At 45.3% G+C, this 57671-nt stretch carries 56 protein-coding genes and 1 other RNA gene (1 of these 57 running past the window's edge); 22 read left to right on the forward strand and 35 right to left on the reverse strand.

Translation table 11 applies throughout. The annotated features are described in order from the left end of the window. The 9 genes from HQN90_RS18285 to HQN90_RS18325 all read right to left on the reverse strand — a co-directional run. The coding region (locus tag HQN90_RS18285) for an HTH domain-containing protein (RefSeq protein WP_338042348.1) at positions 1–382 on the reverse strand (382 nt) is incomplete at its 3' end. A 135-nt stretch (positions 383–517) separates the two neighbouring features. Next, on the reverse strand, positions 518–937 hold the full coding sequence (locus HQN90_RS18290; protein ID WP_173221308.1) for a DUF309 domain-containing protein: 420 nt from the start codon (positions 935–937) through the stop codon (positions 518–520). Between the two features lie 3 nt (positions 938–940). Then, positions 941–1735: a GTP diphosphokinase gene (gene yjbM, locus HQN90_RS18295; RefSeq protein ID WP_173221310.1), complete on the reverse strand. Its 795-nt coding sequence runs from the start codon at positions 1733–1735 to the stop codon at positions 941–943. Between the two features lie 26 nt (positions 1736–1761). Then, positions 1762–2859 (reverse strand): quinone-dependent dihydroorotate dehydrogenase, encoded by a 1098-nt coding sequence (locus HQN90_RS18300; RefSeq protein ID WP_173221312.1) that lies wholly within the window; start codon positions 2857–2859, stop codon positions 1762–1764. Between the two features lie 155 nt (positions 2860–3014). Then, the gene (locus tag HQN90_RS18305) at positions 3015–3848 is read right to left on the reverse strand and encodes a PRD domain-containing protein (RefSeq protein ID WP_079413765.1); all 834 of its coding nucleotides are present in this window, start codon (positions 3846–3848) and stop codon (positions 3015–3017) included. 17 nt (positions 3849–3865) lie between these two features. Then, positions 3866–5323, reverse strand: a complete 1458-nt coding sequence (locus tag HQN90_RS18310) for a PTS transporter subunit EIIC (RefSeq protein WP_246362595.1) — start codon at positions 5321–5323, stop codon at positions 3866–3868. Between the two features lie 141 nt (positions 5324–5464). Beyond that, positions 5465–6304: a carbohydrate ABC transporter permease gene (locus HQN90_RS18315; protein WP_079413766.1), complete on the reverse strand. Its 840-nt coding sequence runs from the start codon at positions 6302–6304 to the stop codon at positions 5465–5467. A 42-nt stretch (positions 6305–6346) separates the two neighbouring features. Next, positions 6347–7252 (reverse strand): carbohydrate ABC transporter permease, encoded by a 906-nt coding sequence (locus HQN90_RS18320; RefSeq protein WP_173221314.1) that lies wholly within the window; start codon positions 7250–7252, stop codon positions 6347–6349. 86 nt (positions 7253–7338) lie between these two features. Then, positions 7339–8700 carry an ABC transporter substrate-binding protein gene (locus tag HQN90_RS18325; RefSeq protein WP_173221316.1) on the reverse strand — a complete coding sequence of 454 codons (1362 nt, stop codon included), beginning with the start codon at positions 8698–8700 and terminating at the stop codon, positions 7339–7341. A 375-nt stretch (positions 8701–9075) separates the two neighbouring features. On the opposite strand from HQN90_RS18325, the gene HQN90_RS39360 reads away from it, so the two are divergent. Continuing rightward, entirely contained in the window at positions 9076–9210 is a 135-nt protein-coding gene (locus HQN90_RS39360) for a hypothetical protein (protein WP_275942594.1), read from the forward strand. Between the two features lie 148 nt (positions 9211–9358). Here HQN90_RS39360 and HQN90_RS18330 read toward each other — a convergent pair whose 3' ends face one another. The 7 genes from HQN90_RS18330 to HQN90_RS18360 form a co-directional block, all read right to left on the reverse strand. Next, on the reverse strand, positions 9359–10813 hold the full coding sequence (locus HQN90_RS18330; protein ID WP_420851063.1) for a L,D-transpeptidase: 1455 nt from the start codon (positions 10811–10813) through the stop codon (positions 9359–9361). A 242-nt stretch (positions 10814–11055) separates the two neighbouring features. Further along, entirely contained in the window at positions 11056–12675 is a 1620-nt protein-coding gene (locus HQN90_RS18335; RefSeq protein ID WP_173221320.1) for an NHL domain-containing protein, read from the reverse strand. Between the two features lie 50 nt (positions 12676–12725). Continuing rightward, positions 12726–14492, reverse strand: a complete 1767-nt coding sequence (locus tag HQN90_RS18340; RefSeq protein WP_173221322.1) for a FecR domain-containing protein — start codon at positions 14490–14492, stop codon at positions 12726–12728. Between the two features lie 27 nt (positions 14493–14519). Next, positions 14520–16367: an adenylate/guanylate cyclase domain-containing protein gene (locus HQN90_RS18345; protein WP_173221324.1), complete on the reverse strand. Its 1848-nt coding sequence runs from the start codon at positions 16365–16367 to the stop codon at positions 14520–14522. Positions 16368–16539: 172 nt separating this feature from the next. Then, on the reverse strand, positions 16540–16773 hold the full coding sequence (locus HQN90_RS18350) for a ferredoxin (protein WP_079413773.1): 234 nt from the start codon (positions 16771–16773) through the stop codon (positions 16540–16542). A gap of 67 nt (positions 16774–16840) precedes the next feature. Further along, positions 16841–17347: a molybdopterin-guanine dinucleotide biosynthesis protein B gene (mobB, locus tag HQN90_RS18355; RefSeq protein WP_173221326.1), complete on the reverse strand. Its 507-nt coding sequence runs from the start codon at positions 17345–17347 to the stop codon at positions 16841–16843. Between the two features lie 6 nt (positions 17348–17353). Beyond that, positions 17354–18655 carry a DNA polymerase IV gene (locus HQN90_RS18360; RefSeq protein ID WP_173221328.1) on the reverse strand — a complete coding sequence of 434 codons (1302 nt, stop codon included), beginning with the start codon at positions 18653–18655 and terminating at the stop codon, positions 17354–17356. A gap of 215 nt (positions 18656–18870) precedes the next feature. Between HQN90_RS18360 and cimA the strand changes: the two genes are divergently transcribed. After that, on the forward strand, positions 18871–20490 hold the full coding sequence (cimA, locus tag HQN90_RS18365; RefSeq protein WP_173221330.1) for a citramalate synthase: 1620 nt from the start codon (positions 18871–18873) through the stop codon (positions 20488–20490). A gap of 60 nt (positions 20491–20550) precedes the next feature. On the opposite strand, the gene HQN90_RS18370 is transcribed toward cimA, so the two are convergent. Then, complete coding sequence (locus HQN90_RS18370) at positions 20551–21084, reverse strand: TlpA disulfide reductase family protein (RefSeq protein ID WP_173221332.1); 534 nt, start codon at positions 21082–21084, stop codon at positions 20551–20553. Between the two features lie 134 nt (positions 21085–21218). On the opposite strand from HQN90_RS18370, the gene HQN90_RS18375 reads away from it, so the two are divergent. Further along, complete coding sequence (locus HQN90_RS18375) at positions 21219–22442, forward strand: MFS transporter (protein WP_173221334.1); 1224 nt, start codon at positions 21219–21221, stop codon at positions 22440–22442. A 42-nt stretch (positions 22443–22484) separates the two neighbouring features. Beyond that, positions 22485–22913, forward strand: coding sequence for a M67 family metallopeptidase (locus HQN90_RS18380; protein WP_173221336.1), 429 nt, complete (start codon positions 22485–22487; stop codon positions 22911–22913). Here HQN90_RS18380 and HQN90_RS18385 read toward each other — a convergent pair. The 3 genes from HQN90_RS18385 to HQN90_RS18395 are packed head-to-tail and all read right to left on the reverse strand — an operon-like array spanning position 22907 to position 26198. Beyond that, a complete protein-coding gene (locus HQN90_RS18385) occupies positions 22907–23641 on the reverse strand; it encodes an exonuclease domain-containing protein (RefSeq protein WP_173221338.1) in 735 nt (244 codons plus the stop codon). The two genes, HQN90_RS18380 and HQN90_RS18385, sit on opposite strands and share 7 nt — an antisense overlap. A 43-nt stretch (positions 23642–23684) precedes the next feature. After that, positions 23685–24773 carry a DUF294 nucleotidyltransferase-like domain-containing protein gene (locus tag HQN90_RS18390; protein ID WP_173221340.1) on the reverse strand — a complete coding sequence of 363 codons (1089 nt, stop codon included), beginning with the start codon at positions 24771–24773 and terminating at the stop codon, positions 23685–23687. 39 nt (positions 24774–24812) lie between these two features. Then, entirely contained in the window at positions 24813–26198 is a 1386-nt protein-coding gene (locus tag HQN90_RS18395; protein ID WP_173221342.1) for an ammonium transporter, read from the reverse strand. A gap of 303 nt (positions 26199–26501) precedes the next feature. On the opposite strand from HQN90_RS18395, the gene HQN90_RS18400 reads away from it, so the two are divergent. Next, positions 26502–26942, forward strand: a complete 441-nt coding sequence (locus tag HQN90_RS18400; protein ID WP_079413782.1) for a MerR family transcriptional regulator — start codon at positions 26502–26504, stop codon at positions 26940–26942. Positions 26943–26962: 20 nt separating this feature from the next. Beyond that, complete coding sequence (locus HQN90_RS18405) at positions 26963–27655, forward strand: zinc metallopeptidase (protein ID WP_173221345.1); 693 nt, start codon at positions 26963–26965, stop codon at positions 27653–27655. 73 nt (positions 27656–27728) lie between these two features. On the opposite strand, the gene gltC is transcribed toward HQN90_RS18405, so the two are convergent. After that, the gene (gene gltC / locus HQN90_RS18410; protein WP_173221347.1) at positions 27729–28613 is read right to left on the reverse strand and encodes a glutamate biosynthesis transcriptional regulator GltC; all 885 of its coding nucleotides are present in this window, start codon (positions 28611–28613) and stop codon (positions 27729–27731) included. Positions 28614–28785: 172 nt separating this feature from the next. Between gltC and tpx the strand changes: the two genes are divergently transcribed. Beyond that, entirely contained in the window at positions 28786–29304 is a 519-nt protein-coding gene (gene tpx / locus HQN90_RS18415; protein WP_079413785.1) for a thiol peroxidase, read from the forward strand. Between the two features lie 48 nt (positions 29305–29352). Here the strand turns inward: tpx and HQN90_RS18420 are convergent, their stop codons facing one another. Both HQN90_RS18420 and HQN90_RS18425 read right to left on the reverse strand, forming a co-directional pair. Beyond that, the gene (locus tag HQN90_RS18420) at positions 29353–29742 is read right to left on the reverse strand and encodes a DUF1499 domain-containing protein (RefSeq protein WP_079413786.1); all 390 of its coding nucleotides are present in this window, start codon (positions 29740–29742) and stop codon (positions 29353–29355) included. Positions 29743–29869: 127 nt separating this feature from the next. Beyond that, on the reverse strand, positions 29870–31216 hold the full coding sequence (locus tag HQN90_RS18425; protein ID WP_173221349.1) for an Nramp family divalent metal transporter: 1347 nt from the start codon (positions 31214–31216) through the stop codon (positions 29870–29872). Positions 31217–31375: 159 nt separating this feature from the next. Here HQN90_RS18425 and HQN90_RS18430 point away from each other — a divergent pair, with 159 nt between their 5' ends. Next, entirely contained in the window at positions 31376–31870 is a 495-nt protein-coding gene (locus tag HQN90_RS18430) for a GNAT family N-acetyltransferase (protein WP_173221351.1), read from the forward strand. 139 nt (positions 31871–32009) lie between these two features. After that, complete coding sequence (xylB, locus tag HQN90_RS18435; protein ID WP_173221544.1) at positions 32010–33527, forward strand: xylulokinase; 1518 nt, start codon at positions 32010–32012, stop codon at positions 33525–33527. A 520-nt stretch (positions 33528–34047) separates the two neighbouring features. Here xylB and ssrS read toward each other — a convergent pair. The 3 genes from ssrS to cshA all read right to left on the reverse strand — a co-directional run bounded on the left by ssrS (position 34048) and on the right by cshA (position 36939). Continuing rightward, positions 34048–34229: non-coding RNA, 6S RNA (gene ssrS / locus HQN90_RS18440), on the reverse strand. A 58-nt stretch (positions 34230–34287) separates the two neighbouring features. Next, positions 34288–35109 (reverse strand): YesL family protein, encoded by an 822-nt coding sequence (locus tag HQN90_RS18445; protein ID WP_173221353.1) that lies wholly within the window; start codon positions 35107–35109, stop codon positions 34288–34290. A 213-nt stretch (positions 35110–35322) separates the two neighbouring features. Continuing rightward, positions 35323–36939 (reverse strand): degradosome RNA helicase CshA, encoded by a 1617-nt coding sequence (cshA, locus tag HQN90_RS18450; protein ID WP_275942595.1) that lies wholly within the window; start codon positions 36937–36939, stop codon positions 35323–35325. Between the two features lie 280 nt (positions 36940–37219). Here cshA and HQN90_RS18455 point away from each other — a divergent pair, with 280 nt between their 5' ends. From HQN90_RS18455 to HQN90_RS18485, 7 genes are all read left to right on the forward strand, one after another. Then, entirely contained in the window at positions 37220–37756 is a 537-nt protein-coding gene (locus HQN90_RS18455; protein ID WP_173221355.1) for a DUF4178 domain-containing protein, read from the forward strand. Between the two features lie 50 nt (positions 37757–37806). After that, positions 37807–38517 carry a DUF4247 domain-containing protein gene (locus HQN90_RS18460; protein WP_173221357.1) on the forward strand — a complete coding sequence of 237 codons (711 nt, stop codon included), beginning with the start codon at positions 37807–37809 and terminating at the stop codon, positions 38515–38517. A 150-nt stretch (positions 38518–38667) separates the two neighbouring features. Further along, complete coding sequence (locus tag HQN90_RS18465; RefSeq protein WP_173221359.1) at positions 38668–39489, forward strand: YitT family protein; 822 nt, start codon at positions 38668–38670, stop codon at positions 39487–39489. Positions 39490–39619: 130 nt separating this feature from the next. Then, a complete protein-coding gene (locus HQN90_RS18470; RefSeq protein WP_079413795.1) occupies positions 39620–39814 on the forward strand; it encodes a hypothetical protein in 195 nt (64 codons plus the stop codon). 130 nt (positions 39815–39944) lie between these two features. Continuing rightward, positions 39945–40181: a Sec-independent protein translocase subunit TatA/TatB gene (locus tag HQN90_RS18475; protein WP_173221361.1), complete on the forward strand. Its 237-nt coding sequence runs from the start codon at positions 39945–39947 to the stop codon at positions 40179–40181. A 383-nt stretch (positions 40182–40564) separates the two neighbouring features. After that, positions 40565–41740 (forward strand): putative glycoside hydrolase, encoded by a 1176-nt coding sequence (locus HQN90_RS18480; RefSeq protein ID WP_173221363.1) that lies wholly within the window; start codon positions 40565–40567, stop codon positions 41738–41740. 114 nt (positions 41741–41854) lie between these two features. Next, entirely contained in the window at positions 41855–42871 is a 1017-nt protein-coding gene (locus HQN90_RS18485; RefSeq protein ID WP_246362599.1) for a D-2-hydroxyacid dehydrogenase, read from the forward strand. 52 nt (positions 42872–42923) lie between these two features. Here the strand turns inward: HQN90_RS18485 and serS are convergent, their stop codons facing one another. The 5 genes from serS to HQN90_RS18510 all read right to left on the reverse strand — a co-directional run bounded on the left by serS (position 42924) and on the right by HQN90_RS18510 (position 47549). Then, positions 42924–44204, reverse strand: a complete 1281-nt coding sequence (gene serS, locus HQN90_RS18490) for a serine--tRNA ligase (protein ID WP_173221365.1) — start codon at positions 44202–44204, stop codon at positions 42924–42926. Positions 44205–44510: 306 nt separating this feature from the next. After that, positions 44511–45479, reverse strand: coding sequence for a 6-phosphofructokinase (gene pfkA / locus HQN90_RS18495; protein WP_173221367.1), 969 nt, complete (start codon positions 45477–45479; stop codon positions 44511–44513). A 35-nt stretch (positions 45480–45514) separates the two neighbouring features. After that, positions 45515–46540 (reverse strand): tetraprenyl-beta-curcumene synthase family protein, encoded by a 1026-nt coding sequence (locus HQN90_RS18500; RefSeq protein ID WP_173221550.1) that lies wholly within the window; start codon positions 46538–46540, stop codon positions 45515–45517. A gap of 31 nt (positions 46541–46571) precedes the next feature. Beyond that, positions 46572–47204, reverse strand: coding sequence for a hypothetical protein (locus HQN90_RS18505; RefSeq protein WP_173221369.1), 633 nt, complete (start codon positions 47202–47204; stop codon positions 46572–46574). A 30-nt stretch (positions 47205–47234) separates the two neighbouring features. After that, positions 47235–47549 carry a hypothetical protein gene (locus HQN90_RS18510; RefSeq protein ID WP_173221371.1) on the reverse strand — a complete coding sequence of 105 codons (315 nt, stop codon included), beginning with the start codon at positions 47547–47549 and terminating at the stop codon, positions 47235–47237. Positions 47550–47728: 179 nt separating this feature from the next. Between HQN90_RS18510 and HQN90_RS18515 the strand changes: the two genes are divergently transcribed. The 6 genes from HQN90_RS18515 (at position 47729) to HQN90_RS18540 (ending at position 54188) form a co-directional block, all read left to right on the forward strand. Next, complete coding sequence (locus tag HQN90_RS18515; protein WP_173221373.1) at positions 47729–49063, forward strand: multi antimicrobial extrusion protein MatE; 1335 nt, start codon at positions 47729–47731, stop codon at positions 49061–49063. 22 nt (positions 49064–49085) lie between these two features. Further along, on the forward strand, positions 49086–50261 hold the full coding sequence (locus tag HQN90_RS18520; RefSeq protein WP_246362601.1) for an MFS transporter: 1176 nt from the start codon (positions 49086–49088) through the stop codon (positions 50259–50261). Between the two features lie 29 nt (positions 50262–50290). Next, on the forward strand, positions 50291–50983 hold the full coding sequence (locus HQN90_RS18525; protein ID WP_173221375.1) for an ATP-binding cassette domain-containing protein: 693 nt from the start codon (positions 50291–50293) through the stop codon (positions 50981–50983). Continuing rightward, a complete protein-coding gene (locus tag HQN90_RS18530) occupies positions 50980–52332 on the forward strand; it encodes an FtsX-like permease family protein (RefSeq protein WP_173221377.1) in 1353 nt (450 codons plus the stop codon). The genes HQN90_RS18525 and HQN90_RS18530 overlap by 4 nt, the downstream gene beginning before the upstream one ends. 12 nt (positions 52333–52344) lie before the next feature. Next, complete coding sequence (locus HQN90_RS18535) at positions 52345–53445, forward strand: efflux RND transporter periplasmic adaptor subunit (RefSeq protein ID WP_173221379.1); 1101 nt, start codon at positions 52345–52347, stop codon at positions 53443–53445. A gap of 95 nt (positions 53446–53540) precedes the next feature. Beyond that, entirely contained in the window at positions 53541–54188 is a 648-nt protein-coding gene (locus HQN90_RS18540) for a nitroreductase family protein (protein WP_173221381.1), read from the forward strand. Positions 54189–54268: 80 nt separating this feature from the next. On the opposite strand, the gene HQN90_RS18545 is transcribed toward HQN90_RS18540, so the two are convergent. The 4 genes in view from HQN90_RS18545 to HQN90_RS18560 are tightly spaced (at most 23 nt apart) and all read right to left on the reverse strand, a layout consistent with a single transcriptional unit that may run on beyond the window. Continuing rightward, on the reverse strand, positions 54269–55054 hold the full coding sequence (locus HQN90_RS18545; protein ID WP_338042350.1) for a gamma-glutamyl-gamma-aminobutyrate hydrolase family protein: 786 nt from the start codon (positions 55052–55054) through the stop codon (positions 54269–54271). Continuing rightward, positions 55029–55946 (reverse strand): oligopeptide ABC transporter permease, encoded by a 918-nt coding sequence (gene opp4C / locus HQN90_RS18550; protein WP_173221383.1) that lies wholly within the window; start codon positions 55944–55946, stop codon positions 55029–55031. The genes HQN90_RS18545 and opp4C overlap by 26 nt, the downstream gene beginning before the upstream one ends. 15 nt (positions 55947–55961) lie before the next feature. Further along, the gene (locus tag HQN90_RS18555; protein ID WP_173221556.1) at positions 55962–56912 is read right to left on the reverse strand and encodes an ABC transporter permease subunit; all 951 of its coding nucleotides are present in this window, start codon (positions 56910–56912) and stop codon (positions 55962–55964) included. 23 nt (positions 56913–56935) lie between these two features. After that, positions 56936–57671, reverse strand: the 3' portion of a protein-coding gene (locus HQN90_RS18560) for an ABC transporter ATP-binding protein (RefSeq protein ID WP_173221385.1). The gene runs 239 nt beyond the window's last position; the window shows 736 of its 975 coding nt (coding positions 240–975); the start codon falls outside the window, past its right edge; its stop codon occupies positions 56936–56938.

Consider the following 57671-nt stretch of genomic DNA (forward strand, 5'->3'; position numbering starts at 1 on the left):
GCTTTTTTAACAATTCCACCTGAGACTCAAGGAGTTTAATTCTTGCTTCCTGTCTTGCAATGACTTCATCTTGCGTTAGTTCACGCTTTAGAGGACGTCCAGAAGCTTCCTTACGAGAGTCAGTTAATCCAATGATTCCGTCTTTTCCATATGCTTTTCTCCAACGCTTGGCACAATCTTTTACACGTTGAATTCCAATTACGTTTACATCAAACCCGTTAGCTTCAAAGATTTCTCTAGGGAGTTTACCTGCCATATATTGATCGATGAACAACTGCTTAAATTCATCCGCATAGGTTATTGCTTTATCACTTATTCTGATCACGTACTTATTCTTTGATAAGCTCATTTGGTCTTTTTCGCTAAAGACTTTCTTAGACATGGTGTAATCCCCTCCGGTGCTTACTCTAGTATACAAAAAAAAGTACCCACAGTCTGAACACTTTTTCAAAGTGTCCAGACTATGGGTACCAGTGTATGTTGGCGGGAGTCCAATTGTTTTGTTTTTATACGAATCTTACGCTTCTTCCTCTTGTTGAGGCGGATCAAGCCTAATCTCCGCAAGAAGGTCCTCAAGCTCTAAATCTAGGATCTGAATATCCAGATCATAAGGCGCAAATGGTTCGTCTGCGAAGCGCACAAGCTTTGATAAATAAAGCTCACTATCTTGAATTAATTTATTCAAATCAATTCCGAGTGAATCCCCGGGGTAAGGAGCCAGCTTCTCTAAACCAGCACTGAAGAGCTTGATAGAACCGCTCACATTACCATTCGCATGATGATAAAGGCCCACTGCAATCTGCAGCAGACCCTGATATAAAGGGCTTCGGCCTTCCTCGAGCCAAAGCTCTTCCATCACTTCATGACACTCGAAATAATCGCGCAGATCATTGAAATAATACAAGTACGCCACGTACAAACGATCGTAGCTTGCCATAACTTAGTTATGTTCCCCTTTGGCTCTGGAGATCGCTGCTTCAATATCGGATGACAAGGCGCTCAGCCCATCTTCCGTCTCCCAAATTTCATTAAATCTCAGCTGAAATTGTGCGGCTTCCCGAACCCGGTGATAGAAATAAAGCTCTTGGATGTTGTTGAGAACCTTATTCACCAAATTCGAGTTGTCTTCGAACATTTTCTGTGATTCAACAATCTCGCCGCGAATGCTGGACATTTCCTGGTCTAATAAATAAGCTGCTTCCGCCGCTTTGCTTAGACGCGCTCTAACGTCGGACGGCAGCTGCTCTTTATATTTATAATTCAACGAATGCTCAATCGTAGCCCAGAAATTCATGGCAAGCGTCCGAATTTGCACCTCGGCTAGAATTCGCTTCATCCCTAAAGCGGTTTGCACAGGATATTCGATAATAATATGAAAACTACGATAGCCGCTCGGCTTCTTGTTGGTCACATAGTCTTTCTCATAGACAACATTCATGTCCTGTCTACTGCGAATCAGCACAGCAAGACGCTCGATGTCTTCTACGAACTGACACATGATCCGGATGCCGGCAATGTCTTCAATCCCAGACTCCAGCTGATCCATTGGCACGTTTAAACGCTGCGCTTTCTCCAGCACACTAGATATTTTTTTGACACGTCCTGTTACGAATTCAATCGGAGCGTATTCTTCCCTGCTTTTAAGTTCGCCACGTAAGGTTTTGAACTTTACTTTCAATTCTTCCACTGCTTGTTCATACGGCAGGAGAAATTTTTTCCAGTCTCGTCCATCCATCCTTGTATCCTCCATTTCGAATGAAGTCAGTTCTGATCTGCACCGATTGCCTGGGAAATATGTGAGTACCCGTCCCTTTGTAATAGCTCTTGCAGACCTTTATTGAGTCTGTTCAGTAGGCCAGGACCTTCATAGATTAATCCGGTATAAACTTCAACTAAACTAGCGCCGGCTTTTATTTTGTCATAAGCATCCTGCGCAGTGAAAATTCCACCCGCTCCAATGATGGGAAGTTTGCCTTCTGTCAATTGATAGACGCGTTTAATGACTTCCGTTGAACGTTCAGTGAGAGGTCTCCCGCTTAAGCCGCCTGCTTGACCGCGATTTGTGTGCACAAGCCCGTCTCTGCTAAGTGTTGTGTTGGTCGCAATAATGCCAGAAATACCGCTGTCTTTAATCGCATGCACGGTTAATTCCAGCTCTGCATCGGTGAGATCAGGAGCAATTTTAACTAAAACAGGTTTACCTGTACCACCGCTTTTTTTCTGTTGAAGCTGCATTTCGGCTGTAACCGCATCAAGCAATCGCTTCAAATCATTCCCATGTTGTAAATTACGCAAATCCGGTGTATTTGGTGAGCTGATATTCACTACAAAGAAATCGCCATATGTATATAACTCCCGAATGCATGCCCGATAATCTTCTTCTGCTTGTTCATTCGGCGTTATTTTATTCTTGCCTATATTAATGGCTACCGGAATATCTCGTTTTCCTGTCTTCTGCAGGTTCCGTGCCATCTCATCTGTACCAACATTATTAAAACCCATACGGTTGATTAACGCCTTGTCTTCCGGAAGACGAAATAGCCGCGGCAGCTCATTGCCCGGTTGTGGCTTTGGTGTAATTGTTCCTACTTCCATGAAACCAAAACCAAGTTGTGAAAATCCCTTGACTGCCTTCGCATTTTTGTCTAACCCAGCGGCTAGCCCGATTGGATTAGCGAACTGCAAGCCCCATAAGTGCTGGGCCATCTTGGATGAAGGCGCTACGCCATACATCGATTTGAGCAATTGTTTTCCCCCGGGAAAACGACTTACGGCACTAAGGCCGTCAATGGTTAAATGATGTGCTTTTTCCGGATCCATTCGGAACAAAAGCGGTTTACCTAACTTCTTATACAGCATGTCCTATGCACTCCGTTCTGTAATGACTCTATCAGACAGTTTAGCTGACAATGTGCAATTATGCAATCCACTGTAAAGCTAAAACCCTTTTTTCAAACAAAAAATCCCCGCTCCATAAAGGTTGCAAGGGAATCCTATTTCAGGCTATACCGCCATTAGACTTCTGTACGCTGAAGCAGTCTCTCGAGATGCATCGTCAAGTAGCCGGTTTCGTCATCAGGCACTTCTAATTGCAGGGAATCGCTAAGCATTAGAGAGAGTACTTTGGCTTTGACATAAGTGTCCCCGTACTCTTCTTTTATTTTACCCAGTAAAGAATTTTGCAGCGTCTTTTTTTGCTTAACCCGCTCAATGACACCTTTCAAATGACTAATGAATCGCAAAGTTGAAAATGAATCATCGAAATTAAAGCCTAATTCTTTGGCAGATTCGATGGTCTGCGACACCACTCTGACGACAGCTAAAGAATCCGCTGCTTGCTCTTTTTTGCGAGCACTGTTGAAGTGCATCGTTAGGAACGCAATTTCATCCTCAGGCAATTTAACATCCAGATGCTCATTTAGAAAATCGACTGCTTTTTTGGCGACCTTGTATTCTTCCGGATACATATATCCTATTTCGTACGCAAATGGGTTCGTAATGAAAATCCCGCGTTTTTGGCGCTCCACAGCGAAATTGATGTGATCGACTAAGGAGGCATGAATCGTTTCCGAGAAGTCGCCTTCAAGCATGCTCTGCGCATAGGCGATGACTTCCTCCGTGATCCCGATAATCTTCACATCAACGGCATTTAGGATTTGCTCATAGTTCCTAAGCACTTCTGACGTATGCAGCAGAAACTCTTGTGTGATTTCGGCTTCATTAATAAGCATGCCCGGTGTTTTCTTGAACCCGATCCCTTTGCCGAAGGCAATCGAATTTTTCCCGGATGTCAAATGCGCCATCACGACATTATGCGATAGAACATGAATGATGGTTCTTTCAATCATAAGACACCTCCGCGTTCTTAGGCTTGTCCTGATTTGTCTTTATGTGAGCTGAGCATCGGTTTAATACTCTCACGAATTTGTTCGGATTCCGTACCAAATACAACATGCACATTACCGTTGCCAAGTCTGATGACGCCTATGGCGCCTAGCTCTTTGAGCTCGCTGTCCAGAACTAGGTGATCTTCTTTCACAAGCAGCCGCAGTCGTGTGATGCATGCATCTATGGAGAGTATGTTCGCCGCTCCGCCAATATGCCTTAAAATGCTGGTTGGACGATCCTCCTTTACTTTCAGCTTGCTTGTATCTGCCGCCTCTGTTTCTATTGCAGCCGTCTCCTCTTTGCCGGAGGCTTTGAGCGGGAAGAAATGCAAATAAATCCGAAAGGTCACATAGTAGAGGATGAAGTAGCCTACGCCAACAAGAAGAATCCAATAAGGTTTCGTAGATACATGCCAATTTAGAACAAAATCGATAAAGCCTGCCGAGAAACCAAAGCCCATTTTGACTTGAAGCATATTCATTAAAAACATAGAAAAGCCATTCAAAACGGCATGTATCACATACAATCCCGGTGCTACGAACATAAAAGCAAATTCAATGGGCTCCGTTATGCCTGTTAAGAAACTGGTTAATCCTGCACTGAGCATGACCGGAACGATCAATTGTCGATTAGCGGAAGAGGTGCTTCGAATAATAGCAAATGCTGCAGCAGGAAGACCGAACATAATGACGGGATAAAATCCTGTCATGAACATCCCGGCAGTTGGATCCCCTGCGAAAAAACGCGAGATATCGCCATGCACGATTTTCCCCGTCGCTGTCGTATAGTCCCCGATCTGAAACCAGGCAATGTTATTAATAATATGATGCAGACCTGTTGGAATCAGCAGTCGATTCATCACGCCGTAGATAAATACACCGATATTTCCGTTATCCACAATCCATAAACCGATGATACTGATGCCCTTCTGCACTGGGGGCCAGATATAGCCCATTAATACGCCTAGAAAAACCATAGCCAGCGATGTCAATAAAGGTACAAATCGCTTGCCACCAAAAAATCCGAGCGCCTTCGGTAGCCTAATATGCTGGAATCTGTTAAAGAACACGGCGGATATTCCACCAACAAGCATTCCGCCCAGTACCCCCATGTCCAGCCGATCTGCAGAATCTGTTCCCGTTTGGGAAAGCTGCAGGACATTGTTAAACACCAAGTAACCCACCGTTGCAGCTAATGCTGCAATTCCGTCTCCCGATGTTAGTCCGATGGCAATGCCAATCGCGAAGATTAAAGGCAGATTATCAAAGATAGCGCTTCCGCCTGACTCAAAAATGTGAGCCATATGCATCAGGAAGGGATCATCAAACGTCATTTTACCGATTCGCAATAAAATAGATGCCGCAGGCAGCACCGCAATCGGGATCATTAAGGAACGCCCAATTTTTTGCAATGTATACATTAGTCTCATGTTCATGTTCGTTCACCTTTAAGCCCACAAGTTTGGCCGTTTCTTGTTTGCTCTTGCCTATATCCCAATTATAGTAGAAAGAACACCCTCCTGAAAGGATAAAATCCTCTAGGATAAGGTGTTTTTTCTATGCTCTGCCATATATTGTTATTTCACAGCTCCAGCGGTAATCCCGGTTGCAATCTGGCGTTGGAAAATCATATATACGATCAAGGTTGGAACCGTTGTAATTAGAAGGCCGGCGAATAACGGGCCCCACTCTGTGCGATATTGCATTTCTGCCTGCATCACAGCAAGACCGATTGGCAACGTATACTTCGTTGGATCACTGTTAATCACAACACCCAGGAAATACTCGTTCCAGTTGTTCAGCATATTCGTAATCATAACCGTAATCAAACCCGGCTGTGACAAAGGCAGCATGACGCGGAAGAATGTTCCGTAGTGGGAAGTTCCGTCAATGATGGCTGCTTCTTCAATCTCTTTTGGCAATGACTTATAGAACCCGACGAGTAAGAAAATGCCGAAAGGAAGGTTCAGTGCCGCGTACACAAGGATTAATCCGATTAAGGAATCTGTCAAATGCAAATCACTCAATAAGAAGAAAAGTGGAATCAAGGCAAGTGCGAACGGTATCATCATGGAAGCAATGTAAATGGTATAAAGGAGTTTGCTTGCTTTGAAATCATACCTAGCTAAGATATATGCCGTCATCGCGGCCAGGATCATGCCAAGCAGGGTACTTCCAACCGTCACGACGATCGAATTCGTAAAATAAGTACTAAAGTTATATTTACTCCAAACATAGGAGAAGTTTTCCCAAAGCAGCGGGAATTTCGGTAAAGCCCATGGGGCATTTAAGAAAAATTGTTCATTATTCTTGAGTGCATCGAGCAATGTCCAAATCAATGGATACAGCACGGCTACGCTCCATATTAGAAGAATGATCCAAACAAGCAGTTTAGCTAACGGATTTTTGATGACCATACGATGGCTCCCCCTTCTTCAGTATCAGGTTCTTAGATGACCTTAATGCATTTCGATTGTTTCTTGGCGCATCACACGCTGCAGGATAAGCGTCGTTATCAGTGAGATGATGAGAATCAACACGCCGATGGCTGCTCCGTAACCGAAATGATATTGTTGAAATGCCATCCGATACAGGTAAGATCCCATTACTTGGGTCGTATTATCTGGCTGTCCGCCATTCGTCATCAACTGAACAATAACAAATGACCCGTTAAGTGTTGTTATCACGATATTGACAATAGAAACTTTGATTTGCTCCCAGATGAGCGGCATGGTGATATTGCGGAATTGCGACCATTGACCGGCTCCGTCTATATTAGCTGCCTCATAATAGGAAGCAGGAATATTCACGATTGCTGCAATCATCAAGATCATATAGAAACCAATACCTGCCCAAATGGTTGGAGGCAGCAGCATCCAGATCGTATGTTGCGTAAATCCTAGCCAAGTAATATCGACTTTTTGACTTGTAAAGAGTGACAAGAACGCGTTCAAGAATCCAATTTGCGGATTGTAGATGAAATTCCAAAGCACACCGATAACAACAACCGAGATAACATTTGGAATAAAGAAGATCGCTCGGAAGAAGCCGGATCCCTTGAGGTTGAAACGAGTTAATGCTACTGCGAAGAAAGTCGCCAAAATCATAATGCCAATGACTTTACCAGCAACTAGGAAATAGTCGTTCCCAATGGCTCTAAGAATAATAGGATCTTTAAATAATTCTACAAAGTTATCGAAGCCAATAAAGGTGCTATTCTCCGACATTCCTGACCAATCATAGAATGACTTCTGCAAAGCCTGTATAACAGGATAGATCGTAAATACACAGAAGAACAGAAAAGTCGGAATGATGAATGAAGCGATGAACAAATTCCGTTTCCACATTTTTGAGTTGGTCTTCATTCTATCCTCACCGTCCTATCATTAAAATGGCGGAGAACTCCTAAGGCTTTCACCTCGCTAGTTCTCCGCACTGCTTCATTCAATTATTATTTCTTTTGTTTCGCTACAACGTCTGTAACACGTTTAACCCACTCTTCAGGTTTAATCGTTCCGATTGTCAAAGCCACTGTCGCATCTTGCATAGCTTTGTCTACGTCAGCCGCGAAGGACACGGTAGGAACAACAACGGTATCAGGGGAAGACAAGAATTTCGCCGCATCTTTTACAAAGTTAGGAGCTTTGGAAGAACTGATGTCACCTTTGATGTTGGAAGGCGCACCGCTAAGCTCTGCCCACTGGGAAGCTTGTGTTTTGGAGAATACGAACTGCATGAACGCTTTCGCTGCGTCTTTGTTTTTCGCTTTTTTGGCAATAGCGAATGTCGAAGTTGACGTATTAGCTACCACTTTTCCACCTTTGTCTTGCGTGATGGATGGGATGAATCCGAAGTCGAAGCTAGCTGGAACGTCTTTCGCCATTTCGTTTGGCAGCCATAGACCGTTCGGGATGAAGGCATCTTTGTGTTGAAGAAATAAGGATTGGGAATCCGTGTGATTGATTTGTACGGATGCTTTATCGATGAATCCTTTGTCACGAAGTTGAACGATTTTGTCCAAACCTTTCAAGATTGCCGGGCTTTTCCAAGCATCTAGATTGTTCGCAGCCATATCTTGCAGCAATTTGTAGTCGTTGTTGTTCGCAGATACAATCGCTGGAAACAAGACAGAACCATTGATGTAGTACGGGTATTTACCTGTATGAATGAAAGGATTAATGCCAGCTGCTTTAATCGTATCGCTGACTTTCAAGAAATCTTCGAAATCTTTAGGCTCAGCCCAACCTTTGTCTTTGAACAAAGCTTTGTCATAGAAGATACCCCATGAACTCATAACGAATGGGATGTTGTAGATTTTGCCATCGTATTGCGGCGGTTGCTGCGCAAGCAGATCAAGAATTTTATCGCCGTCAACGTTTTTCGCATCTTTCAGCCAATCTGTCAAATCTTCAAGCTGACCGTCTGTCACCATTTGGCGATCGAACAACTCAGGTCCATCAATATATACGAAATCAGGTGGGTTACCAGCGATCCAACGGGGTTTCATTTGTTCGTTGATTTTGGGTCCCGCACTTTCTTTAATTTTCAAATCAGGATTTGCTGCTTGGAAATCAGCAATTACTTTTTTCCACCATTTGTCGCCATAACCGCCAACAAAGTACTGGATTTCAAAATCACCGGTTAATTTTTTGGCGCCAGTAGGTGTTGCAGTCGCTGCAGTTGTTGCTGCTGCCGTTGGCGCTGTTGTTGCTGCCGGTTTTGTTGTTTCTGTTGGTGTTGCTTTACCACAGCCTGCAGCTACAAGTACCATAGATGCAGCCAAGCCCATTGTTGACCATTTCTTCATATTCATGTGTTCATCTTCTCCCTTTTTTAATCTGATTGTTTGATCGTTATTTATGGAGTAGCGTATAACATTGGTTAAACTTGCCTTATGGTTTGAGCTACCAACCCCTTTCATCATTTAAAAATATGAAAAATAAAAAGGGCATAGTTATAGAAGAAAGTGTTGCTTTCCTTCTAATAACTAATGCCCTTACGGTAACATGTTATTAAAACTGACATATTAAATTGTTTTACATTAACTGTGTGATTAAATCTTACAATAAAATGACATGGTCGTCAATACACTTTTTTTTTATTTTCTTTAACCATTCATATTCTATGAAGCACACTACTTATGCTATGATAGATCATATCTTTTAATCCTAGGAAAAGGGTGATTCTTATGTCCAAACGCAAACCAATTACGGTGAATCGCAAAGCCAAAGACGAAGTAAACAAGAAAGCAATCATTTGGACCGGATCCATTTTTCTTGTTGTCATCATCGCCATGGCGTTACTGCTCATTTTGAACAAATGACGTAGTCATAAATGATTGAATTCATCATATTTCGAATTGTAATCGCTTTCTGTTTTCTTGTCAAGAGATTACTTTTAAGCAGTTTAAGACTTTCATACAGAAGCCGTCCGCAAACAATCCGGACGGCTTCTGCCTGTTTGCCCTAAAATCAATCCAGCCATTTATACTTCTTGCCTGGATTGTCATCCTTCGTTTGCAAAGGAAGCGTGAAAGACTGATCCGGTTTGCCTCTACCGGCGCCTGTTCCAGCCCCCCCTCCACCCGGACTGCTGCTTCCCTCCGATTCCGGCGGCAATATCCCTTTGCCAATCGTTACTTTCGTTTCGTGAGGAACCATGTTATACAACTCTTCAACATCAGCTTGCAGCATACGAACACAGCCATGCGACTCATCTCCGCCAATACTGGACGGTTTATTCGTTCCGTGGATGGCATACAGCGTATCCGACAAGGTCATTCCACGGCTGCCGAATTCCCCATTGGATCTCCCATTCGGATTCCGGACCTTCTCGCTAATAACAAACTCACCTAGCGGTGTCTTTTCGGCTCCTAATCCAACCGGATATTTGCGTATAATAATGTTCCCGCTCACAAGCGCCAATTGATGTTTATCCGTATCAATCAAGATGCTGAGCGGTTCACGAAGCGGATCAGCCGATGACTTCGGTTGTATATTGGTGCTCGACGTAGGTTCTTTGGTCGTTTGTTGAGGTGTGTCCTTTGTATCCGTTGATGGTTTCGCATCCAGTGGTTTCCCAGCCTTCGCACTTTCATTCAATCTATTAACAACTTGTGGAAATATTTCTTGCATCTCAGGCGTCAGTCCGGGCAACAAGTTATCCGGGTATGGCTTGGTTAATTGCTCGGGCTTCTCAGGCATAGCCCCGGTTTTCTTCTGATACGCTTGCACGGCGCTTTGGAGAACGATCGCTTGTTCACGATCTCTCATCCAGGACGTGATAACCGGAGTCAATGCCGTACTATCCGCAACCTGACAGGAGCAAATCTGAGACTGATAATACTTAAGCTCAGCTGATTTCCCGCCTTCGGCTTGAGACTCCACGCCGATGAGAGGCTTCACGAATCGATTCCATTCCCGCCATTTGCCATCAGCACTTGATGGAGCTTCCATAATCACGGACTCCCCCGTACCAGTACCAGCTAAACCAAGCACCTGTTGCAATTTCCTTCCCCAATCTCCTTCAGAGAGATACAGTTTCACACCATCAGAACTAACGGCCTCAACAGGTACAGAACCTGAATTGGAGGTCTTAGCCGGAGCAGCGTCGCCGCTTTTACTTGGACCAGCGGAAATATCCTTACCATCCCCTTTGGCCAAATCCATCCCGGCTGGCACGGCTAACAAAAGCAGAAGCACCAAGACAGGCAGCCATTTCCCTTTCCCGCTCGCTTTGCGCTTAACAGAAGACGCCTCTGCCTCCTTCTGAGACGCCGGAGATGGATAAGAGGGCAGCGGGCCTTCTATCGATATTTTTTGACGCTCAAACGCCTCATAAATCTCCCCAGCTTGTGCAAAACAGTATGCGGCTTTGCCTTCTTTTCCTTGCGCTGCATATTCTCTCCCCAACAAGTACCAAGCCATTTTATGATCAGGATGTTCCTTAACATATTTTTTGAGATACAGAGGATCTTCGATCGGATTGTGTTGGAAAAATCGTTCCAACTGATCATTGCGATTATTCTCTTTCAAGTCAGAAACCTCCTATCGCCGATTTGGGACTCTCTTTGCTTTATCGGCAAATCCGGCCTGGAGATGAAGTTGAAAAAAAAGACGAGCTTCGGCAAGAAAATTCCCCTTGTCTAGCTCGTCTATACATATAGGTATTACTTCACATAGGATTTCGTGCGTAGAATAGCCGTTTGATGCGGTGCATCCCACTGAACATCCAAGCCAATCTGCTCTGCGAAGAAACGAATCGGCACGTAAGTATGGTCTTGTTTCACATAAGGAGAAGCATCCGTCGCCTGCTTCACATCCGCTTGCCCCGCCGTTTTGCGAACAACACCTGTTTGTCCAATTGTAAGCTCAACCGTCACATCGCCTTTGGTAAGCTGAACGATGGATTTCCCATCTTGCTGGATGTATTTCACCTCGTAGCCGAATGTTTCGCTGATGGCTCGTACAGGAACCATCGTACGGCCTTCCTGAATCTCAGGCTGCGCATCGAAGGTAATCACCTTGGAACCACTCACAACCTTCACTTGCTGATCATTCCCTATGCTTGCAGGCAAATGGTAGGGAGCAATTTTGCGAATTTTGTTATTCGATGCGTCAGCGACAACCATATTTCCTTGCGCCGTCACAAAGATATCACTTGGATTATAAAACTCTGCCGCCCGCTCCACACCATCCGCTTCGCCTGTTGTTATCGTTCCGGCAATCGTAGTTACCTTCCCGTTTAACAAATACCGAATCGCATGATTCAAGCTGTCAGCAATAAGGAGACCACCTTCCGAGGTATAGGCGAGTCCTTTCGGGAAATCGAACTTAGCCTTGAGCGCATCGCCATCTGCATAGTCGCCGCCTGCATAAAGCTCATTTTTCCCATACATAGCGCCACCTGTTGTCGGTGTAGAGCCTGCTACCGTGCTGACCGTACCCGCTTTAAGGTCAATATAACGAATCCGTTGGTTCCCCGTATCACTCACATACAAATTTCCTTTGGCATCAAGAACAATACCAGATGGTTCGTTGAACTTCGCAGATGATAAGCTGCCGTCTGCATAGTCTCCTGCGAAAGACGCTTTGCCAGGGCGAATTTCGATCGCACGAGTTGTCCCAGCCGTAAGTGTCGAAACAGTGCCATCTACAGTAATTTTACGAATGACATGATTGAGAGAATCTGCGACATAGACGGTCCCATCTTCAGCAACGGCTACATCTGTCGGATGATTGAAAAAAGCTGCCGCGCCTTTGCCGTCTTTGTTCCCCTGCACACCATTGCCAGCTAAAGTGGTCACTTGCCCATTGACATCAATTTTGCGAATGGCATTATTGCCAGAATCCGCGACATAGACATTCCCTTTCGCATCAACCGCAAGTCCGGAAGGTTCATTAAAAAAGGCTTCTGATGATTTGCCATCCAGCAGTCCCCCTGTTGGAAAACCTTGGATATTCGTTGTGACGACCAATTCAGGACCTGCAAATGTAGTTACATTGCCATCCGAAATTTTACGAATTAAATGATTGCGTGTATCTGCGACCAAAATACTGCCGTCTGGAAGTTGTGCAACGCTTCCTGGCGCGCGGAATGCAGCGCTCAGCGCGGCGCCGTTATGATCTGCGAAATCGCCAATTCCCGCGAATGTCGACACATCCGCCAAGATTTGGCCATTGCTTGCGAGTAAAGCATCAGCAGATAAACCTGCTGCCATCGCGGATGAGCCACCAAGCAAAGTAGCCGCCACAACGGATGAAACAAATAGATGTTTTAAGGGTTTCATTGGTTTCTCCTTTTAACTTTCTTCCATATTCACAAAGAATGAACGAGTGCTTAAACCCCACCATTTAAGGGAACAGACACTTTATTGATTTCTGGAATAGTTATCTCTTGAACCGTGTTATTGTCGGTTTTATGAACAATAATAATTTTACCTACGCGTACGTTAACTAAATCGCCCTCACCCTGGAAGGGGATTGTCACTAAATTTTTCAAACCAGACACGGGAATGTTCAGGGCACTACCGAAATTCGTAACCGAATAAATGAGCTCTTTTTCTGAGCCGCCTACATACTCACGAACGTTATCAGTACTATTAGCAGAATCGAAGATAGCTTTCGACGTTAGACCCTTATTAACCGCATAACCGATAGATGGGCTATACAGCAAATGAACCTCAACCGCATATATGGACTTATCACCTGTAAAATCACTTAATTTAATACCTAAGTCAAAAGTATTGCTGCCCGTTTTATCAGTCGTTAAGCTTACTTTAGGTATAACTACTGGTTGAGTCGGGGGATTCGGGTCACTTGGGCCGCCACTTGAATCATTAGGACTATTCCCGTTCCCTGTCGTTGTTTCAGGGGTAGTTTTATTGTCCTCCTTCAATTTATTCGCTGCATCCGCTTGTGCTTTCGCTTCAGCTGCTTTATTGGCTGCTGCTATTTTCGCCTTTTCTTCTTCTAGCGCTTTAAGCGCGGCAGCCAGTTTCTGTTTAAGAGCTTCCTGTTTCTTCGCTTCTTCTTGTTTCTTTTTAAGTTGCTCCGCTTTCAGCTTTTCCAGCGCAGCTTGCTTTTGCTTCTCTTTTTCCGCATCCACACCTGCTGTTTTATCCAGATCTTTGACTTTCGTCAAATCGAGCTTTTTGTTTTGATCCGTAATCTTTTTATTGGCTTCGTCAATCAGTTTGTTCATCGTTTCTTTATCGATCTTGTTGCCTGCAATTGCTTGCTTCGCGATATTTCCAATCAAATTATCTAAATTTTGCTTCACTTTATCGAGCTCAGCCTGATCTTTAATCGTTAAAGAACTGTTATCGATCTTGCCATCGGCAATTTCCTTAGCTTTTTTGGCAATAAACGCTTCGTTTTCTTTATCAATTTCAGCTTTGTTCCTAATTAATTCTTGAATAACCTCAGGTGAAGCTTCTTTAATAAATTGTTCCACATCAATGAACGCCACTTTTAAAGACAAATCATTCGTTTCATCACGGGAATCCAAAGTAATTTGTTGCGTCGGATACAAATAAGTAATCGATGACGATTGCGTTGAATCCGGACTATTCGTCACCGTGGATGCGGAGACCTTCCCTGCACCAACGGCCATTTTGATTTCCCCTGTAATCGGATCAACGCCTATGTAAAATTGTGTTCCACGTACCCCCATGACAGCCGTTGGTGTCTCAACTTCAAATTCATCATCTGACCCAGCTAAGGATTTGACCTTAACCCACATGGAGCCAGCCCAAACTTTAAGCTTGGATTTCTTGTTCCCGTCTGACGTACTGAGATCAGATACATTAACCTCTGAATTTGAACCTAGCGTAACATCGGAATCGCCATTGCTTAAATTCAAAGTTACACTGGAACCACTGCCTGTATAGACGGTATCCCCTTGGTTTAAACTCATGCTCTCATAGGCATCATAGGTTTTGGAACCTCCGCCCTTTTTGATCGTTACATCGCCGGACAAGGAAGCTACAACAGCTACGCGAACCGTTTTGGCATCGACGGGCTTGACAAGCAAAGCTGAAATCAAACTAAACACTAAACAAAAACTTAAGAATAAGGCCGAAAATGATTTCTTAGATATTCCCACACAGAATTCCTCCCCAGTATTCATTCGTTACAGATGTCCGATGACTTCATAAACAGCAACCGGTTTTTCTTTCCCTTTTACTTTAATTTCGCCAATGGATTCAATCTCAAAAAGGTCTTTAACCCTTTCATACGTCTGCTCGCTGATTAAAATCTGCCCTGGCTTCGCATTGGATTCCAGGCGTGCCGACAAGTTGACGGTATCCCCAATAGCGGTGTAATCCAGCCTCAAATCCTCAGAACCGATATTTCCGACGACAGCAGGACCACTGTTGATGCCCAGACCAAACTTCACGCCGATCCCATATTTCGCGATCAATTTCTGTTCCAGAACATTCGCTTGCGATTTCATTTCAATCGCGGCGCGAACGGCCATTTCCGGATGATTCTCATATTCAATTGGAGCGCCGAACATCGCCATAACGCCATCACCGATGAATTTATCCAATGTTCCATTGAATTTAAAAATCGCTTTCGTACACACATCCAGATATTCATTCAAAACCTGAATCACTTGCTCGGGCTCCAGCTTTTCTGACATTGGCGTAAACCCGCGAATATCTACGAAAATAAGGGAGATATCCTTGCGGCTTCCGCCAAGCTTTACATCTTCACCGGACTGGAGCAGCTCATCAACAACGGTTTTGGATACAAATCTGCCGAAAATGCCTGTTACACGATTGCGCTCTTTGCGTTCGTCCAAATAGTGGCTTACCAACGACCAAATGTAGATGGTTACCAGTGCAAACTGCGGATAAACGAGCGGAAGGAAGATCGATCCGGCCGTATAGCAAAGCAGCCACACCCCGCCATAAAGCACTAGCATCCCTAAGAAAATAAAGAGGGCAGTTTTGCCTTTGAATCTCTCGAATAAGAAAATCGCTAGTAGAGAGATAAGCAAAATGATGCCAACACCAAGAGGCTTGCTTGCATCCTTATAAAATTTGCTTTCCAGTATAGTTTGGATCATATTCGCATGAATTTCGATACCGAACATCTTGACTGAGCTAATCGGCGTTGGGTATTCATCCTGCATCGCGGTGACGAAGGGACCAACCAATACGATACTGCCTTGCAGCGGCAGCGGTTTCTTGCTATTCATCACGTCAACGAACGAAAGCAGCTCGTAACCTGTTGTTGCATCCACTTTTTGTCTCGGCAATGTGAAGAATTCTGTTGTCACTTGATTTTTCTCATTGGTCGGCAGCACGATATCGCCGCTTTTCCATTGTCCTGTCGCGGCATCTCGTTTCACTTTGTTCTTGTCGTCAAGAACGAGATTCGCAAGCGCAACACTAAAGGCAGGTATGTAGGCACCATTCTCGTCAGGCAATCCAACAGGCAGTTTACGGGCCTTTCCGTCCTTATCCACAAACACATTAATATGTGCCATTTGTTGCCTATTGGTTGTTAACGATGGCGTGGGGTAGTCAACTTTCTCAGGAATGAGATCGCCTGCTTGCTGTTGCTTGGAGGGATAGTTAATTTGAACGGGCATGATGACATTGTAGTATTTGGCCAAAACATCAGCTAAAGCCTTATCATCGGCGGGGTTTTTCGAAGGTTCAGCCAAAACAACGTCTATGCCGATAGCGGCAGCGCCGGATTCCTCCAGCTTCTCGATCAATTGCGCGTAGGTTGTTCGATCCCAAGGAAACTTTCCAATTGCTTTTAATGATTTTTCATCAATTTTCACAATTTTGATACGGTCCTCAGGCTGGCGTTCGTCAATTGATTTCGCTTTACGCAAACTATCTTGAAGCGGACCTTCGACAAAATAAAATAAACCACTCGAGTTTACGGTGTAGAAATATGTCGACAACAGCATTAAAACTAGTCCTGCTGCCAAAGTCTGAATCCACTTCTTCTTACCCATAAGATCCTCCCTTATGATTTCTAGTTTCATTGTAAGATGAGCGGTAGGAAATGGCAATGAATTGTTACAAATTAATCCGAAATACAACAAAAAAAGGACCCCATTCCTTAGACAGGAATCGAGCCCTTTCGACATTCTGTGAATTCATCTCACAAAATTCAGGTTTTTATGATTAGCTAAAAGGTGCATCTGCAACTTTGATGGAATCTGTTGGACAGCCATCTTGTGCATCCTGCAGATCATCGAACAGATCCTCAGGGATTTCAGTAACCCCTTTGTTACCGTCTCCATCAAAAATCACTTCCGCCAAACCTTCATCATCGTAATCATAGATGTCTGGAGCTGTAGCTCCGCAAGCGCCGCAAGCGATGCAAGTATCTTTATCAACAAATGTATACTTTGCCATGATTTCTACTCCTCCTCAAATTATCCTCATTGTAAAATATAATATAAATGCGGACAAAGTTCAAACCTTAAAATAGATTACTCTTAAAATAATGTTCAATGAAAGCTGCAACAGAAGGGATATCATTTAAATCCAGACAACGATACTCCGGAAAAGCAGTCTTCCGGACATCCATATCCGTCGCAATAGCAATCGGCCGCGGTTCAAGCTGCTGAACAATTTCGCTTTGTTCTATTGTACGGAATACGGCAATCTTTGGATGCTTTTCCTTCTTGAAACCTTCAATAAAAATATAATCGTAATGAGCATATGCCAATAACTGCTCTTGTAAACTTACATTACCCTTCTTCTCATAGATATGAATCATATCGGGAGATAGTGTCATAACCGCATCTGCACCTGATTCTGCGAAAATCGCCGAATCTGCTCCCGGCACTTCTTTATAATGTCCATGAGCATCATGTTTCATTACGGCAACTCGGCAGCCTCGCAGCTTCATTTGAACAACGAGCTTGGCAATCAGGGTTGTTTTTCCACTATTTGAATAACCAGCGAAACCTATGCAATGCGCCAATACTCATCACTTCTCCTCTTCCTTATGAAGCGGATTGTTTTTCAAATGATCCATCTGCAGCGACGTTCCTCTAGCTTTATGGTTTCTAATAAAAGCAGAAGGATCGTCACTCATCATTCCGGCCGTAAGAATGGCATTTTCTCCAAATTTATCACGAAGCCCATCCATGATCTTATTCAAATTGTCTCTGCGAGGCTGCTTCTCATAACTAAACAGATCCAGCTGAACAAAAGTTTCTTCCTTAATTGTTAAGTTTTGCAGCGTAATTCCCAGCAATCGAACAGGATTCCCCTCGCCCCATTGGTGATCATATAATTCACAAGATGTTTTGTAGATATCGTCCATGTGCTCGGTTGGCGTCGGCAATGTCACAGAACGAGTAATCGTCCTCATTTCCGGATCGCGAATCGTGATTTGGATCGTCGATGCCATCAATTCCTGCTTTCGCAGCCTTCTGGCTACTTGATCGGCAAGGTTGAGAAACACGCGGTGAATCTCCTTCCTCTCCGTGTAATCCCGCGGCAGCGTCGTCGTGTGTCCAATCGACTTGCTTTGCTCCTGCTCTGGATTCACGAGCGAAGGATCAATCCCGTTGGCTGAACGCTTCAGATGAGGTCCAAGCACACCGAAAAACTTCGACAATAGCTCTTCATCGGCAGAAGCCAGCTCACCCAAGGTATGAATACCTAGCTTCGTCAGCTTGTCAGCTGTCTTTTTACCGATTCCGTACAAATAATGGCATGGTTTGTCCCAGAGAACATGTGGCACATCCCGGAGCCGAAGCACAGAAATCCCATTCGGCTTCTTCATATCCGATCCCATCTTAGCAAGCAGCTTATTCGGGGCGACACCAATCGAGCAGGGCAAGCTTAATTCCCTCATGATTCGCTGCTGTATATGACTCGCGATTTCCATCGGAGTTCCAAACTGCTTGGACCCGGTAATATCCACAAAGCACTCATCAATGGACATGGATTCCACCATAGGTGAATAACTATAAGCAATCTGCATAAAACGCCGAGAGAAATTCCGATATAACTCAAAATCAGGTCGGATCAGAATTAAATCCGGACATATTTTCAAAGCCTGCCTGACCTGCATCCCTGTTTTGATCCCCATCCCGCGCGCTGTATAAGATGAAGTAACAATAATTCCTTTGCGAAGCTCAACGCTTCCGGCAACCGCAATCGGCTTTCCTTTATATAACTCAGGCTCCACAGCCTCATGTACAGAACAGTAGAACGCATTCATATCGATGTGTAAAATGACTCTGCCTTGTTTGGGATAATGATGCCCCACTGTCACCATGCTGCATTCCTCCCCCTCATAAAAAGACAGTAAATTCGAGCCATTTTCAGCATACAAAAAAATATTGTTTCAAGCAAACGCATTTTTGCGTTATGATGTCCTTACCCATAATAATATGGTATAATCGTAAATTATACATTAACGCTTTAAAGCAAGCACAGACACAAGCCTAACGAACAACGAAGTCACTTTGCTAGCTTTTGAAGGAGGAACCCATGCCAACATCAGTCAAAATCTTCGACACCACACTACGAGACGGAACGCAAGGAGAAGGCATCAGCCTATCTGTCGAGGACAAAATTAAAATTGCCCGCAAGCTCGATGAGCTTGGGGTTCATTATATTGAAGGCGGATGGCCGGGCAGCAACAGCAAGGATATTGAATTCTTTGAACGCGCTCGTGAAATGAAGTTCACGAATGCGAAAATTACAGCCTTCGGAAGCACGCGGCGCAAGGATTCACTGGCTGCGGATGATATCAACTTAAACAGACTTGTGGAGTCAGGCGCGCAAGTGGCGACCATTTTCGGGAAATCATGGGATTTCCATGTCACCACCGCGATTCAAACGACACTCGAAGAAAATCTCGCTATGATTTATGATTCCGTTCTTTATTTGAAAAGCAATGGGCTTGAAGTTATTTATGATGCCGAGCATTTCTTCGACGGATACAAAAACAACCCTGAATATGCCCTGCAAACCATCACCAAAGCACAGGATGCCGGTGCGGATTGGATCGTTCTTTGCGATACGAACGGCGGCTCTTTGCCAAGTGAAGTCACCTCTATCGTAACTACCGTTAAACAGCACATTACGACTCCTGTAGGCATTCACGCTCATAATGATTGTGAACTAGGGGTAGCCAACAGCCTCGCAGCCGTCCAAGCTGGCGCAGGACAAGTCCAAGGCACGATTAACGGCTATGGCGAGCGCTGCGGCAATGCAAACCTAAGCTCCATCATCCCCAACCTTCAATTGAAACTGGGCTATCATGTGATATCAGAGGATCAATTGAAGACATTGACGCCGGTATCCAGATATATCAGCGAGATTGCCAATATGCATATGCCGGTCAACCAACCTTATGTCGGCAATGCTGCTTTCGCCCACAAAGGCGGCATTCACGTATCTGCCATTCTCAAAGATGCCAGTACGTATGAACATACGAAACCTGAGCTTGTCGGCAACAAACAGCGCGTGTTGGTGTCTGAGCTAGCAGGCCAAAGCAATGTCCTCGTCAAAGCACAAGAGCTGAATCTGGACTTCAACAAAGATCCACAGAAAACAAAAGAAGTCATCGAGCGCATCAAAGATCTTGAACACCAAGGCTATCAGTTTGAAGGCGCCGATGCAACGCTTGAATTGTTGCTGCGCGAAGCTTTCGAGGGACTCGAGGAAATCTTCACATTGGAATCGTTCAAGATGCTTGTCGAGAAATCAGCGCATCATTCCGTCGTTTCCGAAGCGATCGTGAAAGTGAAGGTCCACGGAGAAACAATCTACACGGCAGCCGAAGGAAATGGTCCTGTTAATGCGCTTGACAACGCCTTGCGCAAAGCGATCATCCAATATTACCCTGACATCAAAAACGTTCATCTCTCCGATTACAAAGTGCGCGTCCTCGATGAGAAAGGCGCAACAGCTGGCAAAGTTCGCGTTTTGATGGAGTCAACGGATTTCAAAACCACTTGGAATACGTTAGGTGTCTCCAGCAATATTATCGAAGCCAGCTGGTACGCACTGGTTGACAGCTTGCGATATGCCTTGATCAGCAGACAACGGATCGAGCCAACCATCAAAGAGACAAACGAGCAACTCGGATTAGTGAATCACTAACTAATTTTTCATAGAAAAAGCTGCAAGTTAGCGCCAAACTGGCCAACTTGCAGCTTTTTTTCACCCTTTAATAAGTCCAGCAATTTTCTTATCCAGCTCCTTGGCCGACAGTACATGGATGACCTCTCGAACAACGCCATTTTTATCAATCAAGAAACTGGTCGGAATAGCCACAACTCGATATATCTCCGCATTCGTTCCTTGTTTATCCAGCAGAACCGGGAAAGGATACTTATGGGTCTCTACAAACTTCTTAATATTATCCATTTTATCACCGGGAGTCACGTTGACCGCATACAGATCAAATTGCCCCTGATACTTGTTGTATACATTGACCAGATCAGGCGCTTCTTCCTCGCAAGGACCACACCAGGATGCCCAGAAATTGACCAGCAGCGGCTTCTCGCGTTCCCCGCCTATTGAATAGGACTTGCCGTCAAGTCCTGTTAGAGTAAAAGATGGCGCTAAGAAATTAACTTGTGGCGCTTGTTCAGTCGGCATCAACGTTTCCTTATTTGCTCGCTGCGCATTTTGATAAACAGCAACCCCTGCCAATAGGACGACCAAGACAATTACAAAGATATTTTTTTTCAAAACCATCATCACCCCCGCTCTGTCTATATTATCTCCAAATCCTCTGAATTTCCAACATCATAATCGTGAACAAAGTATGCTTTCCCCATAATTGGGAAAAGTAAACCTACCTCTCAAGCGGAAAGGAACTCACGATGGATAAAGCAGCTGCAGCAAGCAAAGGCTCAATCTGGGAATACATCGCTCTCGCTACAATTCCCTTGGTCCTTGTATTAGGCAATTCTATGCTCGTCCCTATTTTACCTGACATGCAGGAGAAGATGGGCATTTCACGTTTTCAAAGCTCACTGGTCATCACCTTATTTTCCATAACAGCAGGTCTCATCATTCCCGTGTCAGGATATTTATCCGACCGCTTCACGCGAAAGGCCGTCATCATACCTTCGCTCATCGTGTACGGCGCAGCAGGCATCCTGGCAGGCTTCGGAGCAGTTTGGTCTTCCTATCCCATCTTGATCACAGCGCGAGCGATACAAGGCTTAGGAGCGGCAGGTACCGCCCCTATCGCGATGGCTTTGGTTGGAGATTTGTACAAGGGTGGACAAGCTAGCAAAGCACTAGGTCTCATCGAGGCTTCGAATGGCACAGGCAAAGTCGTAAGCCCCATCATTGGATCTTTATTAGCTTTAATCGTTTGGTTTGCGCCGTTTTTCGCCTTCCCGTTGTTTTGTCTATTAGCTTTGCTCGCCGTCATCTTCCTGATTAAAGAACCGCCCAAGGAGAAGAAAGCGGACCCGCTCCCTGTTTATTTACAACAAATCAAAGGCATTCTAAAAGAAAAAGGACGTTGGCTGATCCCTGCATTTTTCGCAGGCTCTATCACACTGTTCATCCTATTTGGCGTACTTTTTTATTTATCTCAAATATTGGAGGAAGATCCCTACCGCATTGAAGGTGTGCGCAAAGGACTCGTCCTCGCCATTCCGCTCTTAGGCATGGTCATAACCTCCTACACGACAGGTGCGAAAATCAAACAAAACGGCACGCTCATGCGTTGGCTAATGAACATCGGTCTCATCCTGATGACAGCTTCATTAGCGTTAGCCATCTTTCTCAATGCCAACCTTTATATCTTCATTGGCTTGCTTACTCTAAGCGGTGTAGGTACCGGCCTGCTTCTACCCTGCCTGAATACATTAATCACGGGCTCGGTAGAACGAGATCAGCGCGGCATGATCACTTCTCTGTACAATAGTCTCCGTTTCATTGGGGTAGCTTTCGGCCCTCCGCTGTTCGGTTGGCTAATGAACATTTCGCACAAGACGATTTTTATTACCGTTTCTTCCATGGCACTATTGATGCTCATTCTGGTCTTCTTTTGCATTAAACCAAGTGGAGAAATGTCGAACAAAGCGTGATATACTTACCTCTATCCCCAATCAGACGAGGCGAATCATACCATGCTTGTACATATTCCCATGGAGCTTTACCAGCGCTTGGTTAGCTACAGCAGGCTTCAGCTCCCTCAAGAAGCATGCGGCTTCATTTTAGGTTCGCAACTAGACAATGATATCGGAGAGCGGCACGCTGCCGCATTTGCTCCTTTGCCCAACATTTCGAAACAGCCTCATACGCAATTCGAGATCAACCCAACAGCCATGCTGCCATTTCTGCTCGATCAAGAACATCCTGTGATCGGCATTTTTCATTCACACCCTACGGCGCCGCCTATCCCATCGCACCACGATCTCCAGAGCCTATGGCACACGATCCCAACCTATTGGATTCTCTCCCTGCAGCAGCCCGACCAACCCGACCTCCAGCTTTATCAAATAAAAAAAGCCACGCTGACCACCTATCACAAACTTTCGTTTGTCATCGGTCAGTGATGGCTCAGTAAGGCATATAGATCACCTAGCGTATCTACATCCCTTGATTTGATTTCATCCATAAATCGGGACCAAAGCTGTGCCGTCATCAAGGAATCCTCAAGGGCATGGTGGCGCGTTGTTACGGGTATCTCATAGGCATGAAGCAGCGAATCCAAGCTCAAATTTTTGCGTTTCGGCATCAACCACTTGGCAATCATCATCGTGTCAAGAACGCGGTGAGAGAGGCTGACCTTGGACGTTCGCCAAAGCGCTGAGTTCAAGAAATTTTTATCATGTCCAGTGGCATGAGCAACCAAGATTCTCTGCCCGACATACTCCAAAAAGTCACTCAATACTCCTATTAATTCAGGGGCCTCAGCCGCCATTTCATTCGTTATGCCAGTTAACTTTTCAATCTCTGCCGGTATTTTACGTTTCGGGTTTACCAAGCTATAGAAGGTATGATCGTATTGCACCTCTCCGCCAATAACGGAGACACCGCCAAACGAAATAATTTCATCACCATTATAAGGCGAAAAGCCGGTCGTTTCCAAATCAAAAACGATGATTTCCATCGAATGAAGCGGTATTTCAAATAAAGAGTCCTTCCGCTGTTCCTTCAACATAGAACGTATGAAAGCCATTTGCTGCGCACTTTGCACATCAAACATAGAGGTAAGGGCCGGTGTCAGACCGCCCATCTTATACAACTGCCACATTCGACCAGCCGGACGCATATCTTTCATCCCGAATTCTCCCTCCCCCGCTGATGCTCCAAAACCAAGTATTCTAACCTTTTTCTTTTTCTTTTTCTATGTGAGCACCAATTGTTTTCTTCACAAACTTCTGCAATTCAATGCCCGTTCGCAAGCATTCTTTGAGCTCTTGTTTTATTTCTTTCGTCAATTGCTCGGCACTAAGCTTGCCGCGCGTTGTATACAACTCATTTTCCACCTGAAATGGCGTTAAATCTCTCAGCTTGAGCGCGACATCAAAGGCTCTCTGCCAGTCATTAGCCAAAGATTCAGGAATATGCGAGTCTCCTTTTAGTTGATTAATTCTTTCCACTGTCGAAGAAGTATGAAGGCCGGCTTGGATGGCAAGCAGTCGAATCCCATTCACTATTGGAATATAGGCACCATATTTAATATCAAAACCTCCGGCATCTTCCCCATATCGCTCAGTAATCAAGTGTCCAAATACACCAAGTGATATTTTGTGGTGAAGCGTATTGGATAATAAATCATTCAAAATGCTCGGATGTTCCCTCACATAATCAAGGAATCCCGTTCTGAGCCTGTGAACCAAAGCTTGCGCCCCATAAATGCTGCGCATATCGGCCAAAATAAGCAAATACCGAACATTTTCCCACTCAGGTTCCTGAAACCATGCCAAAACCATGTCCATATAGTCTGAAAATGACTTCCGCCACTGTTTGTTGCTTGAAACAACATTTCCCTCACAAGGAGGATAACCTAACATTTCAAGACCTTGAAGAATACAGGCTACTAATTTATTAAAATAGGCTTCAAGCTCATCTTCCGAGTGGTGTTCACTATCTTCATAAATTAATCCGTTATCCTGATCGCTCCAAAGCGTCTGCTCACTTCGCCCTCCGCTGCCAAATAAAATAAAAGCATAAGGGACAGGCGGTTTTCCAAATCCCTCATCCTCTAAGATGTGTTCAGACAATTCAATTGTTCTATGAATAAGGGCATCATGGATTTGGTTCACCTGTCGCCCAAGGGCTGGTGAATGAGAGAAAAGGAGATGCTCCCGAATCATCTCATGCACCTGATCTCTGGTTATGCGCATCTCATCAAAGTGTTCGGATTGATAGATACGTTCCAGGATCTGTTCCATTGAGAGATGATTCATGTTGCATCCCCTTTGCTCTAGTAGAAAGTGTATGTGATATTAAACGGATACTCCGTTTTGAGCTGCTTTTTTCATTTGTTCCGGGTAACCGTAAGAACCATGCTCAGACAGATCGAGACCGATAATTTCTTCTTCTTCTGTAACACGAAGACCTACAGTTGCTTTCAGAATACCTAAGATAATGAAGGAAAGAACAAGTACGAAAGCCAATGCACCGAATACGCCTAGCGCTTGAATACCCAATTGGTGTACGCCGCCGCCGTAGAATAAGCCTGCACCACCAACGCCAACTTTCGCAGAAAGCTCAGGTGTAGCGAACAAACCAGTGGAAAGTGTACCCCAGATACCAGCGATACCATGTACGGAAAACGCGTAGATCGGATCGTCGATTCCAGCTCTTTCGAACCATTGTGCTGTGAAGAAAGTAACAATACCGGCAACCGCACCAATGACGATAGCTGCCCATGTATCTACGAACGCACACGCCGCCGTGATGGCAACAAGCGCTGCGAGAACACCGTTCAACATGCTAGGAATATCCGCTTTACCAAAGTACATCCAAGAAATAATCAGAGCAGCAACACCGCCCGCCGCAGCAGCCATATTCGTTGTCAAAGCGATGTAACCGAAGAATCCATCGCCCATTGCACTGAGTGTACTACCTGGGTTGAAACCGAACCAACCGATCCAAAGAATGATAACACCGAGAACAGATAAGACTTGGTTATGACCGGGAATCAAGTTTGGCGTTTTATCTTTATTATATTTGCCAATACGTGGTTTTAACAAGATCGTTGCTACTAACGCTGCCGTTGCACCTTGTAAGTGAACAACCGTGGAACCCGCGAAATCCTGCATCCCCAATTTGCTCAACCAACCGCCGCCCCATACCCAGTGAGCTACGATCGGATAAATCACGACTGTGAAAAGAATTCCGAAGATGAAATAGACAGGAAGCTTCGCTCTTTCCGCAAATCCACCCCACGCAATCGCCAAGGATACACCCGCGAAAGCTAATTGGAACAAGAACTTGATGCCAATCGGCACATCAGAAGCCGACAAGGATCCGAAAGCAGCAGTCGCTTGATCTTCCAAGCCTGTAACGAAGAATCCCGTCGTTCCGAAGAAGGCATTTCCATCACCGAAGGCAAAACCGAAACCCACTGCCCAGAAAGCGATGGCGCATAGTCCAAAAGTTAAAATTGTTTTACCGGCTACGTGACCGGCATTTTTCATTCTAGTTGACCCCGCTTCTAATAAGGCAAATCCAGCTTGCATGAAGATGACTAAGATTGCGGCTAACATGACCCAAACAGCATCGATAGCACTTTGAAGTTGGGGTATCGTTGCCTCATCTGCAGCAAATGCGAGAGTAGGGAACAATAATGCCATAACGCCGAAAGCTAACAACAACTTCTTAACCATACGACCACTTCCTTTAATGTTAGATTAAGTAACATGTAATGAAACTCTTAATGTCATTATATACAGCTTATTTGGGTTTGACAATAGGAATTTCGCTAAAAAAATGAAAAAAGCGAAAAATAACCTGACATGAAACAGGCATAATTCGTGTTTTAGCATATTGGATGGCTAAAATGTTCCGAATTTGCTTAAAAAGCAATGTCAGCTTTTCCAAGCATCACGTTTGACTGTACGGTTTGTAATCAGGTATCATTACTATATGAAGGAAGTCGTACATACCATTGGAGTAGAGGTGAACATATTATGGGGAATGAGAAACTTTATAAAATCGGAGAACTTGCCAAACTTGCCGATGTCAGTCCTCGAACCATTGATTACTACACCAAGTTGGAGTTGATTGAGCCGGAGAAAAGATCTGATACAAACTACCGTCTTTATAGTGATGAAACCTTGAATCGATTGAAACGTATTGAAACAATGAAGAACGAGAAATATACCTTAGAGGAAATCAAAGCACACTTGCAACAATGGAGCAAAGTATCACCGGATGATACAGTGAGAGATAAGCTGACATCTCTCCAACTTCATCTTGAACAGTTAATGAAAGAAGCCAAAGAGCTTGGGCCCATTATCAGCCAATTGAAGCCTAATCAAATGAAAAAGCTGTACCGCATCTTAACGCAGCCCACCGCAGCTTGTATTGAAGCATTAATTGTTCTTCTAGGTAAAAATCCGTTCTCATAACGAAATCGGAGGCGTGTCTTATGTTCTATTTTCATCCTATGGATTTTCTCATCATTATCGCTTTCATCCTTTCCATGTGGGCCTCGTTCCGAGTTAGAGGAACGTTCAACAAATGGTCCACAGTCCCTGTGTATTCAGGAATGACCGGTGCACAAGCAGCGCGGCGCATGCTCGACGCCAACGGACTCTACGATGTTCCTGTAGAGGCTGTGCCTGGCAGGCTGACAGATCACTACGATCCGTTATCCAAAGTCGTTCGATTATCTGAACCTGTTTATTACGAAAGCTCAATATCAGCCATCTCCGTCGCCTGTCATGAAGTTGGGCATGCCATTCAGCACAAAGTGCATTACCCTATGCTCGTTGCAAGACACCGGATGTTTCCGGTTGTTAATTTCGCTTCCGGCGTCGCTCCTTTGCTCATCATAGCCGGCTTTATTTTTCAACAGATTCCATGGCTGCTTGGCCTGGGAATCATTTTCTTCGCAGCCGCCGTTGCTTTCCAATTAGTAACATTGCCGGTGGAATTCAATGCGAGCTCAAGAGCTCGTGATTTAATGATAGCCGAGGGCTTCATATCTAATGAAGAAGAGCGCGGCGTCGCCAAAGTTCTGAATGCAGCAGCACTTACGTATGTGGCTGCAGCGCTGATCTCGGTCCTTGAGCTTCTGAAATATATCATGATATTCAGCGGACGCAACAACAACGATTAAACCAAACAAAAAGATCTCCAAGTGATGTGCGATCGCACTCACGAGGAGATCTTTTTTCGGGCTTAGCATGAGGTTATTGAAAATACTCATGAAGAAACCGTCTGAACACTTCTGCCACAAGCGGCAGCTTCTCGCCTTTCCGACAAATCAAACCAACCGTCCGAGTCACCTGAGGATCCGTTACACGAATCTTGGTCGGCTGCATTTGACCACCTTCCATCAAAGCCATGGAAGGAAGCAAGCTAACGCCCATTCCAGCGGCTACAAGCCCGCGAATGGTATCCGTTTCTTCGCCTTCGAATTCAATTTTCGGAACGAAGCCTGCTTTGAGACAAGCCTCCATCACAATCGTACGCAGCGTATATTCCTCACTGAACATGACAAAGGACTCATGCTTCAACTGCTCTAATCGGATCGACGTGTACTCAGCTAAAATATGATTAGCCGGAATAATGGCATACAATTCTTCCGTAAGCAGAATTTCACCGGTGACATGCTCATGGGACTCCGGAAATGGCGAGATAAAGGCTAGATCGATTTCTCCCCGCGTAACATCGCGTATCAAGGAAGCGTACGTACCTTGACGCAATCTAAACTTTACGTTTGGATGATCCTTTTTAAAAGACGCAACAACAGCAGGCAATAAGTTGATCACCAGACTATGCGGAAATCCAATACGAATTTCCCCGGCTTCAGGGTCCAGAAACTCATGCATCTCCCCCACCGCTCGTTCAAGATCTGTCAAAATCCCTTCGATTCGGCTTAAAAACAGATGCCCAACTGAAGTCAGCTGTAGATTGCGGCCTTTTTGAACAAATAAATTAACACCAAGCTCTTCTTCCAATAAATGAATTTGACGGCTAACAGCGGACTGTGCAACATGCATTTCTTCAGCCGCTTGAGTCACGTGCTGCTTTCTTGCTACTTTAACGAAGTATTGCAATTGTCTTAATTCCACCTGGATGAATCCCCCGACTTTTCTTACATTGTGAATGAATTTGCAATCATGGAGCTGATTCCTTTATGCTTCTAAATTATAGCCTCACACCAGCGATTGGACAACCTAAGTTCAAAAAGCTTATAATAGATAGGTTGTTAATAGCATGGAAAATAAAGGAGGAACTGTTCAAATGGCTCAAGAACGTACTGGTGTTGCTACCCTTAAAAGCAATCCGATTACTTTGGTAGGACCCGAAATTAAAGTTGGTGACAAAGCACCAAACTTCACAGTGAACAAAGATTTGATGACGCAAGTTTCCCTTGCAGACTATGCTGGTAAAGTAAAACTAATCAGCGTTGTTCCTTCCTTGGATACAGGCGTATGCGATGCGCAAACGCGTCGTTTCAACGAAGAAGCAGCTGGCCTTGGCGACAACGTAGCTGTTCTAACAATCAGTGTAGACCTTCCTTTTGCACAATCCCGCTGGTGCGGTGCTGCCGGTATCGATAAAGTTGTTACTTTGTCCGACTACAAAACAAAATCCTTTGGCGAAGCTTATGGCGTATTGATCAAAGAGCTTCAATTGGATATGCGCTCCATTTTCGTTATCGACGCTAATGACACTGTTCAATACGTTGAATACCTTGGCGAAATGACAGCTCACCCTAACTATGAAGCAGCTGTAGAAGCTGTCAAAAAATTAGTTTAATAGACACAAATAAAACAGCAAGGAGGCCTAGCTTCCCTGCTGTTTTTGTTATCCTTCAATCTTATATGAGGCAAGCTTACGATCTAATTGTTTGTAAATATCTATAATGGTGCGGTAATTGGAGCCCAGGTCACCCATAGATCCTCGGGAAGCCGAATAAATATCTACCGCTGTTTTTACCGGGTTAATTCCAAATAACGTTAAGGTAACATCCTGCGTTCGCCCCGTCATCGTCTTGCGTTCTGCTAGAATTTCACCAACATTTTGAACTTCGTGAAGAAGCTTGTAACCCGGTGTTTTCTTCAAAACAGCAGTTACTTCTTCCCAAACCTGATCTTTTGGAAGCTTATAATATCTTGTTTTAAGCAAAGGATCTTTGGCTTTATCTCCGGTCGTTTCATGACTGCGAAGTAATCCTATTAAAGTTCTCTTAAGCAAAAGCCTTTTCCCCCTTCAATGAAGTGCATCTAGACCGCATGCCATTTCTACACTGTTCTCTATCTTACCATTGTTTAGGCGTAAGAAAAAGAGGGAAAATGAAATCAGGGGGATTCACGCTATTTAATTACCCAAATATAGTGGTATACAACAAGTAAGCATTCAATCCTGCAATGACGACGGCCACGATCCAGCTTAGGATAACCATCCATTTCGGCGTTACGAGCACGCCCATTTTTTTACGGTCAGAAGTAAACTTAACTAATGGAATAACGGCAAAAGATAATTGCAATGATAAAATGACTTGACTAAGAATAAGCAAATCGGTCGCACCGCTCTCGCCGTAGATCCCAATCACGATGACAGCCGGTATAATGGCGATTATTCTCGTAATTAAGCGGCGCAGCCATGGCGATAACCGAATATTCAGAAAGCCTTCCATGACAATTTGCCCAGCTAACGTTCCTGTTAATGTGGAGTTTTGGCCTGAAGCCAAGAGTGCCACCGCAAAGAGAATACTGGCCGCTCCTGTTCCTAGCATAGGTCCAAGAAGATGGTAAGCATCTTGAATTTCGGCTACTTCTTTGCCTGCGGAATGGAAAGCTGCCGCGGACAAGATCAGGATCGCTGCATTAACGAACAAAGCCAGCATTAAAGCAACCGTTGTATCAATCGTTGAAAATTTAATGGCTTCTCGTTTTCCTTCAATCGTTGGTTCAATTTTACGAGTTTGCACAATCGAAGAGTGCAAATACAAATTATGAGGCATAACGGTTGCCCCTAGAATACCCAAAGCAATATATAGCATAGCCGGGTTGGAGACAATCTCTGTTCTAGGAATAAAGCCAGCAGCTACAGCTGCAAAGTCAGGTCTAGAAAAAATGAGTTCCATAACAAAACAAATAATAATAAGTGCCATCAAACTAATAACCATCGCTTCAATATAGCGGAAGCCTTTTTTCTGCAGCAGAAGTACCAGCAAGACATCTATCGAGGTAAGTATGACACCGTAAATAAGCGGCATCCCAAATAATAAATTCAAAGCAATCGCAGCACCAATCACTTCCGCCAAATCACAAGCAGCGATCGCAAGCTCGCACAATATCCACAGTGCGAATGAGACCGGCTTACTATAATGATCCCGACAAGCTTGCGCTAAATCCCGTCCTGTGACAATACCAAGACGTCCAGACAAGGCTTGCAGGAGAATCGCCATTAGGTTGGAAATTAAAATAACAGACAAAAGCGTATAACCGAATTGAGAACCACCTGCCAAATCCGTTGCCCAGTTGCCCGGGTCCATATAACCTACTGCTACGAGATAACCCGGACCCACAAAGGCCAGTAACTTACGAAAAAATCCTGCTTTCTTAGGGACATGCATACTGTGATGAACTTCAGGCAGACTTGGCATAGAAGACTTACTCTTCCATCCACTCGGCTCTTGATCTGGTTTTTTGTAGGCTGCTTCCATGTTTATCTTCCTTCTTTCTCTAGACCAATAATGTTGTACTAAGGAAACTTATTTATATGAATTATACTACATAAATTTATTATATGCTATAGGTAAACAGTTATGTGCGAATGAAATAGTTTTTACCATGGGAAAAATTAATTAAGGAGCTGCCTACCAATGCTGATACGCCCCGTTATTACCGACCTTGAAGTTAGAATGGCTTACGAGATAGAAAGAGCTGTTTTTACCCCAGAGTCCGCCGCCAGCCTAGAAGCTTTTCAAATGAGGAAGAACATTTTCGGTCCCTATTTTCTCGTGGCTGAGACCGAGCCAGCTTCACAAATCGTTGGAGTAACTAACGGAATCAAACTGAGTCACATGGATTTATCGAATGAAAGCATTAAACAAGCAGGCCAATATGAAGTCGATGGCTCCTATTTTTGCATCCTCACGATTGCTGTTCACCCTTCTTACCAAAGGCAAGGAATTGCTTCCGCGCTTCTCAAACGCATCATTCGAGTGGCTCAAGACGATCAATTGAAAGGTATCGTGCTCATGTGCGAAGAACATCTGATCTCTTTCTATGAGAAGCATGGATTTCGTTACATCATGCCTTCGAACTCTTCACATGGAGGCATTCAGTGGCATGAAATGAATTTCATTTGGAAATAATTATTCCGTAAAAGAAGGATTTTTCTGTCTTTCTGCGAATATAGTAGTTGAATAATCTTTGTATATTCAATAAACAAACAAAGATGTTATGAATTATCAATACTTAACTAACAAAGGGTGAATCTTCTTGGCGTATTTTATGGGCTTGGATTTAGGAACTTCCGCAATCAAATGCATTCTCGTGGATGCGGACGGTCATGTCATCGGCAGTCATAGCATTGAATATCCGCTTCAACAGCCATTTCCCGGCTGGGCGGAGCAGCACCCGGAAGATTGGTGGAACGCCACCGTAGAAGGAATTCGCGCGTTGTTAGCGAAAACGAACACCGCCGGCGAGGCAATCTCCGGCATTGGCTTCTCCGGCCAGATGCATGGGTCGGTCTTCTTAGATGAAGCGCAGCAGGTGATCCGTCCTGCGCTGCTCTGGTGCGACCAGCGCACAGCGGAACAGTGCGCATACATCGAATCGACCGTCGGCGAAGCCGAGCTTGGTCGATTGACAGGCAATCGGGCGCTGACAGGCTTCACAGCGCCCAAGGTCATTTGGCTCCGGCAGCACGAACCGGAGCACTACGCGCGCGTTCGGCATCTGCTGCTGCCGAAGGACTACGTCAGGCTGCGCCTGACGGGCGCGTTCGGCATGGATGTCGCCGACGCCAGCGGCACCCTGCTGCTCGACGTGGCTGCGCGCAGCTGGTCACAGACCGTCGCTGAGCGGCTGGACATCCCGCTTGCGTGGCTGCCGCCGCTCTTCGAGTCCGGCGACATTGCCGGCCACCTGCTGCCGGAAGCCGCCAGCTTGACCGGCCTTGCCGCCGGCACGCCAATTGTAGCTGGCGGCGGCGACCAAGCCTGCGGCGCCGTAGGCGTCGGCGTCGTGCGCCAAGGCATCGCCTCGGTGGCGCTCGGCACTTCAGGTGTCGTCTTCGTGCATGACGACACCTACCAAGTCGATGAAGCGCACCGGCTTCATTCCTTCTGTCACGGCGTGCCAGGCAAGTGGCACCGCATGGGGGTTATGCTGGCGGCCGGAGGCTCGTTCCAGTGGTGGAGAAACCACTTTGCGCACGAAGAGCTGGAGCGTGCGCAGCAAGAAGGCAAGGACATCTATGAAATCTTGACGTCTGAGGCAGCCTCAGCTCCCCTCGGAAGCGAAGGACTGTTGTTCCTTCCCTATTTATCCGGGGAGCGCACACCACATCCAGATCCGAAGGCTCGCGGCGCCTTCATCGGCCTTAACCTGCGCCACGGAAAAGCACATCTCACCCGCGCCGTTCTCGAGGGCATCACTTTCGGTCTCCGCGATTCGATGCAATTAATCCGCGAATCCGGGATTGAAGTAACCGAGCTTCGCGTGAGCGGGGGCGGAGCCAGAAGTCCTTTCTGGCGTCAGATGATCGCCGATATCTTCGGCATCCCAGTCGTTACGGTTAACTCGACAGACGGACCTGCCTACGGCGCTGCTATCATGGCTGCTTCCGGTGTGCTAGGCGTTGATATTACCACCCTATGCGAAAAATGGATCCGTGTTACCGATCGCATAGAGCCTGTTAAGGAAAATCAGCAACAATATGATGCTTATTACCAATTATATCGCGGTTTATATGGCACTCTTCAGCATACTTTCCACCAGTTAAGCGATTTGGCTGGACATTAGTTTGCCAGGATGGATCGCCTTTTACATATTCATCCCTAATCGATCTAACTTCAGTATGAAGCTGGAATTAACATTACGAGCGCATAGACATTTGGTCAACCAAGCGAAAATTGCTAAATAATTCTCACCAAAGGGAACTAAGGTGCGCTATTTGACTCAAAATCCAATATTTACAGCTGAAAGAGAACTACGATCCCTTATTCCACCACTTTTAGGTGAAATTTCAGCAAATTAGACAAATTAGCGGATCATAGTTCCGTCTGACTAGCCAAACGGCTGTTTGGATGACGAATAAGGGAACATAGTTCCCTACTCTGCATCAATGTGATCAATGTGATCAATGTACTCAATGTGCTCATAATCACACATCCCTATCCCGCCAAACCCAAACTATATCTCGCATACAACCATAATTAGGCAGGCATGCTTCCCTAAATCCTATAAACCCAAAAAAGCCTCGAATCCATTAAACGGATTCAAGGCTTTTGTAATTATCTTCATAAGCAAGAAAATAGGCACAAAAAAACCCGCCTATGCCGTCCGGTTTTGGTGCTTCAAACCCGCTCTCGCAGGTGGGTGTCCGCAGAAGTGTATTTGAGGTCCCCTTTCGAGGGCATGTCAGCCACACTTCAATGTAGGTCTCCCTAGAAACAGTCATTGGTTTAAAACAACTTAAAACCGTTACGAACATCGCAGGATTCTTTTGTAGTTCTTATTATAGTGCCCAGCGAGCTGATTATCAACTGGCTGGGATTATTCTCTATTCTTTGTGAGTATCCTCTTTTTTATGCAAACTAATTTCGACATCGCTTTTTTCGCTCTCAACTTCACCTAGCTCTTGTTCCTGAGCCTCAGCCAGCTTCTGCTGTTCCTTCTCCTCAAGCTCCTGCTGCTTGATCTGCAGCTTCGTGAAACTTCGGTTGAACTGCCAGAAAGAGAACGTAGCCATAATACTGCCCATAAAAAACACAACAAGGAAGAAATTGAACTTCGTCACACAAATATAAAGGATCACACCATTACAAATTAACAAGACGATCGAATTGATCGGATTACCAATCGTAATCAGAATGGAATTCTTCAGTATTTGAAAAATCTTCATGTGCAAATGCACCATAATCGAGAAAAAATTAAACAAGGAAATAAGAATAATGACCGTGAATGCAATAAACAAAACGGCCAAAACGCGCAGCGTGCTTCCCTGCTTCAAATAAAAGAAGTAGTTTACTGCGATAACTACAAAAATGATAACAAAGAAAATGCCGCCAACCATGCTTTGCAGGTAATTTTCTTTATATCCACGGAAGTAGGTTTTCAGCAGTGGAACATCTTCTTCACCTGTGACCCATTTCCTTGCTACTGTGAACATGGCAGAGGTTGCCGGAAATAAAGTAAACGGTGCCAAAATAGCCAATATCGGTAACATGGACTTCAGAGCATCAGGTGACTGGCTCACCAAACCCATAAATGCAAAAAAGAAAACCGGAATCGAACATACGAGCCAGAGCAGATTGATCACCGATAGGCGCATTATCCATTCTGATATTCTGTATAGTCCTCCCATAACACCTCTAAACTCCAAAACCGCTTCCTCCTTAGCGTTTCCTAATGGAAACTTTCTACGTTGATGTTATAACCCAACTTTAACGGAACTTGTCTTGCTTCACGATATGGTTTAATTATAGCCTATTTTTCAGTTTATAGGTAGACGTCTAGTCGTTATAGCTACTTCAACATCAATAAAAGGCGAAGATCCTCAAGAGGATCTTCGCCTTTTCATTTTGGGTACTAACCCTTATTTATTTACAAGTGTATCTTCGCTTTTGCGAGGAGCTCTGGAACGATCACGGTTTCCGGAATTGTTGCTGCCGTATTCGCGATTTCTGGAAGAGGAACTGCTTCCACCTTCTCTGTTTGAACCATAGTCTCTGCTATCTTTGCGCGGGTAACGGGAGTTCGAGCTGCTGGAACCGCCGGAATTGTAGCCGCCACCTTGACGACGATCGCCTGAACCTGATGAGCTGGATCCTGAACCGTATCCACCGCCAACGCGTCTGCCTGAGCTGCGCACGTCGAATTTTTTCTTTCTTGCACGAATCGGATCTTCTGGTGTTAATTCAATATTTGTTTCCTTTTTGTCGCCTGTCAGAAGCTTCATCGCTGCTGCAAGAAGATTTACGGAATCATATTGCTCCAACATTTGAATAGCAAGACCTTTGAATTCACCTTGCGTATCATTTTGTAAGACATCAAGGATACGCTCAGCTGTCATTTTTTGTTTACCTTCGATGGCTTCAGCCAAGCTAGGCAAAGGTTTTTTGCTGATTTTATGGCGCGTCACTTTCTCAATGAAGTGCAAGTGATCGATTTCTCTTGGTGTTACGAACGTCCAAGCCGTACCTTCTTTACCTGCGCGGCCTGTACGACCAATACGGTGAACATAGCTTTCAGGGTCTTGCGGAAGGTCAAAGTTAATTACGTGCGTTACGCCAGAAACGTCTAGACCACGCGCCGCGACATCCGTAGCAACCAATACATCGATGCTGCCGTCACGGAATTTGCGCATTACGTTATCACGTTGATTTTGGGACAAGTCACCATGTAGCCCTTCAGCTGCATAGCCTCTTTTTTGCAAAGCTTCTGCTAATTCGTCAACACGGCGTTTCGTACGACCGAAGATGATCGCAAGATCTGGAGCTTCCATGTCGATCAAACGGCTAAGTGCTTCGAATTTTTGTTTTTCATGCAATTCAATGTACGCTTGGTCAATTAATGGCGCGCTGACTTGTTTAGGAATTACCGAAACATGCTCAGGGTTGCGCAGGAATTGTTGCGCCAATTTTTGAATGTTAGCTGGCATTGTTGCCGAGAACAACATCGTGTGACGCTCTTCCGGTACTAATTTGAGGATCGATTGGATATCATCCATGAAGCCCATATCGAGCATTTCATCTGCTTCATCCAAGATGACCGTTTGTACATCATCTAACTTGATTGTTTTGCGGTTGATATGGTCAAGCAGACGGCCTGGTGTACCGATAATAATTTGCGGTTTCTTTTTCAAAGCGCGAATTTGCTTAACGATATCCTGTCCACCGTAGATAGGTAAAGAACGAATGCCTTTGAAACGACCGAGTTTTTCAATCTCTTCCGCAACCTGAATGGCAAGTTCCCGAGTTGGACACATAATAAGAGCAGAAATGCGCTCTTCTTTGGTATTGATTTTGTGAATTAGCGGAATACCGAAAGCAGCTGTTTTCCCTGTTCCTGTTTGCGCTTGACCGATCAAATCCCGGCCTTCCATGGCTAATGGGATCGTTTTTTCTTGAATTGGTGTGGATTCTTCAAAACCCATCTCCGTAACAGCGCGTAAAATCGCCGGCTCTAAACCAAACTCTTGAAATGTTTTCAAATAAATTCAATCTCCTTTTGTACAGGGCAGGCTAATGCCTTGTATCTTTTTTACCCTTAAGTACGACTTCCTATCCGTATCTATAGTTTCTTGGTGGAATACACTTTCGATTCATCATCTTCCATGATCCAATTGGCCGCCCTTAAGAACATCTAAAATATTATAGCACAAGTCATATACACATTTCCAGAGGCTACTTTCAAATTGGGAACGAAACCTTCCACATAATCAAAGCGTATTACATGTTAGTACAATAATCGGAACAGAGGAGAGTTTTATTATGTCCATATTTAAACGAGTTGGCAGCATCCTGCGCAGCAATAAAGATGTCCCTCCTACAACACCTGTTGGCAACCCACTAGAAGATGCTCGAGTTGGAGATATTGTCAGTGTAGACTTAGAAGAGTATGTCGTATCTGGCAAGACCATTTATTTTGACCGCGGTTTTGCTCCCCATCGTTACGCTTATTATTTGCAAAGTGGCAAAAATATTCAGTGTCTAATCGTGGAAAAAGGGCGAACCTATGACTGTTTCATTTGCAGCTTTGTCGAAGGTGCGCTTGATGATCCGAATGATGTGCCTACACGCCTTGAACTAGATGAAGATGTGACCTTTGATTTGGAGTATCATCGCAATGATGTGACTCGGACAGAAGGAAATACCGATTTCCGTAGCGGAGATGATGTTATCTTCTGGCGCTATTTCGGACCCGATCAACGCTTTTTCTTTCTGCAATGGCAAGATGGGAAATTCATTGCGCTTGAGGGCGAACGAACGCCTGGCAATCAGATCAAATTTTTAAAATCGACGCCCTAAACAACCTATGTTATCATTAGTAAAGTTTGGAAAGGAGGGACTACTGCAAAGTGAAAAGATGGACTTCTTGGCTTTCCTTTTTATTGATCATCGCCCTCCTTACCGCGTGTGGCGCTGATGCCGGACGTTATGTCAAAGATCAATACCCCCTAGTCAGCGTAGATGGCAAGGGCAGTGATCTATCCAGGGTTTATTCCGTAGAGGGCAAAAGCGTCCCCGCGGTAGCGACCGAAATTGCAGCGAAAGAATCACCGAAAGAAAAAAGCAAGGAATCTGAGGATCAAATGTTCCTTGTTTATAATGACAAGGTCATTAATATTCAAAAAGATCCCAAAGACAGTTCGAACACCCTGGTTCAAATCGATAGTATTCAATATGCCAAAACACATTATGATTCCTCTTTCTTGCAAGGTTATTTGACCGCTACCCTGCTTCAATCCTTATTTGGCGGCAGTTGGTTCAACAATAGAGGAAGTTACGATTATAGAGGATATACCCGCACTCCAACCTATAATGCCGGACCGGGTAAAACAACCACACCAGCGACCGATACTTCTAAAGATAAAAAGCCTACAACATCTGATCGAACCGGAACCTTTAAGACAGGCACGGGTTCAGGTGCAGGATCACCTAACACAGGCAGCAGTTCGACAACACGGAAAAACGATGGCTCCACTACGAATAAGGTAACCAAACCATCGAGCAGCAAAACCACCAAGCCAAGCACAAGCTCGCGTTCAGGTTCCTTCAAAAGACGATAATCCGCGCACATGAAGCTGTTGTCCATGAATTGGACACAGCTTTTTTATTTCCAATTCTTTTAATTGAACAGAGGTTAAATAATGATTGAAGTTTTGAAAGAATGAATTATACTTGCATTATGCTGCATACTATTTTAGAGGTGATTTTTTTTGAAAAAAGCGCTAGATGTTCTTGTCATTCTAGTTGGCGCACTGCTTGTCGCGGTTGGCTTCAACATGTTCCTCATCCCTCACCAACTGCTTAGCGGAGGAGTTTCCGGTTTTGCAATGATTATCGGTTATTTTACAAATTGGAACATTGGCTTCTTATATCTATTATTCAACTTGCCATTGATGATTTGGGGATTAGTTTCTATTGGCCGAAGATTTATTATGATCAGTGTCTCCTCCGTTATTTTGACGGTATGGCTGATGCAAATTCTGCCTACCAGCTATGTGGCTCAGGAACCGATTCTTGGCGCTGTGTTTGGTGGCGTTTTAATTGGAATCGGGAGTGGAATTACCTTAAGAATTGGTGGTTCAAGCGGCGGCTTCGATATCGTCGGTTTGATTTTAACGCGCAAGTTCGATTTCCCTCTTGGCACGATCCTATCGTCTATGAACGGAATTGTCATTGTTGCCCTAGGTTATTTTAAACATAATTGGGATCTTGCACTCTTTTCTATGCTGGCGATCTATATTAGTGGCAAAGTCGTTGATACGATACATATTCGCCACGTGAAAGTGACTGCTTTTATTGTTACCAAACAGAAGGATGAGTTGATTAACGAACTGCTTCTGCTCCCGCGCGGTGTGACGCTTGTGAAGACGGAAGGCGCATATACCAAACAACAGCATGATATGTTGATGACCGTCATTACCCGTTATGAGCTTGTTGAACTAAAGCGAATTATTAAGCGAATTGATCCCAAAGCATTCGTGAATATCGTAGAAACGGTTGGGATTGTCGGCGAATTCCGCAAGCTTAAATAAACTTTCGTGCTATCCGCCTCTTTATTCCGCTGTGATTTGTGTTATAATGATTGTAATTTCATATAGTTCTGGTTGTTAACTTAAATGGTTCAGGCGTAGTTCTTATTCTAATCTTTTGATTGGAAGGGTGATGCTTGTGGAGACAGTCAAATTATCCAGGATTGTAATGAAATTAACACCCGAGTTGTATCCCTTCTTAACCAGCTGCGAGCTGGACTCCGAGATTGTCCTCCGATTTGGGATTGAGGCGCTCGAAGCAGAAGATGTCATGGAAATTATTCAATTCAGTATTTCGGAACATCATAAAGACGCCCTGTATCACTAACAGGGCGTCTTTCTTCATTTTTTTTCGTTTTTTATGCAAAGTTATGTAGTTTGTAATAATTAGGGTATATGGGTTATGATAAGAGCATGCTATACTGGAACTAAAGATTAAACTACTGGAGGTGTCTAGCATGGGAGCATTATCACCTTGGCACATTATATTAATAGCAATTGTTGCCCTACTTTTGTTTGGGCCAAATAAATTGCCGGAGCTCGGCAGAGGATTCGGTAAAATGTTTCGCGAATTCAAAGATGCAACGAGCGGAAATGGCGGAAATTCCACAATTGAAGAGCAGCCTGCATCGGTTCGCAAAGAAGTTAATCCTGCGGAAGTAACGAATGCCGATTCAGGACAAGCGAATAAATAAATGTACATACACCCGTTGCCTTATGCATCCGGGTGTTTTTTTATGTATTTTTGCCCCATCCTTTCCACTCAACCATCCCCCTACCGAACCGCTAATAATCCCGGTAAGCCCCATGAACACCATAGCGAAAATCGATTGCCCTGTTGAACCAAATTGCTCCGGGAGCAGTCGAACTACATATTGGACTGCAACAATCTTGGCTACTTCTCCCAATCTCTCAAGCAGCATAAGGACAGAACCCATAGTACGAACAGGATATTTTTCACAAATGAAAGTTCCAATTATCTTCTTCTTTCTACAATCATCTACAAATTCCCTCTGTGCGTAGTTTACACCTTGCTTTATAATAAAAGAAGTACAAGATAGGAGAGGACTTATACATCATGGAAATTTTACTAGCTTCACTCGCCCTTATTTGGGGCAATGTCACGGCCGCTAACCCTGATGCCAATTTTGAACAGCTAGTTCAAGCTTCCTTGAATGCCAAGAACGCTGTAGCTGTCGTACAGCCTACACCAGGGTCTAGTCCACTTGATCCGCTCAACAAACAGGATCCACAGAAGGATGCTCCCAAAGTTAAAGGCATTTACTCAACTGCTCACAGTGCCGGAGGTGCTCGTCTCAACACCCTAGTGAAACTGATGGATGACACCGAATTGAATTCAATGGTCATCGACGTCAAGGATGATTGGGGCTACATTACTTGGGAAACAGGCAATGCGGACTTGGATGCCATGGGAACTACACAGAAAATTATTGGCGATATGCCGGGTTTAATGAACACACTGAATGAGCATAAGATTTATCCGATTGCTCGTATCGTCGTTTTCAAAGACACGATACTTGCCAAGAAGAAACCGGAGTGGTCCTTCGTCAACCCTGACGGCACGCTCTGGGGCAATGGCAAAAACCCGCCGGATAGCTTCGTTAATCCTTATAACAAGGAAGTTTGGGATTACAATATCGCTGTTGCGAAAGAAGCCATCAAAGCTGGGTTTAAAGAAATTCAATTCGACTATGTCCGATTCCCGGAAGGTTTCGAGAAAAGAGCTGACACACTTAAATATACCAAAGATGAGCGCTCTCGTATCGATGCCGTTGCCTCCTTCGTCAAATATGCCAAGGAGCAAATCGAACCTCTAGGGGCTCGCGTTTCCGTTGATATCTTCGGGTATGCCGCTTCGGTTCCGGCCGCTGAGGGGATTGGACAGGATTTTGAGAAAATCTCGCAAAATGTCGACGTCATTGCCCCGATGATTTATCCGAGTCATTACAGCACAGGCTGGTTCGGCTCCAAGGTGCCGGATGCTGCCCCATTTGCCACAATCAACGGCGCCTCCAAGGATACCAACAAGAAATTGGAAGCCATTGATAAAAAGGGCTGGAAGCCTATCGTTCGGCCATGGATCCAAGATTTCACGGCTTCCTGGATACCTGGTTACATTAAGTACGGTAAACATGAAATTGAAGAGCAGATTCGGGCCTTGAAAGAAAATGGCATTGAAGAATACTTGCTATGGAATGCCAACAATAACTATACACCTAATGTGAATTACTAAGCTATGCATGCAAATGCAAACACCCTGAGGGCTTTAAAAGCCTTCAGGGTGTTGTGATTTTATGGACGATTTTACTTTCCTTTTCGTTTTGATTTATCATAGGGAACAAGCGTTATGTTAATGCAATGGCTTTGCGTAGATACGGTACCTATCAAACTTACAGGAGTTGAAGCTGAAATGAATATTGTTGCCATCACCGGTATGGATTTGACAGTCATGCAAGAACAAATGCCGCAAGACTTGAAGGATCGCTGTCAGTTTCATTGGTTTCAATCCTCAAAAGGCGCGGAAGAACAAGTCGCTGAAGCGGACGTCATTGTTACGGCGGGACGCATCAATCCAGATATCATGAAACTGGCTTCCAAGCTGAAATGGATGCAAACTTTATCCGCTGGCGTCGATAAGCTTCCTCTTCAAGAATTGGCAGAACGCGATATTCCCTTGACGAATGCACGCGGGGTCCACACGATCCAGATGAGCGAGTTCACATTAAGCTTAATGCTCCAGTGGGTCCGCAAAGCGAACCTGCTTCATGAGCAAAAGCTAAATAAAATATGGAACCATGAGGTCCAAGTTGGCGAATTGCATGGCAAAACGCTGGGTATCATCGGCGCAGGCGCCATTGGCGATGCTGTTGCTCGCAAGGCCAAAGCCTTCGATATGAAAGTCATCGGGCTTAATCGTTCGGGAGATCCTCAACCATCCTTTGATTCTACCGTTAGTGGCGAGGAAGGTCTGAACGCACTCCTCTCCCAAAGTGACTTCATCGTTCTTTTGCTGCCAAGCACCGCCAAAACACGCGGATTTATCACGAAAGAACATCTCGCCCTCATGAAACCGAGCGCACTGCTAATCAATTTGGCCCGCGGCGATGTCATTGATGAAGCGGCCTTAATCACGGCACTTCAAGAAGGCAAGTTAGCCGGTGCAGCTCTTGATGTGTTTGAGCAGGAGCCCCTGCCCGCAGCTTCTCCATTATGGCAGTTGGACAATGTTATCCTTACCCCGCATATTGCCGGAGCTTCTGCTCACTATACCGAGCGTGTCTCTTCGATCTTCTACCATAATTTAAGAGCTTTTCTGGATGGCGGCGAGATGATCAATGTCGTGAATCTGAACGAAGGCTACTAACAGGCAAAAACACCTTATCCCAGCTGTATACAGACAGGGATAAGGTGTTTTCTCATTTCACAGGGATCGCCGAAAGTCCTCTCATATAAGGTCTCAGCGCCTTGGGTATATAAATCGAGCCATCCGCTTGTTGATGATTCTCAAGCAGTGGAATGAGAATTCGCGGAGTAGCAACGGCTGTATTGTTAAGGGTATAGCAATAGCGCAATTCACCGTTCTGATCGCGGTAACGCAAGCCGCTGCGGCGCGCTTGAAAGTCCAGCAGGCTCGACGACGAGTGCGTTTCTCCGTAAGCTTGGCGGCTAGGCATCCAGGTTTCGATGTCAAACTGCTTATAATTTTTTGCTCCCATATCTCCTGTACATACGGCAACTACGCGATATGGCAGCTCTAGCATTTCAAGAATGTCTTCTGCGTTTCGAGTAATTTGATTTAACAGGCGCTCCGCTGCATCTAGGTCGCTTTCACACAAGATGACCTGCTCTACCTTGGCAAATTGATGAACACGGTATAAGCCTCGCACATCTCTTCCCGCCGAACCCGCTTCTTTGCGGAAGCAGTTCGATACCGCTGCTAGCCGAATAGGCCCCTGCGATAGTTCAACGATCTCACCGGCATAATACGAAACCAAAGGACCTTCTGAAGTGCCCACCAACCATTTATCATCTGGCAATTCATAGGTCTGATCTTTACCCGCTGGGAAAAAGGCCGCATGGATCAATGTCTCTTCCCGGACCATCAAGGGAACATCCATCACGGTAAATCCACGATCATTCAGGAGATCAATCGCAAGCTGCTGAACAGCTCTGTGCAGATGAAGACCGAACCCTCTGAGATAATAATTCCGGCTTCCTGCAACCTTGACGCCTCGCGGAAAATCAAACAAATCGAGATCTTCACCGATCTGCATATGATCTCTTGCCTCGAACTCGAACTCGGTTGGCGCGCCGACGACTTTGAGAACGACATTCTCTTGATCCGTAGCGCCAATCGGTGTTTCCGGCGATGCCAAATTAGGGACTGTGAGCATAAGCCACTTAAACCGTTCTTCCAGCTTCCCTAACTCTTCTTCATCCAGCAGTAATTGCTGGTTATGCCTCCGAACTTCTTCCTTCAAAACTTCGGCTTCTTCCCATTTCTTCTGCGCAATCAGCTGTGCAATCTGAGCCGAAACTCGATTGCGATCTGTTCGCTGCTGATCCACTTGCTGCAGCAGCAGCCGTTTCTTTTCATCCACCTGAAGCAGCTCATCCAGAGGGCAATCCACCCCTTTGTTTACTGCTGCTTCTTTCACTTCTTCCTGATGTTTGCGAATCCATTTGATATCCAACATATGAGCCACCGCTTCCTTTTTCGAGTATGAGAAAAAGACAAAAAACGCCCTTGTCCGATTGGGACGAGGAGCGTTCTGCTCGCGGTGCCACCCAACTTGATGAAGACAAAATCATCTTCATCCGCTTGGTTCCGCGATAACGGGCGGTGCCGGTCTATTTAGAGAATGGCCAAGCAGGTTGGCCTTTCCGATCACAAACGTCTCCGAGTTGGATGCTCTTCACTGACATAATGTCGATTTGTACGTTGTTCGTTATTATAGTCGAAGTTCAGTTCCCGGTCAATAGACGGATGTCTGCGTTCCCGCTTACTGGGATAAACGGCTTGCCAATTCGTACAGCTCCATGTTAAAGGCACGCTTCGTGTTGACAACTAGATCAATATCCGTTGCTACCAGCTCTCCTTTGATCACGCCACATGCTTTGGAGGAGTCGCCTTCTATCAGTCTGCGCACTGCAAAATCACCAAGTCGGCTAGCTAAAATCCGGTCATTATGCGTTGGCGCTCCGCCACGTTGAATATGGCCAAGCACCGTTACACGCGGCTCGATTCCGACAACCTCAGTAATTGTCTTCGCAATGCCATCGCCCGTACCTGCTCCTTCAGCAACCAGAATGATACTGTGACGTTTGCCATGGGCGAAGTTATCTTTCATTCGGTTTGCCACTTCATGAAGATCAACTTCAACCTCTGGAACAATAATCGTTTCTGCGCCACTGGCTAGTCCAGCATAAAGCGCAATTTCTCCGCAGTGACGTCCCATGACTTCTACGACAGATGAGCGCTCATGAGAAGTCATCGTATCACGCAGCTTATTGATCGCATCCACAACAACGCTTACTGCGGTGTCAAAACCGATCGTGAAATCAGTGAAAGGGATGTCATTGTCAATCGTGCCCGGCAGCCCCATCGTTTTGATTCCTAATTTGCTTAACTTGTTTGCACCTTGATAAGAACCGTCTCCACCGATAACGACCAACCCGTCAATTCCGCGATTTCGCAAATTCTGGGCGGCGATTTGCTGGCCTTCCGGTGTCAAAAACTCTTTGCAGCGCGCTGTTTGCAGGATGGTACCCCCACGTTGAATAATATCGCCTACGCTGCGCAAATCCATTTGGCGAATATCATCGTTAATTAAACCATGGTATCCCCGCTGCACGGCATACACTTCAAGGCCATGGAATAATGCGCTTCTTACAACCGCGCGCACGGCCGCATTCATCCCTTGAGAGTCTCCTCCGCTTGTTAACACTGCTATTGACTTTACTGCTGACATTTCTTTTTCCTCCTTCAAATTCTTCTGCATGACATTCATGATGTTGTGCGGATAAACATGCTATTTAGCCAGAAAAATAACCTTGTTAATGGACTATTTTTCATAAGACGCCTCGATACATTCTTCACTTGCTGCTGTCCCTTCACCTTAGGATCAGATAAATACAGCGCAAGCAAACCTTCGATTATCATACGATGAAATCGCGGATGTTCCAAGAACAAAATTTTACTGCGAGCCTCCTGCACAATAAAAGCAATTCTTTCCACAGTTACATCCATGGATGAATAATACGTGCAAAAGTTCAGATCTCCACCAACAATATCTTCTTCCTGATCAATGAGATAATCAAGCAGAATGTGCAAGCCGCAGACGTAAGGGAAATAAGCCTCTCGAATGGATTCCACCTGTTTCTCACTCAAATGAGGATCACAAGCTGCAAGAAACAGCATAAACATGCCTAACGTCGAACCCGTAGCAGCCGCAAACTCATTCCATGAAATCTGTCGATACTGATGCTGGTGTTGGTCCCACCACTGGTGCAGCTCCTGCTCACGCTTGTCTTTGCGAATATGCTTGTACACTTGCAAATCGCAGTATAGCGCAACAAATTCTCGCACCTGATCAGCAACTTTACCATAGGTCGGCAAGGTTTCTATACAGGATTGACACTTTTGGACCAAGTCCTTTAAATAGTCCCCATCCTCTTTCTCTTGTCGGTAGGCATAATAATCATTCAATGGCTTAGCCGGATCCACGGCATCCAGCATCGACTGGTGGAGCTGCCGAAAATCCAAGGGATCCAGTGACGTGCTGCGATCACACAGATTATCCAAATAGTCGCTAATGGTTTGAAAAGCAACAATGAGTGGAATTAGAATGTGACGCATCGACAAGTTAGCTGCCGCATAGACAGCGCCACCCTGACAATGAAATTGTTTCGTCGCGATACTGGCCAGAGCTTGCGTACGCAGCTCAACATCCGGAATATTCGTCGCTTTCGCTTTCCATATGGCTAGCTGCTCGCCGACATCCGGTAAGATGTAGCGATAAACCCTGAGCATCAAACGAAGTGGACCTTGGGGAACCATTGAGCTACTTTTGTCCAATTGCTTCAAGCAGACTTCCTCCACAACTTTGTTCATAACAATACTGCAGCAGAAGCTGCATCTCATAGCGCTGAATATGCCGTAACCAGCCATCGACGATCGGATTCTGAACTAAGGACACCTGCAGCTCAACCACGTCAATGAAAACACATGGATTCCACACAGGAGAAGTAATCAAAACCTCAAGCTTCTGACGAAGCGCATCATTGTCTAAATCCGCTAAATCTTTTACGTTTAAATACTCTCTCACACAACCAATTAAGCTTGAAAAAATAGGATGATGACCCACATCATTAAACCAATATTTGGAATTGCTATAATCACCCTCCATACGATGCATCAAAGCATGCCAATAGCTGCCTGTCGCATTCGTAATTTCCTGGGCAATATCATGCGATTTATCCAAACTCTCATTAAGCAGATAGAGACCAGCTTTGATGGCCAGGCCATATGTTTCCTGCTCCGGATTGCCTAACGTAAGCGTGCTTGGTACCAGCGCTTCTATGTTCGCATCCATGGCTACATCCCATTCTTCAATCGGATATAAGGCGGGCAGATGCTCCAAGAGCGGCTTCGCAATAGCTTCCAGCCAAGTGGCTCCCTCTTTATTGCTATGCATGCCAGTCACTCTCCCTTTCATTAACAACCATTAATGGTGGGTCTTCGATTCCAAGTCCTGATTCACACGGAACCAAAGGTGAAGATCATTTATGATAGAAGCCAAATCAGCGATTTCGGAATTCAAACGGCATGAAATTGGAAAATCGTCTTCTCTGTCCAGCTGATTTTGTTTGTAAATAATCGAAGCTTCCAGCTTCATGATACGGTCAGGGATCGCACCGCGAATTTGTTCCCAACGCAGCAAAATTTCAACGCGCACCTCGGACGGATAAGCTTCCCAATCGACATCCAGCACGGGAATCTCAATGCCCAATCTTTCAACATAGTGAAAATAATTACTCATTACTCTGTATTACCTCCTTGCTGTACAAACCAGTTGCAACAATTTCAAGAAACATTCTACCTTTAAATGTATCACTTCAAACCCTTGGTTTCCAGTTAAAATTGTATGTCAACCTGATTTCATTTTCTGGTATACTAAAATAATGTTTTAGACGGGAACTTTAGTTAGGAGAGATTTAGATGATTGCTTCGACACGCAAAGAAAACATCTCATGGAAACAGCTCATCTCCTTTTTTCTACCCCTCGGACTTTCAGCTACATTAGTTACCCTCTCACACGTTATTATTAATAGCACCTTGGCCCGGGCGGATAACTCCGAAATGGTCATTGCCAGCTACGCACTCCCTCTAAGTCTGCTGGGTCTTACAGAGAAACCGGTTGTCCTGCTTAGACAAGCTTGTTCCGCCCTCGTTAGAGACCGAATCTCTTTCCGAGCCATGGCTGCAGTCAGCTCTTATGTATTCGCGTGTATCATTCTTCTTGGTCTTATACTATGCTACACACCTGTCGGAGAATGGGTTTTTCTATATTTCTTTGGCGTTGAACGCGAATTGCTAGCCACTACGCTAAGTGTGTATCGAATCCTCATGTATGTGAGCATTTTCTCCGGATTACGCTGTTTATTTCATGGCATTATTATTTTTAATATGCGAACGAAATGGCTGACCATCGGGATGTGCGTACGCATACTTGTGATGTATTTATTATCGCTGTACTTTATTACAACGAACAACGTATCTAGTGGACGTGTAGGAGCTATTATTTTTCTGGTAGGTATGGTCATTGAAGCTCTTGTAGCGATATGGGAGGGAACCAGTCTACTACGCAAGGTGATTCCGGAGAAGGCGCCTGGTCATCCGATCGAGACCAAAAAACAAATTTTCAGCTTCTATAAGCCTCTCTTATATTCTTCCGTGATCGCTGTTGTCATCGGTCCAGCCATTAATGCGATTTTAGGAAAAACGACACACATCCATTTGGCGATTTCCGCTTTCGCCATTGCAGGGTCTTTGACCCAGTTAGTTCTGAGCTTCTTTTCTTACATACATCAAATTGTGCTGAACTTCTATCGCAAAGATGCGAACACTGTGTTTCGTTTCATTCTTTTGCTTAGCTTCATTCCAGGGACTCTCATCGCCATTCTGGCCTATACACCTCTTGGCCCTTGGTTTATGACCCATGTGATGGGCGTCAATGCCGAACTAAGGCAAGCTAGTCTTCATGCGATGCGTATTTTTATGATCATGACAATTGTATTTCCGTGGCTAGATTATATGAATGGCATTATTATGCTGCGTGGTCAAACAAAAATCATGGTTTTCTCACAATCAGCAAATGCTATCATTACGATCTTAACTCTCTTTATTTCCATTTCGCTCGCGCCGGGCTGGAATGGCATGATTGGCGCTTTGGCTCAATCTGTAGGCACTTTAGCAGAGCTTATTGTCGTGGTTTATGTGCTCAAACGCACCGCCGAAAACAATCAGCCAAGTCTTTCTACAAAAAATTTGTAAGGAAATCGAGTGATGATCACCTATGCGTACGTCTATTAATATGAAGTCAGATGATTCCCTGCTCCGATTGTTCACATTTTCTTTTTTTATGACGATGGGCATTGTCGTTACTTTCTTTCCATTGTACTTTGATTACAAAGGGTATTCCAAGCTTCAAATCGGCTTGCTGTATGCGATTGGCCCCCTTATCGGGATTGCGACTAATTTATTGTGGGGTTTCCTCAGCGATCGTTTCCAGACGATAAAGAAAATCATGATTATTCTTATACTGGGACAATTGGTAACGTCCATTCTTGTATTTACGGCAGGATGGTTCTCGTTGCTGTACGTTTGTTTGGCTGCGTTTTTCTTCTTCCAACAACCGGTAAATTCATTAAATGACAGCCAATTAATGCTGAGTATACGGACGAGTGGCAAAAGCTATGCTTCCTTTCGAGTCTACGGCTCGATCGGCTTTGCTGTTTCTGCCGGAGGCTTTGGCTTGCTTCTTAGACATTATGGTACAGGGCTCACGCCTATTCTATGCTTATTTACCATCGTCTGTACTCTAGTCATTGTTTTCCTGCTGAAGGATGCCCGTCAAGGCGGCAAAAAGATGGCCTTCGGCGGTATGCTGAGCATTCTGCGTTCCAAGAAATTTCTGTGGTTCCTTGTGCTTATTGTCATCATGTCCGTTTCCCATCGTTTCAATGACGGCTTCCTTGCCCTGTATATGAGGCAGCTCGGCGCTTCAGATTCCCTCATCGGCTATGCTTGGATGACATCAGCGCTCAGTGAAATTCCAGTTTTCTTTTTTCTCAGCAAGTATGGACACCGCTTTAAGGAGCTGCCTTTACTAGCCTTTGCCGGAATCATCTATGCCGTTCGTTTTTTCATTATGAGCTCGATTCATGATCCATCCTGGGTCATTTGGATTCAAATGCTGCACAGCTTGACGTTTGGTATTTTCCTATTCACGGCAAATCGTTACATAAGTCAACTTATTCCCGATGAATACCGGTCTTCCGGGCAAGCCATTTTCGCTGTGGCCTGGTCGAGTGTTGCCGGCTTGATCAGCGGGACATTGGGCGGCTGGATCTTTGATGCCGCAGGCGGAAGCACTGTCTATGCCATTGCCGCATGTTTGTCGATCGTAGCAGCGATTGGTTTTCTTGGAACACATCTGTTTCAGAACAATGAAAGTATGCTCGGCAGGTAATGAATTTGTAAAAAGAAGGGACTGGTTACGTGTTAACCATTGAAAGGTTATCTCACAGTTTCCGTACAGGACTAGACGAAACCCCCGTTCTTCATGAGCTTAATTTCCGGGTAGAGCAAGGAGAGATGGTTGCTCTGCTCGGCAGCTCAGGCTCCGGGAAATCTACGCTGCTGAATCTAATGGCGGGTTTAATGAAGCCGACAAAGGGCAGTATTTTAATTGCTGGACAAGCGATTGATAAAATGAACGAAAACCGCTTAGCGGAATTTCGGCGGACACATATCGGTTTTATTTTCCAATCTTATGAATTAATTCAACATTTAACCGTTCGCGAGAATGTTGAACTCCCGCTTGTCTTCCAAAGCGTTGCAAGCCAAGAACGCAAGCAAAAAGCGTTAGCTCTTCTGCATAAGGTTGGCATTGGCGACAAAGCCGAGATGTTTCCCTCTCAACTTTCGGGGGGGCAACAGCAGCGGGTCAGTATTGCCCGTTCGCTCATTACGAATCCTGCCATTGTTTTCGCCGATGAGCCTACTGGAAATCTGGATACAAAAACAGAGAAAGAGATCATTGATCTCTTGATTGACCTGAATAAAAACTCTGGTATTACCTTTGTTATTGTGACACATGAACATGAGGTTGCCAGTCGAACAGAACGTATTTTGCAGCTTCGCGATGGCTATTTGCTTGAAGACAACGATCAGGCAGGTGAAACCGGGTGAAGCTCAGAGATTATCTTCGTCTTGGCTGGGACCAGCTGCAGCGGCGCAAGGTTGTAACGGCGCTTTGCACCGTCGGCATCGCCATTGGCTCGGCTTCCATCATGGTTGCCCTCGGTTTTGGAGAATCCATTCAACACTACAGTCAAAAGCAATTAAGCTTCTATCTCAAAACAGATGAGATTACTGTCGTCGATCAAAGCAATGATCCGAACAATCCGGCCAAATTAACGACAAGCAAACTCGATCTTATACGTACATTACCGCATGTTAAATCGGTCGCCAGCTTCCAGGATCTGGGTCAGTTCAACTTCACGGTCGATGACGGCAAGCAAAGCTATCTTCATCTCTACGCTACCGAACTGGATACACTTGAAGATTTCGACGCTAAGTTTCAACAAGGCGGCGCCAGCAGCCAAAACAACCTAATCGTGTTCAATTATGGAGCAACGCTTGGTCTCATGGATATAAAAACGTTGGAAGCACGCAACAAACTAATGCAGCAAAATCCGAGCAAGGAACAGGACGAAATCTTCCGTCAAATGGACGTTCTCCCTTATGCCTTATACCAGAAGCAAATCCTCCTAAAAGCCAATAACTATCAGGAGCAGTCTGCGAATCCAGCGGGTGCCAGTGCGACTCAGCCTAAAGAGATAACTCTTCGTGTCACAGCCGTACTTAAGAAGCCGGAGGGAATGCCGGAAAATATGCTGCAAGGAAACAAAACGGCCTATGTGTCGCCTCAAACAGGTCTTACTATTCTGGAGTCTCTCAACAAAGCTTCAACGAATGGACAGCCCCGCTACTCCGAAGTCAAAGTCAAAGTCGATAGCAGCAGCAATGTGAAGCAAGTCGATGAATGGATCAAGAAGCTCCGGCTTACGACACAGACGAATTTATATCAAGAAGATCGGATGAAAGGCGAATTCGCCATTGTTCGGCTGCTGCTTACCGGCGTTGGTCTGTTTGTTCTTTTCGTAGCTTCCATCTCCATTGTGGTTGCAATGACGATGTCCACTCATCAGAGGCGCAGACAGATTGGGATCATGAAAGTACTTGGGGCCAATTTAAAACAAATCCGCAATATGTTTATTGTGGAATCATCCCTTCTCGGCATGCTGGGTGGGTTTGTAGGTATTCTACTCTCCTATTGGGTCATATGGGGAATTAACTTAATCATTATCCGCTTCGGCTCCGATGGTCGAGGCGATTCCCCCGAAATCTTATTTATCAGCTTCTGGATTCTTCCTGTCGGCATGTTCTTTGCGATTATGACAGGCGTTCTATCGGGCTTATATCCAGCAGTAAAAGCTTCCCGAACAGATGCGTTAACGGCCATTAAACGAGAATAGGAGATTGCCAGCATGAGGAAAAAGAAAACTTGGGTGCTTATTCTTACAGCAATCATTATCTGCGGGATCAGCAGCTTCTTATACGTATCCAGCCACCCAAAGTCCAAAAACGCCAATCAAGCAGACTCTGCTTCTGCCAAGGCTTTGCAATTCAAAATCACAAAAGAAGATCTAGTTAATAGCATTGAAGTCAAAGGGAAATCCTCCTATGCGAAGGAGACTCGTATTTACGCCCCTTTCACCGGCGAAATCAAAGCGTGGAACGTCACTGACGGTGCTCAGGTTGCAAAAGGACAGTTGATATTTGAACTCGACGGCTCCCCGCTGCGCGGCGAAATCGCCAACCTTCAGTCGACACTGAAGAAACAACAACTGGAGGCTGATCTCGCTAATTTCAAAGCTGCCGGACCCCAAGGGGATGCGGGCAGCGTCGCTTCCGGGACCGTGAACGAAGATGAGGCCAGAGGGCGCTTTGCCACAGCCGAGGGACGCAAGATTCAACAGCAGCTCAATGAGGTGAACGATACCTCGCTTCAGCTGCAATTGGCAAAAAAACAAGAAAAAGTAGAACAAGCTGTGTTCAATGCTCCTGATAGTGGCATTTTCTTATTCGAGGATTCAGCCAAAATTCCTAAATCCGTCGAAGAAAGTGCCCGAATAGGGAAAATCGTTGATTTGACGAAGCTGCAATTGGTCTGCACCGTCGGGGAATTCGATGTTTTCCGTATTAAGCCGGGTATGCTCGTACAAGTCAAAGTTGAAGCCCTGAAACAGAAAAAGCTTCAAGGCAAGGTTGAGAAAGTATCGAAGTTTGCCAAATCAGGAACAGACCAAGGAACGGGCTCCGCACAATTCGAGGTCACCATTTCTTTGGAGCCTGACGATCAGTTGATTGCTGGCCTAAGCCTGACAGGAACCATAGAAACCGAAAAGAAAGCAAGCACCGTCGTCGTTCCAACTTTAGCTGTGATGCACGAGAAAGAAGTTTATTACGTTATGCTGCAGACTGCGCAAGGCGCTGAGCGGCGTGAAATTGAGATCGGGCTGGAAACACCTGAGAAAACCGAAGTCCTAAAAGGGTTAAATGAAGGCGATACGGTTGTGCTGCAATAGTAAACTGGCATATAATATGCATTAAGTCTTAGTACCAAGTAATAAAATACAACCGCTATGGACAAATTGATTTGCAAAGGCAGGTAACCGTTTCAATGAATTATAATGATTTCAAAACAATTGTATTAGAACGACGTAGTGTTCGAAACTTTACAGAGCAGGCCGTCTCTATGGAGGATATTCGTGAAATTATCGACTGCGCCAGATATGCGCCAAGCGATACGAACTCCCAAACCTGGAAATTCATTGCCATTCGAAATACAGAAAAAATTAAACACATTGAACAACTTACGTGGGAGCAGCTCCACGCTCGCGCTGCTGCTGCTGAGCAGAACGGACTTTCCCGGGAAGCTCGCTTGCTGGTGAAATCTTTCGGCCCTTACGCAACTGCGTTCTCGGATGCTCCTGTGTTAATTATTTGTTTGGCTACCCCCTACGAATCCAAGTTCCGTGATCGCATTTTCGATCCGATTCAACTTGTTGAAGAGCATGTGTGGGCGGAGGAAGGCATCAAGAGCTCTTGCCTCGCTTCCCAGAACCTGATGCTTGCTGCTCATGCCAGAGGCTTGGCAACGTGCCCTATGACAGGTCCTGTGCTGCTTGCTCAAGATCAGATTCGTGCCTACCTGGACATTCCAGAAGAATGTCAAATCAATATGGTTATTGCCTTGGGCCATCCCAAGGAGCGTCCAGGCAAGCTAGCACGCAAAGAAGTTGATGATATTCTGCAAATCATTGATTAAAGAGTTCCCCATCACATAGGAACACAGGAGGCTGCCCTCAAGGTATTTCAACCTTATGGGGGCAGCCTCTTCTTTAACGATTACACCAGTGCTGACTTCGCCACTGCCCATTTTGTGCTTTGAGCAATAAATTCCTCGAAAAGCCGCTTCGTCCATCTATCGTCTTCAAATAGTGATTCCGGGTGCCACTGTACGCCAATGGCAAATGCTAGGTTCGGATCTTCTACGCCCTCAACCACACCATCTGGAGAATTCGCAGTCACAATCAAATCGGAGCCGATCGTACGAATCGACTGATGATGGAGACTGTTAACACGAACACGATTTCGTCCAAACATTCGCTCCAAATAGCTATTCGCTGCAAGATGAACCTCATGAGAATCCTTATTTCTTGGAATACCGTGTTGAACATGCGCAAGGGTTGGCGCGTATTGACTAGGCAAATCCTGATAAAGCGTTCCCCCGCGGGCAACGTTCAGCACCTGCATGCCTCGGCAGATGGCCAAGATCGGCTTATCCGCTGCTAATGTATAACGTATAGCTTCCAATTCAATCTGGTCACGTTCCGCAAATGTAACCCCAAGCTCAGCAACAGGACATTCTCCATAATTGGCAGGGTCAACATCCTCACCTCCCGTGAAGAGAATACCATCACATAGCTCGACAAGCTGTTTATAAGTTTCAAATGAGGTTAGAGGCAGAACAATCGGAAGTCCTCCACTCGCCTCAATACTTCGATGATAGTCTTTGTGAACGTAGACACCTTCGCTGTATTCATGGAGTTTGACAATCGTGCTTGTTATACCGATAACAGGTTTCAAACGAATCCCCTCTTCTTGCTTATTGTTTGGCATCCAGAGCGTCACGCAAGCCGTCTCCTACGAAATTAATCGCAAGCACAGTTAATAAAATCATCGCTCCAGGCGGAACCCAAAGCCAAGGCTGGTCTGTCAGCACCGTCAGGGACTGTGCATCTGTCAGCATATTGCCCCAGCTAGCAGTCGGAGGCTTGACACCCATGCCGAGGAAGCTGAGCCCTGCTTCGCTCATAATCGCCGAGGCAATGCCAAACGTGGCATTGACAATAATTGGACCGATCGCATTAGGCAAAATATGCTGAAATAAAATACGCGGCGTGCTCAGTCCGAGCGCTACGCCAGCCTTCACATAATCGAGCTGTTTAATCGACAGCACGCTTCCTCTAACCAGCCGCGCGACGCCCGGCCATGAGAACAAGGCTAAGACCAGGATGATCGTGGTCATATTCGATCCCAGCACGCTAATGATGACCAAGGTAACCATCAGAAAAGGAAAGGCCATGAACATGTCCGTTATCCGCATGACAGCCATATCCAACCAGCCGCCAAAATAAGCGGATACGATGCCTACTAACGTACCGAAGGTCACGTATAGGGAGACCGTGACAAACCCAACGATCAGAGAAACTCTTGTCGCATAGATGAGACGACTCACCACATCTCGGCCGACCTGATCCGTACCCAGCCAATGCACCGCCGATGGCTTCGCGGAGAAGATCGCTGTCACCTCTTTGGGATCATGCGGAGAGATCAGTGGAGCTGACAAAGCAACAGCTATGAGCAACAGAGTAACGAACAGCCCGGCTACCGCTAGCTTGTGTCTAGTAAAGCGGAGCCAGAACTGCCGCAGCGCGCTGTCCGCAGCTTGCTCATCTGCTATATACGCGGTGATGACCGGTTGTAAGAGACCCTCTTTCAGTTGATACTCCGATAAGGCCATACAATTACCTCCGAATTAGTTGTAATTAATTCTAGGGTCCGCAGCTGAATACAGCAGATCCGCTAACAAATTCGTCCCCAGCACGATCAAGGCTGCCACAAGATTCAAGCCCATCAGCGTCGGATAATCGCGGGAGAGAATCGATTGCATGGTCAGCTGGCCAATCCCAGGCCACTGAAAAATCTGTTCAATCAGGATGCTCCCTCCAAGCAGCAGCGGGATTTCCATCGCAATCACCGTAATAATCGGGAGCAGCGCATTGCGCAGTGCATGCTTGTTCGTCACCCAGAACGGATGAAGCCCTTTGGAAATCGCTGTGCGCAAATAATCTTGCTTCATCACATCGAGCATACTGGCTCTTACGTATCTCACCTTTTTGCCCGCGATAACAATACCCAGCACGAAAACAGGGAGAATTAGATGACGGACATAGTCCCAAACGCCGCCTGTACCTCCAAGGGTGGTCATCCCGCCCGTCGGCAGCCATTTGAGCTGAACCGCCACAATATAAATGAGACCAAGCCCCAGAAAAAACTGCGGAATAGACGTTCCGATAAAAGATAGGCCAGTCATCAAGTAATCGAATTTCGTATTTTGTTTCACAGCGCTCACAATGCCAATCGGCAGCGCAATAAGAATGGCAAACAACAGTGCGCTAGATGACAGCAGTAAAGTAGGACCGATGCATTGGCCAATCATTTTGGTAACCGGAGCATAGGAACTGAACGAATAACCAAGTTGACCTTGAAGTAAATTGAAAAGCCACTTGACGTATTGCAGCAACAAGGGATCATTAAGTCCAAGTAGATTTTTCCTCATTTCCAGCAATTCCTTCGGCGTATTCGGATCGATGAACATATCCACTGGGTTTCCTGGCGCTAGTTTAATAATGAAAAAGTTAATGACCGTGATGCCAAACAAGACTGGTATGGCGATAAGGACACGACGTATGATGTAATGAAGGATCGTACATCCCCTCCGAAGATTTTCTAATTTATTGGAAAATGGCAAGCAACCGCGTGCTCTCCAGCTGTAAGCGGCGGTTCTTCGTGCCGACAAAGCTGCTGGACGTAGGGGCAGCGTGTATGAAACCGGCAGCCTGCCGGAGGATTAGCCGGACTGGGCACGTCCCCTTGAATGATTAGCCGCTTATTCGACCGCAAGGTAGGGTCAGGCGCCGGATAGGCATTCAGCAGAATCTGGGTGTACGGATGCTTAGGACGTTGGAACAATTCCTCCTTACGTCCAATTTCCACAATTTTGCCTAAATACATGACGGCAACCCGTGTGCTGATATATTGAACGGCTCCGATGCCATGAGCAATGAATAAGTAGGTCAGCTTCAGCTCTTTTTGCAAATCCGCGAGCAGATTCAGAATTTGCGCCTGAATCGATACATCAAGCGCCGATACCGGCTCGTCACATACAACCAGCTTGGGCTGAAACGAGATCGCTCGGGCAATCCCAATCCGTTGGCGTTGGCCGCCGGAAAACTCATGCGGATATCTTTGCTTGTAGGCACGCGGCAAGCCAACCAAATCAAGCAGCCGATCTACCTCTCCCTGCACCTGTTGTCTGTCTACCAAACGATGAACAATGAGTGGCTCAGCCAAGATGTCATTGATTCTTTGACGGGGATTCAGTGAGGAATACGGGTCTTGAAAAATGATTTGCAGACGAGTACGAATCGGTTTTAATTCTCTTTGTGAACGATGTGTAATATCC

Source organism: Paenibacillus alba (assembly GCF_013204855.1).
In the GTDB taxonomy this organism is placed as follows: domain Bacteria; phylum Bacillota; class Bacilli; order Paenibacillales; family NBRC-103111; genus Paenibacillus_E; species Paenibacillus_E alba.

Bases quoted from the DNA above. Each gene is read 5' to 3' on its own strand.
- HQN90_RS39360 (WP_275942594.1), top strand. From the start codon at position 9,076: ATGTCCAAACGCAAACCAATTACGGTGAATCGCAAAGCCAAAGACGAA.
- HQN90_RS18375 (WP_173221334.1), top strand. From the start codon at position 21,219: ATGGATAAAGCAGCTGCAGCAAGCAAAGGCTCAATCTGGGAATACATC.
- yjbM (WP_173221310.1), bottom strand. From the start codon at position 1,735: ATGGATGGACGAGACTGGAAAAAATTTCTCCTGCCGTATGAACAAGCA.
- HQN90_RS18360 (WP_173221328.1), bottom strand. From the start codon at position 18,655: ATGGTGACAGTGGGGCATCATTATCCCAAACAAGGCAGAGTCATTTTA.
- HQN90_RS18395 (WP_173221342.1), bottom strand. From the start codon at position 26,198: ATGGTTAAGAAGTTGTTGTTAGCTTTCGGCGTTATGGCATTATTGTTC.
- tpx (WP_079413785.1), top strand. From the start codon at position 28,786: ATGGCTCAAGAACGTACTGGTGTTGCTACCCTTAAAAGCAATCCGATT.
- HQN90_RS18520 (WP_246362601.1), top strand. From the start codon at position 49,086: ATGCGTACGTCTATTAATATGAAGTCAGATGATTCCCTGCTCCGATTG.
- HQN90_RS18390 (WP_173221340.1), bottom strand. From the start codon at position 24,773: ATGAATCATCTCTCAATGGAACAGATCCTGGAACGTATCTATCAATCC.
- HQN90_RS18515 (WP_173221373.1), top strand. From the start codon at position 47,729: ATGATTGCTTCGACACGCAAAGAAAACATCTCATGGAAACAGCTCATC.
- serS (WP_173221365.1), bottom strand. From the start codon at position 44,204: ATGTTGGATATCAAATGGATTCGCAAACATCAGGAAGAAGTGAAAGAA.
- HQN90_RS18475 (WP_173221361.1), top strand. From the start codon at position 39,945: ATGGGAGCATTATCACCTTGGCACATTATATTAATAGCAATTGTTGCC.
- HQN90_RS18535 (WP_173221379.1), top strand. From the start codon at position 52,345: ATGAGGAAAAAGAAAACTTGGGTGCTTATTCTTACAGCAATCATTATC.
- HQN90_RS18480 (WP_173221363.1), top strand. From the start codon at position 40,565: ATGGAAATTTTACTAGCTTCACTCGCCCTTATTTGGGGCAATGTCACG.
- HQN90_RS18425 (WP_173221349.1), bottom strand. From the start codon at position 31,216: ATGGAAGCAGCCTACAAAAAACCAGATCAAGAGCCGAGTGGATGGAAG.
- HQN90_RS18290 (WP_173221308.1), bottom strand. From the start codon at position 937: ATGGCAAGCTACGATCGTTTGTACGTGGCGTACTTGTATTATTTCAAT.
- HQN90_RS18510 (WP_173221371.1), bottom strand. From the start codon at position 47,549: ATGAGTAATTATTTTCACTATGTTGAAAGATTGGGCATTGAGATTCCC.
- HQN90_RS18485 (WP_246362599.1), top strand. From the start codon at position 41,855: ATGTTAATGCAATGGCTTTGCGTAGATACGGTACCTATCAAACTTACA.
- HQN90_RS18315 (WP_079413766.1), bottom strand. From the start codon at position 6,304: ATGGTCATCAAAAATCCGTTAGCTAAACTGCTTGTTTGGATCATTCTT.
- HQN90_RS18310 (WP_246362595.1), bottom strand. From the start codon at position 5,323: ATGAACATGAGACTAATGTATACATTGCAAAAAATTGGGCGTTCCTTA.
- xylB (WP_173221544.1), top strand. From the start codon at position 32,010: ATGGGCTTGGATTTAGGAACTTCCGCAATCAAATGCATTCTCGTGGAT.
- HQN90_RS18380 (WP_173221336.1), top strand. From the start codon at position 22,485: ATGCTTGTACATATTCCCATGGAGCTTTACCAGCGCTTGGTTAGCTAC.
- HQN90_RS18385 (WP_173221338.1), bottom strand. From the start codon at position 23,641: ATGAAAGATATGCGTCCGGCTGGTCGAATGTGGCAGTTGTATAAGATG.
- HQN90_RS18305 (WP_079413765.1), bottom strand. From the start codon at position 3,848: ATGATTGAAAGAACCATCATTCATGTTCTATCGCATAATGTCGTGATG.
- HQN90_RS18345 (WP_173221324.1), bottom strand. From the start codon at position 16,367: ATGGGTAAGAAGAAGTGGATTCAGACTTTGGCAGCAGGACTAGTTTTA.
- HQN90_RS18325 (WP_173221316.1), bottom strand. From the start codon at position 8,700: ATGAATATGAAGAAATGGTCAACAATGGGCTTGGCTGCATCTATGGTA.
- HQN90_RS18500 (WP_173221550.1), bottom strand. From the start codon at position 46,540: ATGCTCAGGGTTTATCGCTACATCTTACCGGATGTCGGCGAGCAGCTA.
- cimA (WP_173221330.1), top strand. From the start codon at position 18,871: ATGCCAACATCAGTCAAAATCTTCGACACCACACTACGAGACGGAACG.
- HQN90_RS18300 (WP_173221312.1), bottom strand. From the start codon at position 2,859: ATGCTGTATAAGAAGTTAGGTAAACCGCTTTTGTTCCGAATGGATCCG.
- HQN90_RS18540 (WP_173221381.1), top strand. From the start codon at position 53,541: ATGAATTATAATGATTTCAAAACAATTGTATTAGAACGACGTAGTGTT.
- HQN90_RS18430 (WP_173221351.1), top strand. From the start codon at position 31,376: ATGCTGATACGCCCCGTTATTACCGACCTTGAAGTTAGAATGGCTTAC.
- HQN90_RS18505 (WP_173221369.1), bottom strand. From the start codon at position 47,204: ATGCATAGCAATAAAGAGGGAGCCACTTGGCTGGAAGCTATTGCGAAG.
- HQN90_RS18350 (WP_079413773.1), bottom strand. From the start codon at position 16,773: ATGGCAAAGTATACATTTGTTGATAAAGATACTTGCATCGCTTGCGGC.
- HQN90_RS18335 (WP_173221320.1), bottom strand. From the start codon at position 12,675: ATGAAACCCTTAAAACATCTATTTGTTTCATCCGTTGTGGCGGCTACT.
- HQN90_RS18455 (WP_173221355.1), top strand. From the start codon at position 37,220: ATGTCCATATTTAAACGAGTTGGCAGCATCCTGCGCAGCAATAAAGAT.
- HQN90_RS18330 (WP_420851063.1), bottom strand. From the start codon at position 10,813: ATGGCTTGGTACTTGTTGGGGAGAGAATATGCAGCGCAAGGAAAAGAA.
- HQN90_RS18405 (WP_173221345.1), top strand. From the start codon at position 26,963: ATGTTCTATTTTCATCCTATGGATTTTCTCATCATTATCGCTTTCATC.
- HQN90_RS18470 (WP_079413795.1), top strand. From the start codon at position 39,620: ATGCTTGTGGAGACAGTCAAATTATCCAGGATTGTAATGAAATTAACA.
- pfkA (WP_173221367.1), bottom strand. From the start codon at position 45,479: ATGTCAGCAGTAAAGTCAATAGCAGTGTTAACAAGCGGAGGAGACTCT.
- HQN90_RS18320 (WP_173221314.1), bottom strand. From the start codon at position 7,252: ATGAAGACCAACTCAAAAATGTGGAAACGGAATTTGTTCATCGCTTCA.
- opp4C (WP_173221383.1), bottom strand. From the start codon at position 55,946: ATGGCCTTATCGGAGTATCAACTGAAAGAGGGTCTCTTACAACCGGTC.
- HQN90_RS18400 (WP_079413782.1), top strand. From the start codon at position 26,502: ATGGGGAATGAGAAACTTTATAAAATCGGAGAACTTGCCAAACTTGCC.